We start from the raw sequence: 57,671 nt of genomic DNA, 5'->3' as shown, positions 1-57,671 counted from the left end.
TCGGCTTCTTCTGCAAGCTGCTGAAAAGAGTAATCTGCTTGTAATTGCTGTCTTACTTCTTGTATCACCCACATGCCGATAATGTTTTTGAGAAAGCGAATGGTGTTGTTTGCGCCGCGTTCATTTGTATAGTTGTTTTTCAAAGCCAGATCAGTTATTATCGGTGTTTTGTTTTCAACCCCGATTAACGACCATGTTCCGCTGCTGATATACGCCCAGCCATCACTTACACCAGGCGCCGCGATGACGGCCGAGGCCGTATCATGTGTTGCGACTGTCATCACCTTGCACGCCGGGAGATCATAATCCGGGAACCAGTCATTTCTTAGCTTCCCGAGCTCATACCCCGGTTCAGTCAACGGGGCAAATTGCTGTTCGTAAACAGACACGGCATCAAGCAATTCAGGATCAAACTTTCCCGTTGAGACGTTTAAAAGCTGTGTTGTGGACGCATTCGTGATTTCTGTTACGACTTTTCCGGTTAAACAATAGCCTAAATAATCAGGAACCATCACAATTTTATCTGTCTTTTTCAGCAGCTCACGGTTTTCTTCATACAATTGATAGATCGTGTTAAAAGGCTGAAATTGTATTCCTGTTTTTTGATAAATTTTAGCCTTCGAGAGGGTATGTTCCAGTTTGTCTATTGTATGATCTGTTCTTCTATCACGATAGGATATTGCTTCGCGTAATCGATTTCCTTTTTCATCCAGCAAGACATAATCAACTGCCCATGTATCGATGCCAATGGTGCAGTGTTCATATCCAAGCTTTTTTACTTTTTGCAGTCCTTGCAGGATTTGTTTTAGCAGATGATCAATATCCCAAAAGCAATGCTCTTCTCTTTGACTAAAACCGTTAGCAAATCTGTGAATCTCTTGTATGTCAAGCTTCCCTTCCTTTAGTTCACCTACCATGATTCTCCCGCTTGATGCGCCTATATCAATGGCAGTATAAATCATTCTTTCACCCTCTCTTCGGAAGAGGAACAGCTGTCACCTTCACCTTTTTGTCCTCAAGAGCTTTTACCGATGCCGGATCAAGTCCAGAATCTGTAATTACGCGGCTGATATCTTGCAGCGAGGCGATATGTGAAAACTCGCGGTTCCCCCATTTGCTTGAATCGGCCAGCAAAATGGTCTGGTCCGACCTTTCGATCATCCGTTTTTTGAGCAGCGCCTGCCACTCATTTGAGTCACTCATCCCGTTGTTTACATCAATTCCTTTACATGACAGAAAGGTTTTATTGACATGATAGGTCTCAAGTGAACGTTCTGCTAACGGGCCAGCAAATGATAATGATTTTTCCAGCAAAATGCCGCCTGTTGAAATGACTGATATGTTTTTTTTATTGCTGAGTTCAATGGCTGCTTTCATTGAATTTGTAATCACGGTGATTTCAATGTCAGGGAGTATTTTCGCCATGTACCAGGCGGTTGTGCTTGCATCGAGAATAATTCGGTCTCCGCTTTTTACATATTTGGCCGCTTCGTGAGCAATGGCTTTTTTTTCGATGACATTTGTGATTTCCCGTTCAGAAAAATGAATTTCTGATTCCTTCTGCTGAATACTGACCGCTCCTCCATGACTCCGGCTCAGTTTATGTTCTTTTTCAAGCTTCTCAAGATCACGCCGAATGGTTTCCTCTGTGACTGAAAATATGTCACTTAATTCGGCAACGCGGATGCTTGAACGCGCATTCACTATTTCCACTATTTTTTGCTGCCGTTCTGCTACTAGCATCAGTAACGCCCTTCCTCATATCGTAGTCCATCTTATATTTTTTATCATAGCATATTTCTAACGCGTAAAAGCAGCAGGGACGCCGCCGTCTACCGTAATCATGCAGCCCGTTGTTTTTTCGGCTTTAGAAGAAGCGAAAAATGCAATGGCTTCGGCAATATCCTCCGGGTAAATATTGACGAGCAATGCAGTTCGTTTCCGGTAATGTTCTTCCAGCTGATCCGGTTCAATCCCGTACGCCGCGGCTCGTTCCTCACGCCAGCTTGAACCCCAGATTGCCGATCCTTGAAGAACCGCGTCCGGCAAAACGGAGTTGACCCTAATGCCGAATTCTCCGCCTTCTGCAGCAATGCATCTTGCTAAATGGGTTTCAAGCGCCTTAACCGAGCTGTAGGCAGAGGCGTTTTTCCCCGCATAAACCGAATTTTTCGATCCGACAAATACCATGCTTCCGCCTCTATTTTGCTGTTTCATCTGTTTAAACGCTTCACGGGCTACAAGGAAATAGCCTGTTCCTAAAACATTCATATTAAGATTCCATTCTTTTAGACTTGTTTCGTCAAATGGGCTTGATGTGGCCAGCCCGGCATTATTGATGACGATATCAATGCCGCCGTAAGCAAGTGCCGCTTGTTCAAAAGCTGACTGTACGTCTTTTTCCTTTGTCACATCCATTTTGACAGCCATTGCACGCCCTTCTCCGTACGCATCGTTTATTTCCCCGGCAATTTTCTGTGCACCTTCTATATTCAGATCAGCTGCGATTACGTGCCCTCCCTCAGCTGCAAATCGGCGGCATGCTGCACTGCCGATTCCGCCAGCCCCTCCAGTTATCAGCGCTACTTTTCGGGAAAATTCTGCTTCCGGCGGGGCAAGCGTAAGTTTATATAGTTCAAGCGGCCAATATTCGACATGGTAGGATTCATTTTCATTTAAAGAAACAAATTGCCCCAGAGCTGTTGCTCCTTTCATAACAGCGATGGCCCTCCGATATAAGGCCCCGCTTACTTTAGACATGGTATAGCTTTTTCCTGTATTCACCATTCCGATTCCAGGAATCAATATCACCCGCGGAGCGGATTCAAAGATTTGATCCCCATCCTGCTGATTGCGTGTAAAGTAAGCCTGATACTCTGACGTAAAGCGCTCGACTCCTGACTTGATCAGATCCGCAAGCTTGTGAACATCTTGAGTTTCCGGATTCCAGTCAATGTACAGCGGAACCCTTTTTGTGTGAACAAGGTGATCCGGGCATGCCGCACCGATTTGCGAAAGTGCTGGCGCTTGAACACTGTTTACAAATTCCAAGACGTCGTCATGATTATCATAGGAAAGGATCTGTTTCTTTTCTTCACTTACAGTTCCTCTGATCACAGGCATGATCTCAGCCAATATTTGTTTTCTGCGATCTTCCGGCAGCGGCTGATATCTTTTGCCTCGAAATACCTCATGCTGATTGATACGGTCGTTAATATACTGCTCGGCTTCTTGAATGATGGATATCGTTTTTTGATAACATGTTTCAGACGTCTCTCCCCAACTGACTAAGCCATGTTTCTCCATTAACACAAGCTCGGCGTGAGGGTTGTTCGCTACGCCTTCAGCGATTATTTTAGACAAAGCAAATCCAGGGCGGACGTATGGCACCCATACAAACCGGTTTCCGTAAATGTCTTCAGCGATCTGTTTTCCATTATCTGCGCAGCATATGCTGATAATCGCATCTGGATGGGTATGGTCAACATGCTTGTATGGCAGAAAAGCGTGTAATAGTGTTTCAATTGAAGGGCGGGGATGTTTGCTGTCAATCATACAATGAGACAGGTAATCTACCATCTCTTCATCTGACATTTTGTCCCTTTCAATCAGCGGGCGGATATCATCTAATTTCAAACCGGTAAAGTTATGCGCTTTCATTGTTGCCAAATCTGAACCGCTTCCTTTTACCCACATGACTTCTATTTCACGGCCTCTAAAATCCTTTTCCGTTGTTTTCATAGATGTATTCCCCCCGCCCCAGTTGCAAACAGTGCGGTCTGACCCGATCAAATTGGACCTGTACACCAGTTCCTCTACACCTTTAGGCAGCTTTGCAGCTCGGTCTGAATCCCATATATGCTTCACCATATTTGATATTCCTCCATACCCTTTTATTTGTATCCGTTTTCATTATATATGATCTTCGTTTGTTTTTGAATTATTTTTGTTTATTTTTGTTTTCAATAAAAAAAGAAAGCAGCAGAATATGCCGCTTTCTCGTTCATTATGATTCAATTTTAAATTTTTTCGTAATGTCCTGAAGTTCTTCCGCCATGTTTGCCAACGTTTCCGCTGAAGAACTGATTTCTTCCATGGACGCAAGCTGTTCTTCCGCCGAAGCTGCGATATCCTGAATGCCTGCTGAGCTTTCTTTCGCCACTGCAGAAATGTCTTCAACAGCACTTGACACTTCCTGTGATCCGGCTGATAGTTGTTCAACCGTCGCGTTCAAGTTTTGCAATTCGCCGGAAATTTGGGTTGTCATCTCATAGATTTGTTTAAAGCTTTCCGCTGTTTTGTCAGTAATCTGCAAGCCTTCTTTTACTTCATGATTCACAGATTGGAACATCGAAAGGGAAGTGCTGATTTCTCTGACAATCTCTTGGATTAATCCTTCAATTTCCTTGGCGGAGTCTGCTGATTGCACGGCAAGTTTTCTGACCTCTTCCGCAACTACTGAGAAGCCTCTTCCGTATTCTCCCGCTCTTGCCGCCTCAATCGCAGCATTTAATGCCAGCAGGTTGGTTTGGTCAGCGATGCCATTAATCACATTCAAGATGCTGTTGATGTCTTGCGATTTTGTTTCAAGGCCCTTCACAACCGCTTCCGCTTGTTGAACGGATTGGTCGATTGTTTTCATTTGGCCGACTGTGTGTTCCACCAGTTTCTCGCCGCTGCCCGCTGCCTCAGAGGACTGAATCGATGATTTCGTAATGGTTGAAGAGGCTTGTGCCACCTTTGAAATCCCGTGATTCATTTGAGAAAGGTGATTTGAGCTCGTTTCCAGTTTCTCACTTTGCGCCTCGTTGCCATCTGAGAACTGTTCGATGGCGAGTGTAATATGCTCTGTTGCCTTACTCGTTTGAGCTGCGCTTGCCGTCAGCTCCTCAGAAGATGAGGCGACGTTTTCGACAGACGCTTGAATAACGCCGATTACAGAACGCAATGATGCAGACATTTCATTAAAGCTCTCGCCAAGCTGGCCAAACTCGTTTTTCGAGTGAATATCAATGACTTCTGTGAGATCACCGCTGCTGATTTTTGCAGACGTTATGACAAGTTTTCTTAATGGCTTGGTAATGGCACGAATAATATACAGTATGAGTATGCCGCCGATTACAATAGACACGCATAGAATGATAATCGCAGTGTTCAGCACCGGGCTTGAAGCATCTTGCAATTCACTGACAAAATAAGTGCCCGCGATTTTCCAGCCAGTCAATTTATTTGTCGTAAAGGCCATTTTCTTTTCTTTGCCTTCGAATGTATATTCAAAGGAGCCGTCATTTTTGGAATATACTTGGTTTGTCCAATCGCCGGAGCCGGTTGTCCCAGGCTTAATCGTCGGATGGGCGATATATTTTTTGTTGCCTGTCGTAATAAATGCATAGCCTTCTTTTCCGATTTTGATTCTCTGTGATGCAGTAAGCACCTCATCCAGGTTTAAATCAAGCGCTATAACCCCTGACCCGTCTTTTAATTGTTTTGAAATTGTGACAACGGTATTCCCTGTTGCTTCATCAGTATACGGTTCTGAGAAAACAGCCTGTCCTTTTTCCGCAACGGCCTGTTTGTACCAGTCACGTCCTGTCGGATCGAAGCCTTTCGGAACACCGCTGTCCGGATATTTGTAAAGCTTCTTATCTTCTGAAGCAGCATAGATCGCGCCTACATCGTCGTTAAGTGTCGTGTACTGCTTAAATTTCTCTTTCAGTAAGGTTTTGTTTTTGCCTAGCAATAGGTCTTTATCGATTGTCTCACTATAATAATCTACTGCTTTCACTTTATTATTCAATTTGTTTTGCAGGGTGCTATTGAGTTCTTCAACGTTTCCCACTGCACTATTGGTTAGTTCCCTGTCCAGTGCGTTCCAAGCTGATTGATAACTGAAATATGCTAAAACCCCAACCGGCAAAATAAGCACTGCCAGAAACGCAGCGATTAGCGGTTTGCTGATCGATGGCTGTTTGATCCATTGTATGAATTTTCCCATTCCTGTTGACTCCTCCTTTAAGCTAAATCTAATATCGTCAACTAGGATAAAAGGTTTAATAAAAAAACTAAAAAAAACACCCAAGCGCAACATGCTTGGGTGTTAAGGCTTATTATTCGATTTTGAATCGGTTAGTCATATCGCGAAGCTCTTCCGCCATAGACGAAAGGGTTTCTGCAGACGAGCTGATTTCTTCCATGGAAGCAAGCTGCTCTTCAGCTGACGCAGCGATATCTTGAATATGTGCTGAGCTTTCTTTGGAAATCGATGCAATATGCTCAGACGCTCCCGATACTTCCTCGGAGCTGGCAGAAAGCTGCTGAACCGTCGCACTCATATTTTGCAGTTCGCCGGCGATTTGGTTCGTCATTTCAGAAATGCGCTTAAAGCTCATTTCTGTTTTATCTGTGATATCAAGTCCTGTCTGCACCTCTTGATTGACAGACTGGAACATGCCGAGAGATGTATTAATTTCCTTCACAATTTCGATGATTAATCCTTCAATCTCTTTTGCTGAATCTGCTGACTGTACTGCCAGTTTTCTTACTTCTTCCGCTACAACAGAGAAGCCTCGGCCGTACTCGCCTGCACGGGCTGCTTCAATTGCCGCATTTAAAGCAAGCAGGTTTGTCTGGTCTGCGATGCCGTTAATCACACGCAAAATGTTTGTAATGTCTTTCGATTTCGTTTCCAATCCGCGTACAACTTGCTCCGCTTCTTTAACGGACTTGTCAATGACGTTCATTTGGCCGACGGTTTGGTGAACAAGCTTGCCGCCTTCACTTGCAATTTCTGTCGATTGAACAGATGAATCTGTGATGACTTCAGAAGCTTGAGCCATATTCGTCAACCCGTCATTCATTTGATAAATATGCTCTGCTGCCGTTTCAATATTTTCGTTTTGTTTTTCATTGCCGTTAGAAAATTGTTCAATCGCCAATGTAATATGCTCTGTTGCCTTGCTCGTTTGCGCAGCAGATGCGGTCAACTCCTCAGAGGAAGCGGCAACATTGTCTACCGAATCCTGGATGGCGTGTATGAGAGAACGGAGAGACGACGCCATATTGTTAAAGCTTTTGCCGAGCTCGCCCAATTCATCTTTTGAACGAATATCAATGGTTTCCGTCAAATCTCCCTCGCTGATCCGCTTAGAGGAACCGACAAGCTGTTTCAGCGGTGTTGTAATCGACCGAATGATCAAAGTCATGACGATAATTCCTATGATAATAGCTGCGGCCAAGACAATTAAAGCAAGGTGAAGGACAGGCTGGGCTGCCTCGTGGATTTCGTCTAAATACATGGTGCCGCCGATCTTCCATCCCGTTAACTTGTTTGTGTCAAAGGCCATTTTTTTCTTATCGCCGTCCATGGTGTATTGAAAATCGCCTTTATCAGCATTCAGCATCTTATCGAGCCAGTCGCCTTTTAATTCAGTTCCTGATTTTTCATTAGGATGAGCGACAACTTTTTTGTCCTTCGTCATGATAAATGCGTAGCCTTGTGTGCCGATGTTGACTTTTTTGGTTGTTTTCAACAGATTTTCAATGGTCATGTTGATTGCGATAACGCCTGAACCATCTTTTGTCTGCTGGGCGATTGTCACAACCATCGTATTTGTAGACGCGGTTTTATAAGGATCTGTCACAACGACTTTTCCTTTATTCGCAACCGCTTTTTTGTACCAGTCGCGTTCAACCGGATTGTAGCCGCTCGGCATCGGGAGATCCGGGTAGCGGGTAAATCGCCCGTTTTCATCACTTGTATAAATGGACTCTACATCTTTATTAATGCTGATATATTGTGAGAATTTCTCTTCAATGCTTGCATTGCTTTTTGCTTTATATCTCTCTTTTGTCAGCCATTCGCTGAAGTAAGCAGCGCTGTTTTCTTTTTCGCCGATGCTGGTGTTAATGATTTCGTTTAATTGCTGTACATTTTCTAATGCGCTCCCCATCATCTGTCTGTCGAGCGAGCTGCTAGCCGATTGATACGCAAAGATCGCCAATATGACAACCGGTATGATGAGGATCGACAGAAAGGAAACGAGAAGCTTCCGTGTAATTGATCTTTGTTTTATGAGTTGGAGTATTTTTTTCATCATTCATTTCTCCTTTTTTATGCTACCCTTCATATCGGCTGGAAATGGGTAAATATATACAGCAAAAAAGAAGAAATTTAACAAAAGTAACTAATTTCCCATAAATAGATAGTCTTTTAGACCCATTCTTTATCTGCATCTACCTTAAATCGTTTTGTCAGATCACGGAGTTCTTCAGACATTCTTTCAAGCGTCAGTGCTGATGAACTGATCTCCTCCATGGATGCCAGCTGTTCCTCAGCTGAAGCGGCGATATCTTGGATACCGTCCGAGCTTGCCTTAGAAATGGCTGTGATATCATTTGAAGCTGCGGAAATTTCTTGTGCTCCCGCCGACAGCTCCTCAACCGTCGCATTCATGTTTTGCAGCTCGGAAGCAATCTGATTGGTCATTTGCGAGATATGTTTGAAGCTCTGCTTTGTTTCATCCGTCATGACAAGTCCTGTTTCAACTTCTTTGTTTACAGACTGAAGCACGTTCAATGATGTGTGGATTTCTTTTACTATTTCACTGATCAGCGATTCAATTTCTTTTGCCGAGTCAGCCGACTGTACCGCGAGCTTTCTCACTTCCTCAGCGACGACTGAGAAGCCCCGGCCATATTCACCCGCTCTGGCAGCTTCAATAGCGGCATTTAAGGCCAAAAGATTGGTTTGATCCGCAATACCGTTGATAACACGCAAAATATTTGTGATATCCTTTGATTTGATCTCCAGCCCTTTCACCACTTGTTCCGCTGCTTTTACAGAATGGTCAATTGTGTTCATTTGGCCGGCTGTTTTCTGGACGAGTGTCTCCCCTTTACTTGACACTTCGGTTGAATCTGCTGATGTCTCTGTAATCACTGCGGCCGCCCGCGCCAGCTCTGCCAATCCGTCATTCATTTCATTAATTTGTTCAGTTGTCGTTTCTATTTTCTCGCTTTGGCTTTCGCTCCCGTTTGAAAATTGCTCGATAGCCATCGTAATGTGCTCAGTGGCTTTGCTTGTCTGGTCTGCCGATGCAGTCAGCTCTTCGGACGATGAGGCAACGTGTTCTACTGAGTCTTTGATTCCGTGAATGAGCGAGCGAAGCGATTGTGCCATATGATTGAAGCTCTCGCTCAGAACGCCAAGTTCATCTTTTGAATTGATTTCAATCGTTTCGGTCAGATCGCCTTCACTGATTTTTTCAGCTGATGCGACAATGCGTCCCAATGGCTTTGTGATGGATCGAATCACAAAATAAATCGCCGTCATTCCGGCTGCGATGGCAATCGCCAGAACGACTGAAGCCATGATCAGAACCCTGCTTGCAGCATCGTGAATCTCGTTTGCATACATCGTGCCGCTGATTTTCCAGCCTGTTGTTTCGCTAGTGGCAAACGCCATTTTTTTCTTTTTGCCTTTGTACGAATATTCAAAGTCTCCGCTTTTATCCTTGTAAAGCTTATCAACCCAGTCCCCTTTTAGCTCTGTTCCTGCTTTTTCTCCAGAGTAGGCGATGACTTTCTTGTTTTGGCTCAAGATAAAAGCATAGCCTTCTTTTCCGATATTGATTCCTTTCGCGGTAGTGACTAAGTCATCAATTTTCATATCAATGGCGACAACGCCTGATCCATCCACTGTTTGACGGGCGATGGTGACGACCATTTTTCCTGATGAAATCGATTCATAAGGCTCAGTGACTATTGTTTTGCCTTTATTGGCCATTGCTTCTTTGTACCAATCTCTTTCCAAAGCATTAAAGTCACTTGGCATGTCAGCGTACGGATAACGTGTGAATTCCCCGTCTTTGCTGCTGGAAAATACCGCAGCGACATTATCATTCATTTGGATAAATTGTTTAAATTCCTGTTTCAGCTCTGTTTTCTTTTTATCCTGAAACTTATCTGCTGTCGCCCAATCGCTAAAATACGAGAGGCTTTTTTCAGTCGTTCTGATTTTATCATCAATAATGTGATCTAATATTTGAACATTTTCCTTGGCGCTTTGCGTCATCTGTACATCAAGTGAGGAAACTGCTGATTGATAAGCGCTTACCGAAAGTGCGGTTATCGGGACAATTAAGATCAGCAGGAAAGAAATGATAAGTCTCCTTGCAATTGATGATCTGCGAATAGTGGTAAGTGTTTTTTTCATTTCCTTTTGAACCTTCTTTCAATAATTTACAAATTATATCGACAGAACTTCCTTTAAATTACATTGAAAATAGAGGTAAAAATGAAAAATAGTTCAAAAATCACCGTATAGACTAGGACTTTGTTAATGTTTACCACATGAAAAAACAGCGCCTTGATCAGCGCTGTTTTTCGGCTTTTACTCGATTTTAAATTGTTTCGTCAGATCGCGAAGCTCTTCTGCCATCTGCGCAAGAGTGGTCGCTGATGAACTGATTTCTTCCATGGAAGCAAGCTGTTCCTCAGCTGATGCGGCAATGTCCTGGATGCTTGCCGAGCTTTCTTTCGACACGTCTGCAATGCCGCTGACTGCTGCTGAAACATGCTGTGAACGGCCTGACAGCTGCTCGACGGTGGAATTCATCGTCTGCAGCTTGCCCGCGATTTCGTTTGTCATGCTGAAAATGCTCTGGAAGCTTTCTTTTGTATTGTCTGTGACAACAAGTCCAGATTGCACTTCCTGATTAACCTCTTTAAACATGTGAAGGGAGGTTTCAATCTCTGCGACGATTTCTTGGATCAGCTTTTCGATTTCTTTTGCTGAATCGGCTGATTGAACAGCCAACTTGCGCACTTCCTCCGCTACGACAGAGAAACCGCGGCCTGATTCTCCTGCACGCGCCGCTTCAATAGCAGCGTTTAGTGCAAGCAAATTTGTTTGGTCAGCGATGCCGTTGATGACTCTCAAAATGCTTGTAATGTCTTTTGATTTTCCTTCTAAGCCTTTGACTACAGCTTCAGCCTGCTGAACAGATTGATTAATCGAGTTCATTTGGCCGACTGTCTGCTGCACAAACTTTTCACCTGTTCCGGCGATTTCCGTTGATTGAATAGACGCCTTTGTAATATCTGACGATGTTTGCGAGACTTGCTGGAGTCCTTCATTCATTAAGTTCAACTGATGAGAGCTGGATTCAACCTTTTCGCTTTGCTCTTCGTTTCCGTTTGAGAACTGCTCAATCGCCATCGTAATATGCTCGGTGGCTTTACTTGTCTGTCCGGCAGATGCGGTAAGCTGTTCGGAAGATGCGGCCACATTGTTCACCGAGTCTTGAATTGCGCTGATTAGAGAGCGGAGGGATTGTCCCATTTCGTTGAAGCTTTCTCCTAGCTCCCCTAGCTCATCCTTTGAATGAATTTCGATCGTTTCGGTCAAATCCCCTCTGCTGATCGTTTTCGATGATTGAACAAGACGTTTTAACGGTTTTGTAATCGAACGAACAATAAACAGAATTAAAATCCCGCCTGCCACAATGGAGGCAATCAGTACGATCATGCCCGTTACCAGCACAGACTTTGAGGCATCCTTAATTTCATCCATATACATAGTGCCGGCTATTTTCCAACCAGTCAGTTCATTTGTAGTATAGGTCAGCTTTTTATCTTCGTTATTCAGAGTGTACTTGAGCTCACCGCTGTCATTCGCATACATTTTGGCTACCCAGTCGCCTGACAGCTTTTCTCCAGCCTTATGGTTCTTATGTGCGACGTAGGTTTTGTTTTTTGTTGCAATGAAAGCATAGCCTTCTTTTCCGACCTTGATTTGTTTCATCTGTTCTAACAATTTATCAATGGTAATATCCATGGCGACAACGCCTGATCCGTCCTTCAGCTCTTGTGCAATGGTAATGACCATGCTTCCGTCACTCGCAGCCACGTAAGGATCTGTCACGACAATTTCACCGCCGGCCTTCATCGCATCCTGGTACCAAGGGCGTTGTCTAGGGTCGTATCCGTCCGGCAATGTCTCTTTTGGAGCTTGTACGTAAGTGCCGTTATCTGCGCCTCCATAAATTCTGGCTACGCCCTGATTAATTGATACGTATTGTGAAAATTTAGCTTTAATCTCTTCTTGATTCGATTTTCCTTTGAATGCGGATCTTTTAAGAGATTCACTGAAAAAGGTAACTGCTTTCGCTTTTTCTCCCAGATCATTTGTAACGGTTGTATTAAATGTATCGACACTGTTTTTCGCATTCCCCATCATTTCCTCATCCAGCTTTCCGCTGGCGCTTCGGTAAGAACTAAATTCTAATATAAGAATAGGGATAATGAGAATCGCAATAAATGAGACGATTAATTTCTTTGAAATAGACGGTTTCTTCAGCCAATTGATAAAAGTCTTCATGTCACTTGCTCCTTCAGGTTTGATACAGTATATATCGGCTGCTTAAAAAAGTTTTAAAATAAAAAATGGAAGAAGTTCTTTTTGCCAGTCTTCAGTCTTTTTAGCTTTCATTGCCCAAGCCTTTTGCATATCTTATAAAAAACAAGGGGGGCTAAACATGATTATTGTATCAGGACAATTGCTCCGTCCCCAGGATATTGAAAATTGGCAGATTGATCAAAATCTGAATCCGCTCTTAAAAGAGATGATTGAGACGCCTGTTCAGTTTGATTATCATTCAATTGCTGAACTGATGTTTGAGCTGAAACTGCGGATGAATATTGTCGCAGCGGCAAAGACACTGCACAAAAGCGGGGCGAAGTTTGCCACTTTTTTGAAAACATACGGGAATACAGCGTATTGGAGGGTTTCACCAGAGGGCGCCTTGGAGCTGAAATACAGAATGCCGCCTTCAAAAGCGATTCGGGACATTGCAGAGAACGGCCCTTTTTACGCGTTTGAATGCGCAACCGCAATCGTTGTTATTTATTACTTGGCCTTAATCGATACAATCGGGGAAGACAAATTCGATGCCAGCTTTGACAGAATTATTTTATATGATTGGCATTATGAGAAGCTGCCGATATATACAGAAACAGGACATCATTTTTTCCTTGGCGATTGTTTGTATTTTAAGAATCCTGAATTTGATCCGCAAAAAGCCCAATGGAGAGGCGAAAATGTGATTTTACTGGGGGAGGATAAATATTTTGCCCATGGTCTTGGAATCTTAAACGGACAGCAAATTATTGATAAGCTGAATTCATTTAGGAGAAGAGGAGCCTTACAGTCAGCCTATCTTCTGTCTCAGGCGACCAGACTGGATGTTCCGTCTCTTTTCCGCATCGTCCGCTAAAAAGCCCCATCGCCTATTTTCGGGACGATGGGGTTTCAAATGCCTTCCGTTTTCGATAGAAAGGGGCTGTGCCTAAATATTGGTTCGCAGCCCACTCCATTTTTTCAAGGTCATTTCTTGTCACGATTGGATCTAGGCTGCTCCATTTGATAAAGCGGACAAAATAGTAGCCTTTGATTGGAGCCATTGTAACTTTTGAGTGAGGCCAGCCTTCAAATACAAACTCAATTTTCCCTCTTTTTTTATAAGAGTATTGAAGAATGTTCATATCTGTCACCTCAGTTTTATCAAGTTACATTCGCAAAACAGTGTCTTCACGTCAGCAGGCCCGTAAAGCATCCGTGTCTACTCCCTTCAATTTTTTAAATCTACATCTGGATTTGCTTTTTGAGATGTCGGGACTGAGATATTCGAATGTCAAGCGCGCCTTCATTACGTGAGACAAGCCCTCCGGCTTTCGGCGCTTATGTCAGCGAAAATGTTTCGTCATAAAAAACAACCTGCTACCCCATGATTTTGATATAACATGTCCGGGTGCGAGGGCCATCAAATTCGCAGAAATAAATGCCCTGCCACGTTCCAAGAATGAGCCGGCCGTTTTCCACAATGACATGCTGTGAAGCGCCGACCGTACTCGACTTCATGTGTGCAGCTGTATTGCCCTCCATGTGGCGGTCCAGCTCATGTTCCCACGGATATACCTCATCAAACCTTCTGAGCATATCTTTTTTGACGTCCGGGTCGGCATTTTCATTAATTGTAATGCCCGCCGTCGTATGTGGACAGTAAATCAGCGCTGCGCCGCTCGTTACACCTGTTTCTTGAAGAAACGCATCCACCTCACGGGTGATATCAATCATTTCATCTCGTTTGGAAGTCTTGATTTGCAGTGTTTTCAGCATTTGTTTCTCCTTTCGTTTGTCCGCTCTATTTGCTTAATTCGTTCTGTGTTCTTTTTTTCCTGTTAAACCGCTCTCATAAACCTGATAAAACAAAAAAACTCCAGTCTAAGGCTGGAGTTTAGCCCCATAGATATATTCTTGTCTCATACGGCTTTAAGAGTATTGATGTCATATGCTTGTGCGGCTCTGTTTCAATATTTGACAAGGCAAGGGCATCTGATGACAATGGCAATCCAGAGTGCTTGAATAACGCCGGTGTTCTTGTCAGGTTGGCTGCAATCAGTGCAGTGTGGCTCTCGTTATTTCGAAGATATGCAAAGATTTGCTGATCTTCCGGTAAAATGAGCTCGTATGTCCCGTTGATAAAAACATCATATGTTTGGCGCAGCTTGATCAAGCTTTTGTAAAAATGGTAAACGGATGTATTATCGTTTTTTTGCGCCTCAGCATTTAGCCATTTGTAATTCTCATTGACTCCGATCCACGGCTTGGCCTCAGAAAATCCGGCGTATGGATCTGCGTTCCATTGCATAGGTGTTCGTGAATTGTCTCTTCCCTTTTTCCAGACAACCTTCATCGCGTCCTCGTGTGATGCGCCTTTCGCTATTTTTGTTTCATAGAGGCGTTTCATTGCGACATCATCATAGTCCTCAATAGACGGAAATGCCACGTTCGTCATTCCGAGTTCCTGTCCTTGATAAATAAACGGCGTGCCTTTCATAAGAAAGTAAACAGCAGCCAGCGCTTTTGCACTTTCTTTCAGGTACACTCCGTCGTCTCCCCAGACAGAAACTGAACGGGGCTGGTCGTGATTCTCCATAAACAAAGCATTCCAGCCAATTCCTTCAAGACTGTCCTGCCAGTCAGTTAAAATTCGTTTAAATGAGGCAATATCAATGCTTTCATCGATCTCTACATCCCACAGGCCAAGATGCTCAAATTGAAAAATCATGTTGAATATGCCGTTTTTTTCTCCAGCCCAATCAGCAGCTTCCTTTGCAGAGACGCCGTTTGCCTCGCCGACCGTCATAATCGGATAGCGGGAAAATGTGTTTTCCTTCAGCTCTGTTAACAAATCCATAATGCCATGAGCATTCATATGATAAGGAAAGGAAGGAACATAATCCAGTCCCTTTGGATTCGGCATGTCGGGAAGCCCTTCTTTTTTCTTAATATGCGTAATGGCATCCACCCGAAATCCATCAATTCCTTTATCAAGCCACCAATTGATCATGTCATAAACGGCATTCCTCACCTTTTCATTTTCCCAATTCAAATCAGGCTGTTTTTTATCAAAAAGGTGAAGATAGTACTGGCCTGTCTTTTGATCATATTCCCAAGCCGGCCCGCCGAAAATGCTTTCCCAATTGTTCGGTGCTTTTCCGTTTTTGCCGTCTTTCCAAATATACCAGTCGCGCATTTCCGAGTGTATAGATGAACGGGATTCTATGAACCATGGATGTTCATCGCTTGTATGGTTCACAACGAGATCCATAATCAGCTTCATGCCCAGATCATGAATGTCATCAAGAAGCTCGTCAAAATCTGCCATGGTGCCAAAATCGCTTAATATGTTTTGATAATCCCTAATATCATAGCCATTATCGGCATTTGGTGAATCATACAGGGGGCAAATCCAAAGGACGTCAGCGCCCAGCTCTTTTATGTAAGAAAGTTTAGATCTGATTCCTTGAATATCCCCGATTCCGTCACCATTTGAATCTTTAAAACTGCGGGGGTAAATTTGGTAAACAACCGCTTCCTTCCACCAAGCCTTTTTCATACAGCCACTCCTTCCCAGTGTACCGGTCTTATATATCCTATGTAGAAAAAAGGCTTCACAGCATTGCTTTTTAAGAAATGACTTGATCACACAAAAAACAGCCGTTCGTTCCCGGCTGTTTTTTATCAAAATTCGGTTTTTTTTATTTCTACAAAACGGATGTGATGATCTTCGGCGTCGAGGATTGTAAATTCACAGCCTTCCGCGTGTATGACGTCTCCTGCTTTCAGCTCCATTTTTTGCGTTAGAAGCCAGCCTGCAATCGTATCAATCTCTTCATTTTCAATCGCAATGTCGAGCAGGTCATTTACTTCGTCTATTAACGCTTTTCCATCCATCACATAATGGTGCTCGCCCTTTTTCAGGATGTGCGGTGTTTCATCCTGATCATACTCATCGCGAATTTCCCCGACGATTTCCTCGATAATATCCTCGACAGTGACAAGCCCCGCCGTTCCCCCATATTCATCTACGAGAATCGCCATGTGAATCCGCTCCTTCTGCATGCGGATTAACAGCTGCTGAACAGGAATGCTTTCAATGACCCTGATAACGGGCCTCATGATTTGCTCCAGCTTTATCGGCTGGCCGAGAAAATAAGCTTTAAACATATCTTTGCTGTTGATGATCCCTAAAATATGATCCTTGTCATCTTTGATGACAGGGTAGCGTGTATATCGTTCATTAATGATGTGATGAATCGCCTCTTCAAGCGACTGCTCAAGAGAGATGACGGCAATTTCTGTCCGCGGAATCATAATCTCTCTCGCTACCCGGTTGTCGAATTCAAAAATTTTATTTACATAGCGGAATTCAGACTGATTGATTTCTCCCTTTTCATAGCTTTCTGAAAGAATCAGCCTTAGTTCCTCTTCGCTGATGACAACCTCGTGCTCCTTTACTGAATGAAAGCCAAACAACTTCACAAGAAAGCTTGCAGAGCCGTTTAATGCCTTAATAAACGGGTACGTGATTTTATAAAACCAGATGAGCGGCTTTGCAATCCATAAGCTTACAGCTTCAGCTTTTTGAATAGAAACCGTTTTCGGGGCAAGCTCCCCCATCACCACATGCAAAAAAGTGACGATAATAAATGCAACTACAAATGTGACAATGTGATTAAACGGTTCCGGCATGCCTGTCATTGTAAATAAGGGATGAAGAAAACGTTCAAATGTAGGTTCACCTAGCCATCCAAGGCCGAGTGCTGTAATCGTAATCCCGAGCTGGCAGGCTGATAAATACTCGTCAAGATTGGAGATGATTTTATGTGCGGCCAGCGCCCGGCTGTCACCGCTTTCGATGAGCTGATTGATTTTTGAACCTCTGATTTTGACGATCGCAAATTCCGCTGCAACGAAAACAGCCGTAATGCCAATCAAAACAAAAATGGCGATCAATTGTAAAATAAGCAAAAAAAGCCCTTACCATAAATGGTAAGGGGCCACCTCCTTAACGTTAATTCTCATCACGACCGTTTAAGAAGATCATCACAAAACGAAGAAGTTCAAACAGGGAAACCAGGGCCGCGGCCACATACGTTAAGGCAGCAGCGCTCAGCACTTTATTTACCCCATTTTCTTCATTGTTTCGGATGAATCCTTCTGACACAATAATCTGCTTCGCGCGTGAGCTTGCATTGAATTCGACAGGCAATGTAATCAGCTGGAAAAAGACAGCCGCTGAAAATAATATGATGCCAAGCCCGATCAAATTCAGGCTTCCGAGAAGCATGCCTCCTAAGAAAAGCAAAGGGGCTACACCGGATGCAAAATTCACGACTGGGAAGATTTTATGTCTTATCACAAGCGCACCATATGACTCCTGATGCTGCAAGGCATGTCCGACTTCATGGGAAGCTACGGATATGGCGGAAATTGAGCGGCCGTAATAGACCGGCTCAGATAAACGCACCACCCGTCTTGTCGGGTCGTAATGGTCTGTTAAAGTGCCTCTTACCGGTTCGACCGGCACGTCGTAAAGACCGTTTATATCTAAAATCCGTCTTGCTGTTTCTGCCCCTGTACGTCCGCTTGAGGCTTCCACTTTTGAATATTTTTCAAAGTTGCTCTTCACTTTAAATTGTGCCCAAAACGACAATCCCAATGCGGCTATTGTTAAAAATATAAACAGCATTTTTCATCATCCTTTTTCCATGATCATTTCTCTATTACGATTATTTTAATGAGTTTTCTTTCCCGTGTACAGAAATGCGCTTTTTCTTCCGGCTCGGAGCACACAATCCAATCAGCAAAAAGAACAGACCTGCTGAAAACAAATACAAGGCGAAACTGCCGGCCAGTTCTTTCAGAAAATGAAGCCAGGAGAAGCTGCCGGAAAAGTGATTATATGAGTTTAAATCGAAAATAAACAAAATCACCGCGGATGCCGCCAGCTGCGTACCGATCAAAACCACGATCGTTCTTTGAAAGATCGTCATCTTTTTCATCCTTTTTGTTTTAGTTTATGGAGAAATCCGTTTTTATATGTTTTGTTCATTTTTTGAAAAACATCATCGGAAGTGGGACATACTGTTAGAAAAAAGCACGGGTGTGATGGAAGCTATGAAAGTGACGAGTGAGGAAAAGGAACAGCTGAGCACAGCAATCGACCGGATGAATGAAGGATTGGACGCGTTTATTCAGCTTTATAATGAATCAGAAATTGATGAGCCGCTTATTCAGCTTGATGAAGATACAGCCGAGTTAATGAAGCAGGCCCGAGATATGTACGGCCAGGAAAAGCTAAATGAGAAATTAAATACAATCATTAAACAAATTTTATCCATTTCAGTATCTGAAGAAGGAGAAAAAGAATGAAATCAAATCGGATATTTATTTCATGGCTTAGATGGCCGTTATTTATCCGAATCGGGGTTATTATTTTATGTCTGATTCTTTTGTTCGGCCAAATCATTTATATACTTGAGCCGAAGCAGTTTACTTCGGTATTTGAAGGCATTTGGTGGGCTGTCGTTACGGTTTCGACAGTCGGTTATGGAGACTATGTGCCGCACACGCCGCTGGGTCAGGCAGCTGGAATTCTGCTGATTTTGAGCGGCGCAAGCTTTGTCACTGCATATTTCGCAACGTTATCAGCGGCCGCATTCAGCAGACAGCACCGCTATATCGAAGGAAAAGTTGCTTACAAAGGCCGGGACCATATCATTCTGATCGGGTGGAATGAAAAAACAAACCGGCTTTTGAAGGACCTTCAGCTTGCGGCCCCTTCCAAAACAGTCGTGCTAATCGATGAATCTTTAACAGAAGGCCCGCTGATCGAAAACGTCCACTTCATACGCGGGCACGCTGCCGATGATGAGACACTGAAACGGGCCAATATTACCGAAGCGGAATCAGTGATGATTACAGCCGATCAGTATAAAAGTGAAACTGAAGCAGATATGCTGTCAGTGCTGACTCTTTTATCTGTGAAAGGGCTTAATCCCCTTGCTTACTGCATCGTCGAGATTTTGACTGACCGTTTTGTCACCAATGCGGAGCGGGCAGGCGCAAACCAAATCATCGGAACGTCAGAATTTATCAGCCGGGCGATGCTTCAGCATTACCAAGTCAAATTACGGCCGTCGAAACAGCAGAACGGAATTAAGCTGCCGCTTGACCAGCATGTAGAGCTTCTTGCTGTTCCTGACGAACTAAAGGGAGCGGCTTACAAAACCTGCGTTCTCTATTTCCTGGATCATAACAAAACAATTATAGGTGTACAAAAAGAGGAGGGGCCGATGATTTCCCCTCCTCTTACATACACGGTACTCGAAACAGACCAATTCCTTGCCATCTAATGCAGCAGAACATCCTCCAATTCTTTTACGAGAGAGGCGCCGATATCCAAAAATGCCGGATCAATTTCCGCGTCCCGCCTTTCCGGTTCGGAAAATTGATTAAACAGTGATTGGAAAGGCCCTCCCTCGGCTTGATCATCAACATCCGTCTGAAACACCTGTCTCAGCATAAACGGCGTTCCGATCCGGACGGCCGCCCCGCGTTCATCGAGACTGCCCTGTATCGCATTGACAGGAATTCTCAAAAATAAATAGCCGTCTCTATCATCAATTTTATAATCAAAGTAGCCATGATCGTATTCCCAGCCGCCGTTTATCACATAACCGAGCGGCTTCATCACTTGTTCCAGTTCTTGAAGCAGAAAAGACTGCCCATCTATCGCTGAAGGTATTGGTATCATCAAAATGCCCCTTTTTCACTTATCCTGTCCTGCCGAACAAGACTTCATTCAGAGGCGCCTACATGGAAATCGTTGTTTCTTTCGCGCGTCCAACAAAAAAGAAAGCGCATTCAATCAAGAAGTAAACAGCCATTGCCGCAGCAAGCCCTGCAGCTGAATCCCAAGACACATAAACAACCGTTGCATAGAGTCCTAATTTAGTGAAAAGAGTATGGGTTCGTTTTAAATGCAAAATCCGATGTACCGCATCGGTAAAAAGCGCAAGCGGCAAACCAACGAGAAGAAAGGCGTGGATGAAAAAATGTGACAGCGTGCCGCCAAAGCTTGAAGAAACATCTGTATACACAGCATCAAAGGAGATAAGGATACTTAAAAGAGCTGCAGAAAAGCCGGCAATGATGAGATGTTTAACCACTTGTTTCATGAACATCAGCACCTTTCTGATTTTATAAAAAGCCGACCGGCAATATGCCAGTCAGCTTTGTCACATTAATCTTCCAGACGTTTTTCAAGCTCTGCTTTTTTCTCTTCAAAGCCAGGTTTGCCAAGCAATGCAAACATATTGACTTTGTACGCTTCTACACCAGGCTGGTCAAACGGATTGACGCCAAGAAGGTAACCGCTCATCGCGCAGGCTTTTTCGAAGAAATATACAAGGTATCCAAAAGTATATGCATTCAGCTCAGGAATGTTAACGATTAAGTTCGGAACATTTCCGTCAGTATGGGCAAGCATTGTGCCCTGGAATGCTTTCTTGTTAACGAAATCAACCGTTTTACCGGCTAAATAGTTCAAGCCGTCAAGATCGTTATCCGCTTCCTCGATTGTCAGTTCATGTTTAGGTTTCTCTACGTTCAGCACCGTTTCGAATAAATCTCTGCGGCCTTCTTGTACATACTGGCCTAAAGAATGAAGGTCTGTTGAATAGTTGGCTGAAGAAGGATAAATGCCCTTCTCATCTTTCCCTTCACTTTCTCCGAACAGCTGCTTCCACCATTCCGCAAAATATTGAAGCGCTGGTTCGTAGTTGATGAGCATTTCGATCGTTTTGCCTTTGTTATAAAGGACATTGCGAACAACCGCATATTGGTATGCAGGGTTATCTTCCAGTTCAGATGTTGCAAAATCTTTGCTCGCATCCAAGGCGCCTTTCATCATGTCGTCAATGTTGACGCCGCTGACAGCAATCGGCAAGAGGCCTACAGCTGTTAAGACTGAATAACGGCCGCCGACATCGTCAGGGATAACGAATGATTCGAAGCCTTCTTCGTTAGAAAGCGTTTTTAATGCGCCGCGCTCTTTATCTGTTGTTGCATAAATCCGCGCTTTCGCTTCTTCTTTACCGTATTTCTCTTCAAGAAGCTTGCGGAAAATACGGAAAGCGATTGCAGGTTCAGTTGTCGTACCTGATTTAGAAATGACATTAATAGAGAAGTCAACATCTTCAAGAAGATCCATGACGTCTCTCATATAAGATGAACTAATGTTGTTTCCGATAAAAATGACTTGCGGATTGCCGCGTTTTGCTTTTGGCAAAGTGTTATAAAACGCGTGATTCAGCGCTTCAATCGCTGCCCGCGCCCCAAGGTAAGAACCGCCGATGCCGACAACAAGCAATACATCAGAGTCAGATTTGATTTTTTCCGCGCTTTTTTTGATGCGCGCGAATTCTTCTTTATCATAATGTTCAGGGAGGTCCACCCAGCCTAGAAAATCGCTGCCCGCGCCTGTTTTTTCATGGATATTATGGTGTGCAGTTTTTACAAAGTCCCGCAGGTATGTAAGTTCATGTTCGTTGAAGAAAGTCAACGCTTTTGAGTAGTCAAAGCGTACATGCGTCATTGCTTGTCCCTCCATAACGGTATAATGTTTTCATCTTTCACTTTATATGAACTTATCTGTGAAATCAAGTCAAGAAGAAAGGCGGAATGACTGGATTCCGCCCTTTGGGGTTATAGAGACGCGCGAAGGATGGCAAGCACGTCATCTTTGTTCAGTTTTTGGAAGTTGCCGAAGCCGCCGTGTTCCATTTCCTTGGCTGCGATATCAGCAATCAGCTCAAGCTTTTCTTCTCCGATATTGTAATCAGCAAGACGGGAAGGCGCGCCAAGGCTTGTCCAGAAAGCAGACAGTTTATCGATTCCTTCAAGCGCAATTTCTTTATCTGTTTTGCCTTCCGTATCAATGTCAAACATGTTGAGCATGAGGTTTTTGAAGCGGCCTACGTTTGTATCAAGCGTATATCTCATCCAGTTCGGGAACAGTATCGCCAAACCGCCCGCATGCGGAATATCATACACAGCTGAAACGGCGTGTTCCATTGTATGAGAAGCCCAGTCACCAAAGTAGCCCATTTGGAGCGTGCCGTTTAAAGCGATTGTACCAGCATACAAAATCGTTTCACGAAGCTCGTAGTTTTCAAGATCTTCAAGAAGCTTAGGAGCTGTTTCGATGACCGTCTGCAAAACAGCAAAGCACATTCTATCCTGAAGCGGCGTGCTTTCAACGTTGTGGAAGTATTGTTCGAATACATGGCTCATCATATCAACCATGCCGTATACTGTTTGATTTTCAGGAACCGTGAACGTATTTTCAGGATCTAAAATTGAGAAACGCGGATGAGTCACATTGCTTCCCCACACATATTTCTCGTTTGTTTCCCAGTTTGTAATCACGGAATCAGGGTTCATTTCAGAGCCTGTTGCAGCAAGCGTTAGAACAGTGCCAAATGGCAGCGCATCCTCCGCTGTTACTTTTTTGCTGAAAATATCCCAAGCATCACCGTCGTATTTGACGCCAGCTGCAATCGCTTTTGTACAGTCAATGACACTGCCTCCGCCGACAGCAAGCAGAAAATCAATGCTATGTTCTCTGCAAAGGCCTATGCCTTTTTCCACTGTCGCAAGTCGCGGATTCGGCTCAACACCTGACAGCTCATGAACAACAGCACCCTCTTCTTTTAAAATGCCTGTGACTTGATCATAAAGGCCGTTGCGCTTAATGCTTCCGCCTCCGTACACAAGCAGGACATTTTTGCCGTATCGTTTTAATTCTTTTCTTAACTGTTCAAGCTGACCTTTTCCAAAAATCAGCTTTGTCGGATTATAATAAGTGAAATTTTCCATAGTAAAACCTCCAATAATGCTGGCTTGAAAAACAGATTTTCCATTGTAACATAAGTTTGACAAAAAGAAAAAGGGAAGCAGCCAAACGGCTATTTCCCCTTTTTTTATAGAGATGCCTTCAGAATTGACAGCACATCTTCTTTGTTGAGTGATTTAAATTGGCCGAATGTACCGTTAGCCATTGCCTTGTCAGCGATTGTGTCAAGCTGCTCATCACTAATATCATAATCAGCAAGACGGTTCGGAGCGCCAAGGCTTGTCCAGAATGCAGACAGTTTATCGATACCTTCACGTGCGATTTCTTCATCTGTTTTACCTGCTTCTTCAACACCAAACACACGAACTGCAAGCTGTTTCATGCGGGCAGGGTTTTCAGACAATGTGTGTCTCATCCAGTTCGGGAACAGAATTGCCAGTCCCCCGGCATGCGGAATATCATAAACGGCTGATACTGCATGTTCAATATTATGAGTAGCCCAATCCCCTCTTGCACCCATAGAAAGCATGCCGTTTAATGCGATTGTTCCTGTGTACAGAATCGTCTCACGCAATTCGTAATTTTCGAGGTCATTGATCAGCTTAGGCGCTGTTTCAATAACTGTACGAAGAAGTGATTCACACATGCGGTCCTGATACGGTGTGTTTGATACATGATGGAAGTATTGTTCGAATACATGGCTCATCATGTCAACCATCCCGTAGATCGTGTGGTTTTTAGGTACAGTGAATGTATTCACCGGATCAAGAATCGAGAATTTAGGGAATACGAGCGGGCTTCCCCAGCCGTATTTTTCTTTTGTTTCCCAGTTTGTAATAACAGAGCCTGAGTTCATTTCAGAACCAGTCGCAGCGAGAGTCAATACCGTTCCGAATGGCAAAGCATCTTTTGGCTGATGTTTTTTCGTGACGATATCCCACGCATCACCATCATACTTTGCTCCTGCAGCAATCGCTTTTGTACAGTCGATGACGCTTCCGCCTCCGACAGCCAGTAAGAAATCAATGTTGTGTTCTTTACAGACGGCAACACCCTTATTAACAGTCGACACACGCGGATTCGGTTCCACACCTGCTAATTCATGCACGGTCGCTCCGGCTTTATTCAGCTGTTCGATCACTTGATCATACAGGCCGCTGCGTTTAATGCTGCCGCCTCCGTACACAAGCAATACGTTTTTCCCGTAAGGTTTGAGTTCCTCCGGAAGTCTTTCCACTTCGCCGCGCCCGAAAATTAATTTGGTCGGATTCCAGTATGTAAAGTTTTGCATGACATCTCCTCCTTAGATTTTTTATTATGCAGAATGTCCTCACCACATGTAAAGCAATCAGCTCTCGCCTCTCAGCATATCTGATGGTTTTATCTTGCAAAACGCTGGGAAAGAAGCTGATATAAGCGAGGGCAGGCCAGTTTCCCTCATATGGAGAAAGCATGTATAGATTCTCCAATATGTCACAATCTATAACTGTTTTAATAATTCATGGAGGAGGTTGCAAAACATGAGTACCATTCAGAGAATTTGTCTTGTATTAACCATCATTGGCGCTATTAACTGGGGACTGATCGGATTTTTCCAATTTGACTTAGTAGCGGCTATTTTCGGCGGCCAGGGGTCAGCCCTTTCCCGAATCATTTACGGACTTGTCGGAATCGCCGGCTTAATCAACCTCGGTCTGCTATTTAAGCCAAACGAGGAAAGATCACGTGAAGAAGCAGCAAATCCTGAAATGCGATAGGATATCAATACGCTGAAATAGGATTTTGCATGAAAGCAAAAGCACCGAACATTCCTGTCCGGTGCTTTTTTCATACTTATTTTTTGATAAGGTCTTTGCGGTTGGACATTTCGATCCACTCTTCAAGCTTATCTTTTAATGTGTTGAAACCTTGTGGTGTAGAAGCTTCTTCGCTTACTTGCGCAGCTTTAGGTTTTCTTGGTTTGCTTTCTTTTTTCTCAGGCGCAGCTTGTGTCGCACGAATTGAAAGGCTGATTTTTCCTTTTTCTTCATCAACAGCAAGTACCTTTACTTGTACTTCGTCGCCAACTGAAAGGTGCTCGTTGATATCTTTTACGAAACCGTGAGTCACTTCAGAAATGTGTACTAAACCTTGAGTTTCTTCATCTAATGCAACAAACGCACCATACGCTTGTAATCCTGTAACTTTACCAGTGTAAACACTGCCCACTTCAAATTTTGCTGCCATTCATAACAACTCCTAAGTTAAATTAAATATCTGTTTATACGCAATTTAAAATTATATCACACATGTCTTATTTTCGCAAAGAAATCTTTTTTATAAAAAATCAGGTTTGTGCACGGCAAAAAGGGGGTAAACTGAAAATACCAAAGGCTTTCTAGTATTCCCCCCTTTTATTGGATGCGAACAAAAGGTTCGTATCTTTTTTTATGTTGTTTTGTGGAGGAAGCGTTTCATTCTGACTAACGCTTCTTGAAGCTGTTCAATCGAGGTTGCGTATGAACAGCGGATATATCCTTCACCGCTCGGTCCAAACACGCTTCCCGGAACAACTGCCACTTTTTCCTGCGTCAGAAGCTCTTCTGCAAACTGTTCTGAGCTCATTCCCGTGCTTTTAATGGATGGAAAAGCATAGAAAGCGCCGCCCGGGTGATGGCAGCTGAGACCGATTTCATTGAGAGATTCTACAAACAGATTCCGTCTTCTTCGATAGCTTTTTTTCATTTTTTCTACGTCTTCCATGCCGTTCTTCAGGCCTTCAAGGGCGGCAAACTGCGCCATTGCGGGCGCGCACATCATCGCATATTGATGGATTTTAAGCATTGCATCCCGAAGCATGGATGGTGCTGCAGCAAAACCAAGCCTCCAGCCCGTCATCGCAAATGCTTTTGAAAAGCCTGAAATGACGACCGTCCGTTCCTTCATTCCCGGTAATGCCGCTATACTTGTAAATTCCTCATCATATGTCAGCTCCGCGTAGATCTCGTCGGCTAAGACAATGACATCATGTTTTTTGGCAAACTCAGCAATCGCATTCAGTTCTTCCTTCGAATAAACCGAACCTGTCGGATTCGATGGTGAGCAGATGAGAATGGCCTTTGTTTTTTCAGTGACTGCCGCTTCAAAATCAGCGGCCGTTGCTTTAAACCCTTTGTCTGCTGTTGTATGAACATGAACCGGGATACCGCCTGCCAAAGAAACAAGCGCATCGTACGCCACAAAACATGGCTCAGGTATGATGACTTCCTCACCTGGATTCACAAGAGCACGGATCGCAATATCCAAAGCCTGACTTGCCCCTACTGTCACAATCAGCTCATTATCTGGCGAGTAGCTAAGGTCAAACCTGTTGCTCAAATAACGGCTGATTTCCTCTCGCAATGAGTATAAACCGGCATTGGCCGTGTATGACGTATATCCTTGTTCAAGCGAGAGAATGCTTGCTTCACGGACATTCCACGCGGTAACAAAATCAGGCTCTCCAACACCTAAAGAAATGACGCCTTCCATCGTTGCCGCCAAATCAAAGAATTTGCGGATGCCTGATGGTTTTATTTGTTGTACATAGTCTGATAAATACGAAGTCATTTACGGGGACACCACGATTCTTTTGTCGTCGTCTCCTGTTTCAAACACTTTGCCGTCATGCTTGTATTTTTTCAGGATAAAATGGGTTGTCGTAGATACAACGGAATCAAGCGTTGACAGTTTATCTGAAACAAAACGCGCTACGTCAGACATCGAATTGCCGCGAATTACGACAGACAAATCGTACACGCCTGACATCAGGTAAACTGATTCAACCTCTTGGAATCGGTAAATTCGTTCCGCCACTTCATCAAAACCGACTCCCCGCTTCGGCGTTACTTTGACGTCAATCATGGCCGTAACGCCCTCATGTCCGTCAACTTTTCGCCAGTCAATCATAGCGGAATAATCGATAATAACCTTTTCTTTCTCCAGTTTGTCAATAATCGTTTTTACTTCATTTACTGGGATGCCCGCCATCTTTGCAATGGTTTCTAAATCGGCACGGCTGTTTTCGTCTAAAATTTCTAATATTTCTGTTTCTTTTTCTGTCAACTTCATTTGATTCACACCTTTGCAATGTCAAGAAATCTCATGACATTATATCACGTTTTTTGACGAATGCTAAGAAAAAACGAGGAGAAACTTCCGCTAGAATTGACAATTTCAGGGCACAATACAAACATCAAAAAAAGGGAGTGACACAGAATGGAGGCGGTTTCACCAATAAGGCGGTTTACGGTCGATGGAGTCAATGTGTATTACGAACATTATCAAAATCCTGGCAGGCAAACGCTGGTCTGCGTACACGGTTTTTTATCGTCTGCTTTCAGCTTCAGAAAAGTAATCCCTCTCCTTCGGGACAAGTACGATATCATCGCGCTTGATTTGCCTCCTTTCGGCCAATCTGAAAAATCAAGAACGTTTATCTATACCTATCAAAACCTCGCAAAGCTTGTCATTGGGATTTTGGAGCACTTGCAAGTGAAACAAGCTGTGCTTATCGGACATTCTATGGGCGGACAAATATCATTGTCTGCTGCTCTCCAAAAACCGGAGCTTTTTTCAAAGGTTGTGCTGCTTTGCAGTTCAGGATATTTAAAACGCTCACATCCAACGATCATTTTCGGGACCCATATTCCGTATTTTCATCTATATATCAAGCGCTGGCTCTCGAAAGAAGGCGTGATGAAAAATTTATTAAATGTTGTGCATGACAAATCGCTGATTGATGAGGAGATGATTGACGGCTATGGCAGACCGTTTCAGGACGAGCAGATTTTCAAAGCCATGACAAGGTTTATCCGCCACAGAGAAGGAGATTTAGAACCCGAACAATTGAAGAGAATGAACAAGCCTGCATTATTGATTTGGGGCGAGGAGGATCGAATTGTCCCAATGGAGATCGGTAAACGGCTGCACGCGGATTTGCCTAATTCCGTGCTATACTCATTTAGCCAAACCGGACATCTGGTGCCTGAAGAACGGCCTGAGCTTGTTTCCGAACACATTGCTGATTTTATCAAATAGAAAAAAACCGGTGCTGAACCGGTTTTTTAAAGTGTGCAGGAGCTGCTGTTTTTAATGTATAAAAGCTGGCCAGCCACTTCCCGGCAGCTGTCGATCGGCAGCGTTTGTTCAAAAGAAGTTTCAAATATATGCTGAATGCGTTTCGCCAGCACGGCGGGATCGTCTTCATCATAGACCGCCTGCACGACATCAACTGCCTCCGTTTCGTAAAACTCTTCACCATATTTAAACGGGTCCCATTTGGCAATGATCTTGATCATTTCCCCCACCGCTTGACTTTCTTCCATATTCATCACCGCTTATAATAAAATTTGCAGTTCTATCTTATCATAGTGAAGCTTAGAAGAATAAACATACATGAGGAGGTAACAGAATGAACTTTGATAAACGAGAAGAACGCCTTGGCACCCAATCGGTCAAATGGGACAAAACAGGCGAATTATTCGGCGTGACAGACGCACTCCCGATGTGGGTGGCGGATATGGATTTTCGCGCGCCGGAAGCGATAACTGAAGCATTAAAAGAGCGCCTTGAACACGGAATTTTCGGTTATACGGCTCCGGATCAAAAAACGAAGGATGCGGTGTGCGCATGGATGCAAAACAGGCACGGCTGGAAGGTGAATCCGGAAAGCATCACATTCAGCCCGGGCATTGTAACGGCTTTGAGCATGGCGGTACAAGCTTTCACGGAGCCTGGCGATCAAGTCGTTGTACAGCCTCCAGTTTATACGCCTTTTTACCATATGGTTGAGAAAAACGGCCGGCACATTTTACATAATCCTTTGCTAGAAAAAGACGGCTCATATGCAATGGATTTTGACGATTTGGAAACGAAGCTTAGTGACCCAAGCGTTACATTGTTTATTTTATGCAATCCTCATAACCCTTCAGGTCGTTCATGGGGCCGTGAAGATTTGCTGAAGCTGGGCGAATTGTGTCTTAAGCATGGCGTCACAGTTGTATCCGATGAAATCCATTCCGATTTAATGCTGTACGGACACAAACACACGCCGTTCGCTTCGCTCTCTGACGATTTCGCTGATCTTTCCGTGACATGTGTTGCGCCAAGCAAAACATTCAATATCGCCGGATTGCAGGCTTCGGCAATCATGATTCCCGATCGCCTGAAGCGCGCCAAGTTTTCTGCAAGCCTGCAGCGCAATGGTTTAGGCGGATTAAACGCGTTTGCCGTCACTGCAATCGAAGCCGCATACTCAAAAGGCGGGCCGTGGCTTGATGAATTGATCTCTTACCTTGAGAAAAACATGACCGAAGCGGAAGCCTTTTTGAGCTCCGAGATGCCGAAGGTCAAAATGATGAAACCGGATGCATCATACCTGATCTGGCTCGACTTTAGCGCTTACGGCTTGTCCGACACAGACCTTCAGCAAAGAATGCTAAAAATAGGAAAGATCATCCTAGAGCCCGGGACGAAATACGGGCCTGGCGGAGAAGGATTCATGCGCCTAAACGCGGGATGTTCTCTCGCAACCCTGCAGGACGGCCTGCACCGCATCAAAACCGCATTATCATAAATATAGCTCTGAAACGCCTTTACGTCTTCATTCGTAAAGGCGTTCTTAATAAAGGAATTTTATATTTTACTTCTAATATTTAGTGTTATAATAGATTCATATTTTATACGAAAGGATTTCACACGAATGGAAATTCTAAAAGACTATCTCCTGCATATCTGCTTTATTTTGTTTCCTATTCTTCTTTACCAAGTGTTTTGGCTTGGAAAACCTGCGATTCTTGTGCCAAAAATAAACAGCGGTTTGGTCACGCTCTTCGCCTGCGGCGCCTCCGTTTTATGCATTCTTTTCCCGATTCATGAAATGGACTACATACAATACGGCCTTCAGATGATTCCCGTTATCATTTGTTTATTTTACATTAGCACCGCTTCCGGACTCACAGTCGCCGCATCTGTCCTATGTTTTGAACTGCTTTTTTACGAACCTTCCGCAATATTTGTTTTCACTTTGCTGCCTTTTCTTATCATTATCCCAATCCTATTTCAGAAAAAATGGCCATTTATGTCCAAAGCGAAAAAACTGCTGCTGTCTTTATTGATCAGCTGCTTGGAGATTTTCCTATTTTTCGCCTCCAGCTGGATTCTTTCCGCCTTAAATATTTTAAATTTTCAAAAATCAGGAATTTTCGTTTACGAGGCGGTAGTCTCAGGGCTTTTCCGCTCCAGTGTTCTTCTATTAAGCATCTATATTATCGAAAGCATCGCCGAAAATATCGCCTTGCGCTCACAGCTTATCCATTCTGAAAAAATGACGATTGTGAGCGAACTGGCAGCGAGCGTCGCTCATGAGGTCAGGAATCCTTTGACAGTTGTCCGCGGGTTTATCCAGCTGCTTTTTAATGACGAAACCCTGCAAAACAAGTCGAGTGCGGATTACAAACAGCTTGTACTGTCAGAGCTTGACCGGGCACAAGGCATTATCACAAACTATCTCGATATGGCGAAACAGCAATTATATGAAAAAGAGGTTTTTGATTTATCTGCCCTTATTAAAGAGACAAGCAACCTTATGGTGTCGTATGCCAATTACAAGTCAGTAACCGTCGAGGCTGAAACAGAACCGGACCTTTTGATATACGGGGACGCAACAAAGCTGAAGCAAGCTGTCATCAACCTGATGAAAAACAGTATTGAAGCGGTTCCTCACGGGAAGGGGATGATCCGCATATCGGCCAAAAGAAACGGCCATACGATCATGATAAACATCACAGACAACGGGGTCGGGATGACAGACCATCAAATGCAAAAACTCGGCGAACCTTATTATTCCTTAAAAACGAACGGAACGGGACTCGGTCTTACCGTAACCTTTTCCATTATTGAACATCATCACGGGACCATTTCATTTAACAGCAGCTTTCAAAAAGGCACTACGGTGACAATTAAGCTTCCCGCTGATCTTCCTCACTAGCAAATCGCTTGGAACTTTAATAGAATAAATGCGAGGTGATGACAGATGAGCACGTTTGAGACAGGCTCTATTGTTAAAGGATTTTACAAAACAGGTGTATACATAGGAGAAATCACGGCTTGCAGGCCGCAGCATTATTTAGTGAAAGTAAAAGCGGTTCTTACCCACCCCGCCCAAGGAGACCTTCATCATCCAAAACAGGCGGATGTGCCGTTTTTTCATGAGAGAAAAGCGCTCGCAAATGGTGAACAGACCAATATCCCCCACCATATGGTGAAGCCATATGATGGTGAAGTGCCGGATTATACAAAATCTCTGCGGGAGGCGACAGCACAGCTGAGAGCCAAATTGAATGAGGATGGTTCGGAGTGGGCAAAGCGCTCCCTACATAATCTGGACACTTTAGAAAAAGAATATTTCAATCGGCCATAACCCAGTCTGACAAAAGATTGGGTTTTTTACGTCGCGCGCTTGAACAGTTCGGTTAAATCGATTCTTTCGCCAATTGTGGGTGGTTTTGGCTTTTCGAGATACTGCTTATCCTGCTCAACAAGCTTAAAAAGTTTATATGCTGTGAGAGCATCATCAAGCGCTTTATGATGGGTGCCGGTTCCGGAATCTCCATACTCTTCAGCAGCTTTCCATAAACCCGTCAATGTCCGGTCTCCAAAAAAGTTTTTGTATTCAAGCGATAAATCTCTCATTTCTCCCTTAAACGGGAAAGGGATATGGTTAAACATACAGTTTTGCTTCAGCACTTTCATATCCATGTTTCCCCACGTAATAATTGTGCTGTTTTTCTCAGGATCAAGCTCGTTTAGTTTACGGATGAGATCCTCGAATCTTATTCCTTCGTCTACCTGTTTTTGGGTGATTTTTAAAAATGTCTTGCAGCGTTTCGTAAGCTTCGGGAACTTTTTCGGTCTCACATAGCTAGAAAACGTCTCAACTACTTCATCATCAATCGACTTTACAATTCCGGCTTCAATGATTTCCGGGAAGAAGTTTTGCGGACTGTACTTTCCGTCGGGCATTGTAAATTCGAAATCAATAATGAGTAAGCTGTTTGTCGTCACCTTTTTACACCTGCCTTTCCTCCGATCAGAAAATGCTATCTTTATAGTATATCAATTCCCCTTCTCGACATTTCTTCATTTTCTAAAAATAATGAATTTTCCCAGCCGCTTTGTTTCTTTTAAATTGTGAATCGTTTCTTTATAATTAGTAAGGAACCCGAAATAATAAGAAGGTGATGTTATTTCTACCCGCAAGAAAAACTTTGTCATTGTGTGGCTGGCGAACTTTTTTGTTTCCGCTAGCACTACGATGATCGTTCCTTTTCTCTCCTTATACATTGAGTCGCTCAGCTCTTTTTCAAACGGCTTTGTGCAAAGATGGAGCGGCTATGTGTTCGGCATTACATTTCTCATGGCGTTTTTGGTATCCCCGTTTTGGGGACGGTTCGGAGACAAACGCGGATACAAGAAAATCCTTATGGCAACCGGAACAGGCATTGCCCTCAGCATTTTCTTAATGGGCTTTGTTACATCGGTGTACCAATTGTTTTTTCTGCGCATGGCAATGGGTCTTGTAACCGGATTCATCCCGACATCTCTTGCGATGATTTCGGCACAGACTCCGAAGAGCTCAGCCGGCAAAACACTTGGCACGCTGCAAATGGGGCAAGTGTCCGGAAGCTTGTTCGGCCCGCTTTTGGGAGGCATGCTTGCTGATCGTTTCGGCTTTACGTATACCTTTTTTATCACATCCTTTGTGATTTTCTCATCTGTTCTTCTCGTATTATTTGGCGTCAAAGAAAAACCTCTTGCAGAGAAAACAGCCAAACGTACGTCTTACTCGAGAAAAGAAGTGCTCTCCTATATTTTTCACCAGCCGGCGCTGTGGGTCATGATGCTGTTAACCATGCTGATCCAAACAGGCAATTTCAGTATCCAGCCGCTGCTCGCTTTATATGTAAATGAGCTGCACGGGCCTGTCAATCTTGCCTTTTTCTCCGGCATGGCATTTTCAGCAACGGGACTCGGAAGTTTGCTTCTGGCTAGAAAATGGGGTGATCTTGGCGACCGCTACGGCCACCGCCGCATTTTAATCGGACTTTTGATCGCCGCTTCTTTCTTTTTTATTCCGCAGGCGCTCGCGTCCTCACTCAGCGTTCTCCTTGTTTTCAGATTTTTTTTCGGAATGGCGATGGGCGGTTTACTGCCATGCATCACGGCAGCGATCCGCGTTCAGGCCCCCGGCAGCATTCAAGGAGAAGTTCTCGGCTACAATGTCAGCTTTCGCTTTTTAGGAAACGTGCTCGGACCTCTTCTCGGCGGAATCATATCGAGCCATTTTACGATTTCGGCCACCTTTTATGTCACAGCGTTTCTCTTTTTTGCCGGCGCCTGTATGCTTTGGATCATGCCGAAACTCCAGAAGGATTCCTATGCCAAAGCAAGCTGATTCCGATAAAAAACTGAGGAATCTTCTAAATTTAACCTTCTCGTAATCTCAAAAGAATGGTACGATATGGCTAGAATTTAGGAGAAAAGAGAGTGACCATGTTACGAAAAATAATCGGATGGATTTTGCTCCTTTGCATAATCCCATTGTTTGCATTTACAGTTATCGCTTCCGGAAAAGAAGTCAAACAAATGAAGTCCCTGGATCAGGTGCTTGATAAAAATATTAATCTGAAAGATATCAGCCTTGTTCAGAACAGCTACATGTATGACAGGGACGGCTCCCTTGTCTCGGAAATCGTCAGCGACCACGAAAACCGCGTGCTCGTTCCATTTGACAAGATTCCCGAGGAAGTCAAACAGATTTTCTTAACATCTGAGGACAAACATTTTTACGAGCATAAAGGCTTTGACTTTATGGGAATGGTGCGGGCAACTGCTTCTAACGTAAAAGACAAGAAAATTGACCAGGGCGCCAGCACCATCACACAGCAGCTTTCAAGAAACTTGTATTTGAGCCACGAACGCTCCTTCAGCCGTAAGCTGACAGAGCTCGCGTATTCCTATCAGCTTGAGAAAAAGTATACGAAAAATGAAATTCTTGAAGCTTACTTAAATACTATTTATTTCAACAATGGTGTTTACGGCGTCGGTTCAGCGGCTCAATTCTATTTCAGCAAACCGTTGAAATCTCTCACAGTGGGAGAAATGGCTTTTATCTGTGCTATACCTAATAACCCTACATTATATGATCCTCTCAAGCATTTTGACTACACGAAAAGCCGTCAAGAACGTTTGCTTAAAGGGCTAAAAGATGCCGGGGTCATTACAGACAAAGAACTAAAAAAAGCCGTCAAACAAAAAATCAAACTGGATGTTGAAAAAAGAGAAGACAAATATCCTGACTACGTTTCCTACGTTAACGATGAATTCACTCAGCTGGTGTCTGAATCAGAAGGCTTTGATAAACGCCTTCAGAAAGCGTCAGGAAAACAAAAAGAAAAAATCGAGAATGAGCTGTCCGCAAGAGTCAGCACTCTGATGAAAGACGGCGTGAAAATTTATACTGCACTTAATCCGTACATGCAAAATCAAGTTGTGGCACAAATGAATTCTAAGCTCCCGTATGCGGGCGTGCAGGGCGGAGCGGCTGTGATTAATCACCAGACGCATCAAATCATTGCTCTGTCCGGCGGGAAAAACTATCAAAAATATGATTTTAACCGTGCCTACCAGGCATACAGACAGCCGGGTTCATCCATTAAGCCGCTTCTTGATTACGGCCCTTATATTGAACAGACCGGAGCGACAGCAAGCAGCACCATTGATGCCAGCAAGTTTTGCAGCAAAGATTACTGTCCGCAAAACTACAATAACCGCACGTACGGCACAGTGACGCTTGATACGGCGTTTAAAAATTCTTATAATACACCGGCCATTAGAATGCTCGACCGCGTCGGCATCCAAAAGGCATTCAGTTATATTGAGCCGTATCATTTTGCCAAACTTGTCAACAGCGATTATCTTCTTCCAGCGGCGCTTGGCGGATTTACAAACGGCATGACGCCTCTTGAGATGACAAAGGCTTATACGACATTTGGCAACAGCGGAAGCTATACGCCGAGCCATGCGATTACAAAGGTGACAGACCTTAAAGGAAAAACGCTTTATAAATGGAATGATAAAGCGACTCAAATATTCAGCGTACGCACGAACATGCAGCTGAAAAAACTGATGTCTTCCGTTGTGAAAAGCGGAACAGGGAAAAAAGCATATTTCAATGCGCCTTACATCGGCGGTAAAACCGGTACATCAAATGATTATCACGATATGTGGTTTGTCGGCCTGACAGATACGTATACAATGGGGGTTTGGGTCGGAAAGGATACACCGACCAGCGTTGAATATCTTCACAGCATCAGCCCTCAGCTTTCCATCTGGAAAGGAACGCTGCAAGCTGCTTATTAAAGGATCGGAGGGGATCTCGGGTGACTTCAGAACAAATTCCAAATCGCGTTTTGCTGTTTGACGGCGTCTGCAATTTATGCAATGGCGCCGTGCAATTTATCATTAAACGTGATCCGGACGGATTGATTTCTTTCACATCGCTGCAGTCGGAAACAGGACAAAGCCTGCTGAAAAAAAGCGGGCTTCCGACTGATCGGTTTGACAGCTTTGTCTTTATTGAAGATGGCCAAGTGTACACAAAATCAACTGCAGCCATTAAGGTTTTCAGGCATCTGCGAGGCCCATGGCGTCTCTTCGTCCTGTTTTTCGCCGTGCCGAAGCCTGTCAGAGATATGGTCTATTCTTTCATTGCTAAAAACCGCTATAAGTGGTTTGGCAAAAAAAATGAATGTATGCTCCCCTCCCCTTCTATTAAAAAAAGATTTTTACCATAAAAAAATGGCTAGGAAGCTAGCCATCACAGAGTGTCGACAAAATCCTAAAACGGCTTCGTTTTAGGATTTTGTCATCTTATCAGCGTGAGCGGAGCAGATTTTCACAGGATGTGATGATTGAGGATTCCAGACGCCGTTTCATTGCGTATAGAGTACCGAAGCGCAAGTCTGACCGCGAATGCAAGGGTTTGCCGATACGCAAAAATGGCTAGCTTACACAGGTAAGCTAGCCATTATGCTATTATAAAGCTTGATAAATATGAACAGAATACCGATAACAAAGGTAAACCAAAACAGCAGTTCCAATAGAATAAATCCGATTAATGACATGAGAGAAAGCGTCGAATAAATCCGGTATACAGTAAACACAAAGTAAGCCAGTGTGACGACCGCAAACCAGATCACAATCCATATGACGTTTTGCAAGAGCACAAAGGATAAAATCCCGCCGCCCAAATAAATCATGGAACCCATTCTGAGTTTTTTCAGGTTGTTCCCTTCCGGATCATTAGCAAAAAACAGCAATGACAGCTCAGTCACGGTATTTGCTATCAACTTCAGAGCGGACAGAACCATAAAATATAAAAGTGCAAAGGCAGCAAATAACGCAAGCCTGATCCCTTTCTCTGAAAAATAATCGAGCATTCCATCGTACATTCCAAATGAAGACAGCATCTTCAACGCATAAAGTGAAGTTGAGATGGATAAGGACGAACTAAAAAGCAGGATCGCAATCAGCGGAAAATATCCTGTCAAATAAGTATTTTTCATATAAAAAAGTCCCTTTCTATAATCTACCTCATTTATTATGGAGGACTTAAAACACATTGACAAGATAAATTATTCCATTTTTTCTCCTTTTTACGAATTACGGTCCCAAATCTTCACAAAGCAGCATTTTGAGAGTAAAGTAGTACGCAGGAATCATAAAACGTAAGGAAGTTTTATATGAAAAAAACATTAAAACTGCAAACCAGACTCACCATATTTGTTTGTATCGTTGTATTAATCGCATTGCTCATTACATTTTTCACAGTCGGTGCCCAAACGACCAAACGGATTAGAGACCAGGAAAAGGCCACTGCGCTGCAGACTGCTGAAATGGTAGCAGAAGCGCCGATGACAGCCGCTGCTTTAGAAAGCGGAAAAAAACTAAAGGAACTGCAGAGCTACACAAAGCGGGTTCAGAAAATCACCGGCACGGAATTTGTTGTCGTCATGGATATGAACGGTATTCGCAAAACCCATCCTGACCCGAGCAAAATCGGAAAAAAATTCAGGGGCGGTGATGAATCCGAGGTATTAAAAGGGCATGTCCATATCAGCACAGCCTCTGGCACGCTCGGGAAATCGCAGAGAGCGTTCGTCCCTGTCTACGCGGAGAATGGAAAACAGGTCGGTGCAGTCGCGGTCGGCATCACCGTAAATGAAATTGATGAAGTGATCAGCCATAGCTTACGGCCGCTTTACTTCATTATCTGCGTCAGCATCTTCGTCGGTGTAATCGGAGCTGTTATCGTCGCCCGTACGGTAAAAAATATCATGTACGGACTTGAACCTTATGAAATTGCGACTCTCCTTGAAGAACGGAGCGCGATGCTGGAATCGACGAAGGAAGGAATACTCGCTGTCGATGAACACGGCAAAATCAAACTTGCCAATGCGGAAGCAAAGCGGCTATTCGTCAAAATGGGCATCAACACAAATCCCATTGATCAGGATGTAGATGACATATTGCCGAAAAGCCGCTTGAAAAAGGTTATTGAGACAAAAAAACCTCTTCAAGATAGAGACGTCCGCATTAACGGGTTGGAGCTTGTGTTTAATGAAGTTCCTATCCAGCTGAAAGGACAAACTGTCGGAGCGATTGCGACATTCCGAGACAAGACCGAGGTAAAACATTTAGCTGAACAGCTATCAGGTGTTAAAATGTATGCAAACGCACTGAGAGCGCAGTCTCATGAATTTATGAACAAACTGCATGTGATATTAGGTCTCGTCCAGCTGAAAGAGTATGATGATCTTGGAGATTATATTAAAGATATAGCCATACAGCAAAAATCAGAAACAAGTGAAATTATAAATGATGTCAAAAGCTCCGTACTGGCCGGTTTTCTGCTCGGAAAGCAAAGCTTCATACGTGAGCAGGGCGCAAATCTTGATATTGAATGCAACGGTGTCATCCCGAACGCGGCAGACCCATCTGTCATCCATGAACTCATTACAATTATCGGAAATCTCATCAACAATGGCCTTGACGCCGTTGCCGATATGCCGAAAAAACAAATCACCATGTCCATGCGCTTTCATAACAGCATACTGGACATTGAAATTACCGATACTGGAGCAGGCATGTCAGAAGAAGACCAAGCCAAAGTATTTGAACAAGGCTATTCAACAAAGGGCAAAAACCGGGGATTCGGCCTTTATTTCACACAGCAAAGCATCGAAAATTTAAAGGGCCAAATGATCCTCACAAGCGAAAAGAATGAAGGAACGACATTCAGTATTCGCATCCCGTACGAACCGAAGGAGGAAAATCATGATTAATGTACTAATAGTTGAAGATGACCCCATGGTGGGTGAATTAAATAAACGATACTTAAGCCAAATAGATGGCTTTCAGCTGAAAGGCATCGCTTCTTCCTTTCAAAGCGCGTTGCATATCTTAGGCGAGCATCATATCGACCTCATTTTGCTTGATATTTATATGCCGGGGAAAAACGGGCTGGAACTGCTGACGGAATTGAGAGCCCAAAATGAAGCGGTTGATGTGATTGTCATCTCAGCGGCCAGCGAGCTTGACGTGATCAAAAAAACACTTCGTTACGGAGCTGTCGATTATTTAATCAAACCGTTTGAATTTGAACGTTTCCAAACGGCTCTGTCTGATTACAGACGAAAACAAAAGGTGTATTCAACCCATCGCAACATGAGTCAAAAAGAACTCGACGCCGAGCTTTTTCAAAAGAAAGAAGCAACAGAAAAAGTACAGCTTCCTAAAGGCCTGACAAAAAGCACGCTAAAGCTGATCTGGTCCAGTATCCAGTCATTTGAAAATGAATCTTTTACGACAGAAGACTTAGCAAAGCACACAGAAATCTCTCAAGTATCCATACGAAAATACTTAAAATTTCTTGAAGATATACAGGTCCTGAATGTAGAAATGGCGTACGGAACGATTGGAAGACCAGTGTTTCAGTACAACGTAAACAACAGTAACCTTAACGGAATAAAACAATATCTATAAAAAAACGCACTGCTTGCTCCGAGCAGTGCGTTTTTTGTCATATCTCTTGCCAAGACGCTTGATTGTATTGTTGGTAAGTTATACAAGAATAATAAAGGTTTTTCTATTTTTGAGCAAACAATTCTAAAAATAGATACTTTTAAAAAAATTGTGCAAATTTCTATTTATTTCTTATAAGTTAAATGATAAATTATGATTGGTTAGTTGATCCCGAAAACTAAGTCATAAGTCTTACTTCAGAAAAAGATGTCACGGTTTTCCGCCCGGAACACCTTCCGCATCCTTCTCTTCCCCGCCTTTCGAAGGAAATACTCACACCACGCCTATTCAGGGAAGAATAGAACTGTCTCAGCGCATTCCATTTGTTATTATCAGAAAATTTTATTGATTCTAAGAAATTGTTCAGGACAGCCCATCACATGACTGGCCGGATCAGCTTTGAACCAAATTTTTCTGGGGGGTTATATCTTGAATAAACGGAAAATTGGATTGGCGATGTCCCTTGTGATCGCAGCAGGCACCATATTAGGAGCATGCGGAAACAGTGAAAAAAGCAGCGGCTCCGGCGAAGGCAAAAACAAATTCAGTGTAGCGATGGTTACTGACGTAGGCGGAGTGGATGACAAATCTTTCAACCAATCAGCCTGGGAAGGCATCCAAGCCTTCGGGAAAGAAAACGGTCTGAAAAAAGGAAAAAACGGTTATGACTACCTTCAATCCAAATCTGATGCAGACTATACAACGAACTTAAATAAATTGGCACGTGAAAATTTTGACTTGATTTACGGAGTCGGCTACTTAATGGAGGATTCAATCAGTGAAATTGCTGATCAGCGCAAAAATACAAATTTTGCGATTATAGATGCTGTTGTCGATAAAGACAACGTCGCAAGTATTACGTTTAAAGAACAGGAAGGCTCCTTTCTCGTCGGAGTGGCCGCAGCCCTATCAAGCAAATCAGGAAAAATCGGCTTTGTAGGAGGCATGGAATCAGAGTTAATCAAAAAATTCGAGGTCGGCTTCCGTGCCGGTGTGAAGGCAATTAACCTAAAAGCCGTTGTGGAAGTGAAATATGCAGGGGGTTTCGATAAAGCCGATGTCGGCAAAGCAACCGCCGAAAGCATGTATAAATCAGGTGTAGATGTTATTTATCACTCAGCAGGAGCCACCGGCACAGGTGTCTTTACTGAAGCGAAAAACCTGAAAAAAGAAGATCCAAAACGCAATGTCTGGGTCATCGGTGTTGATAAAGACCAATACGCAGAAGGCCAGGTAGAAGGAACTGATAATAATGTCACCCTCACTTCCATGGTTAAAAAAGTAGATACAGCGGTTGAAGATTTAACGAAAAAAGCGAGCGACGGAAAGTTCCCTGGCGGCGAAACACTTACCTACGGGCTTGATCAAGACGGAGTCGGCATTTCTCCATCTAAGCAAAATCTATCGGATGATGTGATCAAACAGGTCGATAAATGGAAGAAAAAAATCATCGACGGGTTGGAAGTCCCGGCAACTGAGAAAGAGCTGAAAACCTTCAAAGCTGAATAAGAATCGCAGGGATAAGGAGGTCGAGCCCTTATCCCTTGTTTTTCTTTTATTTTGAATAAAGGAGCGGTCAATCAATGGAATATGTCATTGAAATGCTCAATATCCGCAAAGAGTTTCCTGGTATCGTCGCCAATGACAATATCAATCTTCAAGTCAAAAAAGGTGAAATACACGCGCTGCTCGGTGAAAACGGAGCGGGGAAATCAACGTTGATGAATGTCCTTTTCGGGCTATATCAGCCGGAGCGGGGTGACATTCGGGTGCGCGGCGAGAAGGTGCACATCAACAGTCCGAACAAAGCGAATGACCTCGGTATTGGAATGGTGCACCAGCACTTTATGCTTGTTGACACCTTTACAGTTGCTGAAAATATTATTCTCGGGAAAGAGCCAAAGAAGTTTGGCAGAATTGACCGGAAGCGTGCAGTTCAAGAGGTACAGGATATTTCCGATCGATACGGCCTGCAGATCCATCCAGAAGCAAAAGTAGCTGACATATCAGTCGGTATGCAGCAGCGCGCAGAAATATTAAAAACCCTCTACCGCGGTGCCGACATTCTCATTTTTGATGAACCGACGGCTGTTTTGACGCCACATGAAATCAAGGAACTGATGCAAATTATGAAGAACCTGGTCAATGAAGGGAAGTCTATCATCTTAATCACCCATAAGCTGAAAGAGATTATGGAGATTTGTAACCGCGTTACGATTATCCGCAAAGGAAAAGGCATCAAAACCCTTGATGTCCGTGATACAAACCAAGACGAACTCGCCAGTCTAATGGTTGGCCGCGAGATATCGTTCAAAACCGAAAAGAAAGCTGCTCAGCCGGGAGTGGAAGTGCTTGCGATTGACGGCATCACTGTAAAGGATACCCGCGGATTTGAGACGGTCAGGAATTTGTCGCTTTCAGTCAAAGCTGGAGAAATACTCGGCATAGCCGGCGTCGACGGAAACGGGCAATCGGAGCTGATTGAAGCGATAACAGGACTCCGCAAAACAGATTCAGGAACCATCACCTTAAACGGAAAACAGATCCAAAACCTGACGCCAAGAAAAATCACTGAATCCGGAATCGGACATATTCCTCAGGATCGCCATAAGCACGGTCTCGTCCTTGATTTTCCAATCGGAGAGAATATCGTGCTGCAAAGCTATTACAAAAAGCCGTATTCAGCATTGGGCATTTTACATAAAGGTGAAATGTACAAAAAAGCGCGCAGCCTGATCAGCGAGTACGACGTCAGAACGCCGGATGAATACACACACGCGCGGGCATTGTCAGGCGGAAACCAGCAGAAAGCGATTATCGGGCGGGAAGTAGACCGAAATCCTGATTTATTAATCGCCGCCCAGCCGACTCGAGGCCTTGATGTCGGAGCTATTGAATTTGTCCATAAAAAGCTCATTGAACAGCGTGATGCCGGGAAAGCCGTTCTTCTCCTCTCGTTTGAGCTTGAAGAAATTATGAATCTCAGTGACAGAATCGCCGTTATTTTTGAAGGACGCATTATCGCCAGTGTCAATCCGCAGGACACCACCGAACAGGAGCTAGGTCTCTTGATGGCAGGAAGCACGCAAAAGGAAGCGGGGAAAGCAAATGGTTAAACGACTCTCTCATTTACTCGTGCCGCTCATCGCAATCATTCTCGGTCTTGCAGCCGGAGCGCTGATTATGCTTGCGAGCGGCTACAGTGTGATCAGCGGATATTCAGCTTTGTGGAATGGGATATTCGGAGAAATCTATTATGTCGGAGAAACCATCCGGCAAATTACGCCTTATATCTTATCCGGATTGGCTGTGGCTTTTGCATTCAGAACCGGACTCTTTAATATCGGTGTGGAGGGCCAGCTGCTCGTCGGCTGGACAGCAGCTGTTTGGGTCGGTACGGCGTTTGACGGACCAGCATATATCCACTTGCCGCTCGCACTGCTTACAGCGGCAGCTGCAGGAGGATTATGGGGTTTTATTCCCGGCGTTTTGAAAGCGCGCTTCTATGTTCATGAAGTCATTGTCACCATTATGATGAATTATATCGCACTGCATATGACCAATTACATCATTTCAAACGTCTTGACAGATCATCAAGATAAGACGGGAAAAATTCAAGAATCCGCCTCCCTCCGCTCTCCGATTCTTGAACAGATCACCGATTACTCACGGCTGCATTTTGGAATCATCGTTGCCCTTCTCGCAGCAGTTATCATGTGGTTTATCATCAACAAAACAACAAAGGGATTTGAGCTCCGGGCCGTCGGGTTTAACCAGCACGCTTCCCAGTATGCCGGCATGAGCGTGCGAAAGAATATCATGACCTCCATGCTTATCTCCGGTGCTTTTGCAGGACTTGCCGGAGCTATGGAAGGCCTGGGAACATTCGAATACGCAGCAGTGAAAGGCGCATTTACCGGCGTAGGCTTTGATGGTATCGCGGTCGCTCTTCTCGGGGGAAACACAGCCATCGGCGTTGTACTGGCAGCATGCCTGCTTGGCGGGCTGAAAATCGGCGCGTTAAATATGCCGATTGAATCAGGCGTCCCATCAGAGGTTGTCGACATTGTGATTGCCATTATTATTCTGTTTGTGGCTTCAAGCTATGCGATTCGTTTTGTCATGGGCAAATTGAAGAAAAAGGGGGCGAATTAAGTGGACTTTGTGCAGATTTTATCTATCATTGTCCCAGCCACACTCGTTTATGCGGCCCCGCTTATTTTAACTGCTCTCGGCGGCGTGTTTTCCGAGAGATCAGGTGTTGTGAATATCGGTCTAGAAGGCCTCATGATTATCGGGGCGTTCACCAGCGTGTTATTTAATTTATTTTTAGGTCAGGAATTAGGTGCCTCCGCACCATGGCTTTCACTCCTCGCCGCCATGGCAGCAGGCGTACTGTTCTCACTGATTCACGCGGCAGCGGCGATTTCATTTCGCGCCGACCAGACAGTCAGCGGTGTCGCCATTAACATGCTGGCGCTTGGGTCAACTTTATTTATCGTCAAGCTGATCTACGGCAAAGCACAGACAGACAAAATCCCAGAGCCTTTTTATAAGACAAAAATTCCTGGCTTGGGCGATATCCCTGTTTTGGGAAAGATCTTCTTTTCGGATGTTTATTATACGTCTATTCTTGCAATAGCACTTGCCTTTCTTTCTTGGTTTATCTTGTTTAAAACGCCGTTCGGCCTCCGTATCCGTTCTGTCGGAGAGCATCCGATGGCAGCCGATACGATGGGAATCAACGTATATAAAATGCGCTATATCGGCGTGATGATCAGCGGATTGTTTGGCGGTCTCGGCGGCGGCGTATATGCTTCCACGATTGCGCTTGATTTTACGCACTCTACCATCTCTGGACAAGGCTTTATCGCACTGGCAGCGCTTGTATTTGGAAAATGGCATCCGATTGGGGCGCTGGGGGCCGCCCTGTTTTTCGGATTCGCCCAAAGCTTAAGCATCATTGGATCGCTGCTCCCTCTCTTTAAAGACATACCAAATGTGTATATGCTGATGGCTCCTTATGTCTTAACGATTCTCGCTTTAACCGGCTTTATCGGGCGGGCAGATGCACCAAAAGCCAATGGTGTGCCTTATATTAAAGGAAAAAGATAAAACATTCTCCCCTGGGAAGATGCTTCTCAGGGTTTTTTCTAATTCAAAAGACCCCCTTAATTTAATTGTTTATTGGTTTTTTAACTTAAAAAAATATGAAGTGTTAACGCTTTCTTGTAGACTGTAACAAACAATACATGGGGGTGTATGACATGGGAGCAATTCCAAAAACGGGGACAATTTCACCTGAGCAAAAAGACCTAAAGGGGAAAAACCTGTTTCAAAAAATCTGGGCTTGGGAAATCGGTGTGATTCCTCTGCCATTATACACAGTTTTAGCTGTTATTATTATTCTTGCAGCCTATTACAATGAGCTGCCGGCAAATATGCTTGGCGGGTTTGCCATCATCATGATTCTTGGTGTATTTCTTGGAGACATAGGCCAACGTATACCGATATTGAAGGATATTGGCGGCCCTGCTATTTTATCTTTATTTGTTCCTTCATTTTTAGTCTTTTACAATGTACTGAATTCAACATCTTTAGACGCTGTAACCAACTTGATGAAAACGTCTAATTTCCTTTATTTCTATATCGCTTGCCTTGTAGTGGGAAGTATCCTCGGTATGAATCGAATTGTTTTAATACAGGGGTTTATCAGAATGTTCGTTCCACTGGTTGCAGGAACGATCGCGGCCGTTGCAGCAGGCATTCTTGTCGGATTTATTTTTGGCTACAGTGCTTATGATTCCTTTTTCTTTGTGGTTGTCCCGATTATTGCCGGGGGAATAGGTGAAGGAATTTTGCCGCTTTCAATCGCCTATTCACAAATACTGGGCTCATCCGCTGATGTGTTTGTGTCTCAGCTGGTCCCAGCTGCTATTATAGGAAACGTTTTTGCTATCATATGTGCAGCCTTAATGAAAAAGCTTGGCGATAAGCGTCCAGATCTTAATGGGAACGGACGTCTCGTAAAATCTAAAAAAGCAAATGAGATTTTTAATCAAAAAGAAACCGAAGCAAAAATTGATTTCAAACTCATGGGAGCTGGAGTTCTGCTCGCGTGTACATTCTTTATTTTCGGCGGGTTATTGGAGAAGTTCATCTTCATTCCAGGCGCGATCTTAATGATTATTTCAGCTGCGGCTGTCAAGTATGCGAATATTCTTCCGAAAAAAATGGAAGAAGGCGCTTACCAGCTTTATAAGTTTATTTCTTCAAGCTTTACATGGCCGCTCATGGTCGGTCTCGGCATCCTCTTTATTCCGTTGGATGACGTGGCGTCTGTGATTTCTATTCCGTTTGTCATCATTTGTATTTCAGTTGTAATCGCGATGATTAGTTCTGGATATTTTGTGGGCAAGCTGATGAACATGTACCCGGTTGAATCCGCAATCGTTACCTGCTGCCACAGCGGTCTCGGCGGAACGGGCGATGTTGCCATTTTATCAGCATCAGGAAGAATGGGCCTTATGCCGTTTGCCCAAATTTCAACACGTCTCGGCGGTGCAGGCACAGTGATTTGCGCGACAGTTCTGCTTCGTTTTTTCACTTCATAAACAGAAAGAGTTCCGTTTTATACGGAACTCTTTTTTATCTATTTACAATCCGAATATACTCTCGCGGACCAAACGGCAGATCCTTTGATTCCGTCTCACTCATTCTGGCTGACAGGTGATGCTCTAGTAAATACAGCTCCCACTCATCACGAGCAGCCACACCGCTGCGCCCGTCATATTGATTCAACATGAATGCCCCTGTAAATACTGAGCAGAATAAACCTGAGCACATCACTATTTTTCTTTTCACATGACCAGCTCCTTACATTCAGCTTGATCAGGAATGATTTTAAATATACAAATAACCTCTTTTTTGTTAGACTTATTTTGAGGTCAAAAGAACTCATAAAAATCAATTGCAGCAGTTCGAAGCGTGGCAGCTTGCAGAAAAGTGCGATATAATTTGGACTAGGTCGTTTGACCGTATATTTCATACATAGCGCATTTTTCAATTGAGAACGAGAAAAAGGAGGTCTTACTTTGCAGCTCTTACATTTTGCTATTTTATCGCCTTTTTTATTTGCTTTTATCATTCCATTCTTGGCAAAATACGCAAAAAGAGTGCATACGGGCTGGTTTGTGTTAGTCCTGCCCGTCTTGCTGTTTATATACTTTCTCCCCATGATCAGGATGACACAATCTGGAGAAACACTTCGGTCGGTATTAGAGTGGATTCCTTCACTCGGCATTAATTTTACCGTTTATATAGACGGCCTCGGGTTATTATTCGCCTTGCTGATCACAGGCATCGGCTCTTTGGTCACTCTTTACAGTATTTTTTATTTATCGAAAGAAAAAGAACAGCTTGGGCCCTTTTATGTCTACTTATTGATGTTTATGGGCGCCATGCTCGGCGTTGTTCTTGTAGACAATGTCATGGTTCTCTACATGTTCTGGGAGCTTACAAGCCTTTCATCCTTTTTGCTGATCGGCTATTGGTATAAGCGAGAAAAGTCGCGCTACGGCGCCGCCAAATCACTTTTGATTACGGTCAGCGGCGGGCTGTGCATGCTTGGCGGATTTATTCTCCTTTATTTGATAACGGATTCCTTCAGTATTAGAGAGATGATTCATCAGGTTCAATTAATTGCCGGCCACGATTTGTTTATCCCGGCTATGATTCTCATTTTATTAGGTGCATTTACGAAATCCGCGCAATTCCCTTTTTACATCTGGCTCCCTGATGCGATGGAAGCTCCGACGCCTGTCAGCGCTTATCTCCATTCAGCCACTATGGTAAAAGCCGGCATTTATGTAATTGCGAGATTCAGTCCAATTTTCGCCTTTTCAGCCCAATGGTTTTGGATCGTATCCCTCGTCGGGCTCTTTACGATGGTTTGGGGCTCATTCCATGCCGTGAAACAAACTGATTTAAAATCGATTTTGGCGTTTTCAACCGTCAGCCAGCTCGGAATGATCATCTCTATGCTCGGAGCCAGCGCTGCAGCCCTTCATTACGGCCATACAGAATATTATACAGTTGCCGCCATGGCTGCCATTTTCCATTTAATCAACCATGCTACCTTTAAAGGAAGCTTGTTTATGGCAGTCGGGATTATCGATCACGAAACAGGCACACGGGATATCCGAAAGCTAGGCGGCCTGATGGCGATTATGCCGATTACGTTTACCATTTCTTTAATCGGAACATTTTCAATGGCCGGACTTCCGCCGTTTAACGGATTCTTGAGTAAAGAAATGTTTTTCACAAGCATGCTTCGCGTAGCACATTTTGATCTGTTCAACGTGCAGACATGGGGCATTCTGTTCCCTGTTCTCGCCTGGATCGGAAGTGTATTTACGTTTATGTACAGCATGAAATTGCTGTTTAAAACATTCAGAGGAAATTACCAGCCTGAGCAGCTTGAAAAACCGGCTCACGAGGCGCCTGTCGGCATGCTCGTATCGCCGGTCATTCTTGTCGCTTTGGCTGTCAGTCTCTTCTTTTTCCCAAATATCTTGTCGTACAGCCTGATAGAGCCTGCGATGAACTCAATCTATCCGACACTGCTGGACGGCCATGAGAAATTCCACGTTCACATTTCACAGTGGCATGGGGTTACAACGGAATTGCTCATGACTGCGGGTATTGTTGTGATCGGAACAATCGGTTATTTATCGCTGAATAAGTGGAAGGGAATCTATAAACTGTTTCCTTCAAAACTCACACTCAACCGGTTATACGATAAGCTTTTGACTCTGATGGAGAAAGGCTCTTACCGGGTCACAAAACAATATATGACCGGGTTTTTAAGAGATTATTTGCTGTATATCTTCGCTGGTTTCATCATTCTGATGGGCGGAGCTTTTGTCATCAAAGGCGGATTTTCCTTTACAACAGAAGGCATGGCTAAAATCGGCGTATACGAAATCATTTTGACGCTTGTCATGATCAGCGCCACAGTGGCGACTGTTTTTGCCAGGTCAAGACTGACGGCGATCATTTCACTTGGTGTTGTCGGTTATGCGCTTGCATTGTTTTTTGTCATTTTCAGAGCGCCGGACTTGGCATTGACTCAGCTTGTCATTGAAACGATTTCTGTGGCACTGTTTCTGCTTTGCTTCTATCATTTGCCGAAACTGAGATTGAAAACAAAAACGAGAACGTTCCGGATGACGAATTTTATCATATCTTTAGGAGTCGGGACGATCGTTACTCTGCTCGGCATCGCATCCTCAAGCCAGCGGACAAAAGACAGCATTGCATCCTTCTTTGTAAAACACAGCCACGATCTCGGCGGAGGGGACAATGTCGTCAATGTCATCCTCGTTGATTTCAGGGGATTTGATACAATGTTTGAAATTACGGTATTAACAATAGCCGCTCTCGGCATTTACAGCATGATTAAAACAAAAGTAAAAGAGGAGGGGAAAAGCGGTGAATGAACAAAAAACAAATGACTTAATTCTTCAGACTGCGACAAAACTTGTATCCTTTATCATTTTGCTTTTCTCTTTCTATTTATTTTTATCAGGGCATAACGCGCCCGGAGGAGGCTTTGTCGGCGGACTGATCACGTCCTCTTCCATCGTTCTATTGCTCCTGGCATATGATTTAAAAACCGTGCGTTCCCTTTTGCCGGTTAATTTCATTTATGTCGCGGGAGCCGGCCTTCTGCTCGCTGTATTAACAGGCGTTGGCTCCTTTGTCTTCGGGGCTCCTTTTTTAACCCACACATTCGGATACTTTCAGCTGCCGATCTTTGGGAAAACGGAGCTCGCCACGGCGACGATATTTGATTTAGGCGTTTATCTTGTTGTCGTAGGCATTACGATGACCATTATTCAAACGATTGGAGAGGAAGAATAATGGAAATCTTAATGGCTGTATTAGCCGGTATTATTTTCATGGCTGCTACGTATTTGCTGCTGTCTAAAAGCCTGCTTCGCGTCATTATCGGAACAGCACTGTTAAGCCATGGCGTTCATTTAATGCTTTTGACTATGGGAGGATTAAAGAAAGGCGCCGCTCCGATATTAAGCGAGCATGCCAAATCATTTGTCGATCCGCTTCCGCAAGCCCTGATTTTGACGGCAATTGTCATTTCATTTGGCGTTACATCATTCATCCTGGTCATGGCCTTTCGCGCTTATCAGGAATTGAAATCGGACGATATGGATCAAATGAGGGGAAATGATCAACATGAATAATTTTGTTATTTTGCCAATCCTGATCCCGCTTCTGTCGGCCATTCTGCTGATTTTCATGACGAAAAATCTTATGCTCATGCGGATCTTCAGCACTGCGGCATCGGCTATCGGGATTGTGATCAGCGGCATACTTGTACAGACTGTCTTCACAAAAGGTATCCAAACACTTAGCTTAGGCGGCTGGAAAGCACCGTACGGCATTGTGCTCGTCGCAGACCAATTCGCCAGCCTGCTCGTTCTCACAACAGCGGTCATCGGTTTATTGGTTGGGCTTTATTCCTTCCGTTCCGTCGGTGAAAAACGTGAGCGTTCCTTTTATTACTCCGGCGTGCAGTTCTTGCTTGCCGGCGTCAGCGGGGCGTTTTTAACAGGCGATTTATTTAATATGTACGTATTTTTTGAGCTTCTGCTCATTGCTTCCTATATGCTGATTGTATTAGGCGGCACAAAAATTCAGCTGCGGGAATCCCTTAAATATATTGTGTTTAATATCGTATCGTCTGCCCTGTTCGTCATAGGTGTCGGGTTTTTATACGCGGTAACAGGCACGTTAAACATGGCGGATCTTAGCGTAAAAATCACTGAATCTGGACAAACCGGGCTGATCACTGTGATTGGTGTCCTGCTGCTTTTGGTATTTGGCATGAAGGGCGGAATCTTCCCCCTCTACTTTTGGCTTCCAGGCTCTTATTACGCGCCTCCGGCGGCAATCTCCGCATTGTTCGGCGCTTTGCTGACAAAAGTCGGATTATATGCGATTACGAGGGTTTTCACATTGATTTTTATTCACGATACAGCCTTTACCCATCAGCTGATGATTTGGCTGGCGGCGCTGACTGTGATTTTCGGTGTAATCGGTTCACTCGCTTATTCAGATGTCATGAAAATTGTGATCTATAACATTATTACCGCTGTCGGCGTGATTTTGTTTGGTGTGGCAGTACACACCCCCGCATCCATTCAAGGCGCCATTTATTATCTGATTCACGATATGCTGATTAAGGGCGCTTTGTTTATGCTGGCGGGCACGCTGATCGCATTGACTGGAACTGCGAGCCTGCATAAAATGGGCGGACTGATCAAACGCTATCCTGTTCTTGGATGGATGTTTTTCATTTCCGCTATTTCTCTTGCTGGCATTCCGCCACTGAGCGGATTTGTCGGCAAATTTAAAATTGCGGAGGGCGGCTTCGCAGAAGGTGAATTTACGATATCCATGCTGATTCTGCTTTCGAGTCTGCTTGTCCTGTACTCTGTGCTGCGGATCTTTATACATGCGTTTTGGGGCAAAGAAAAAGAAACGCCAAAACCAAATCATCGAACAGCTAAAGGGCTTCTTTATCCGGCAGCTATTTTTCTCTTGCTGTCTCTTCTCTTCGGATTGGGTACAGAATGGGTGTCGCCTTACGTTGATCAAGCGGCCGAGACGCTGCTGAATCCGGAAAAATATATTGAAGCTGTTCTGAAGGAGTAGATCGCATGGCATTTCAAATTTTATTAAATGTGTTTCTCGCATTTTGCTGGATGTTCTTAAGCAACAGTCCAAGCGCCGCAGGATTCATTACAGGCTATATTCTGGGAATGCTCTCTCTCTTTTTCTTCCGGCGCTTTTTTACTCGCCAGTTTTACCTATGGAAAATGTTTTCTATCATCAAGCTTTGTTTCATTTTTATAAAGGAACTGTACCTTGCCAATGTCAGCGTGATGAAATCCGTTTTATCACCAAAAATGAATATCAGACCGGGCATTTTTGCTTTTAAAACTGAACTGACGAAAGATTGGGAAATCACCCTGCTTTCCCTGCTCATTACATTAACGCCGGGAACCTTGGTGATGGATATTTCTGATGACAGAACAATACTTTATATTCATGCAATGGATATCGAGGATGCGGAAAAAGCGATTTTTGATATTCGGGAGTCTTTTGAAAAAGCCATACAGGAGGTGAGCCGCTGATGTTTACGCTGATCCTGCAAATCGCGCTCGGCATTATGGCAGTGTCTACCTTTTTGTATGTCATTCGTGTCATTAAAGGGCCGACTGTGCCCGACCGGGTCGTGGCTCTGGATGCTATCGGCATCAATCTGATCGCGATCACGGCGCTTGTCTCCATTTTGCTGAAAACAAGTGCGTTTTTGGATATTATTTTGCTGCTGGGGATTTTATCATTTATCGGAACAATTGCATTTTCCAAGTTCCTGGAGAAAGGAGAGATTATCGAAAATGATCGAAACCGCTAAGGTCGTTGTAGCTGTATTCATATTGCTTGGCGCTCTTGTATGCCTCATTGCATCATTCGGAGTGCTTCGCCTTCCAGATGTGTTTACACGCTCTCATGCTGCTTCTAAAGGCTCAACATTGGGGGTCAATATGATTCTGCTCGGTGTCTTCTTTTATTTGTGGTTTGTGTCAGGGGAACTCTCCGCAAAAATCCTGCTTGGAATTCTCTTTATCTTTATTACGTCGCCTATCGGCGGACACTTGATCTGCCGTGCTGCGTATAACTCCGGCGTCAAGCTTGATGAGAGAAGTGTGCAGGATGACTATAACGGAATCAGAAACTTTGTGATAAAACGAAAAAAGGATTCTTATTTATAAAAATAAGCAGCCGGACAGGCAGAGTTCCGGCTGTTTTTTTATTTCTTGATGACAGCCAGCGTGCATCTGGATATACAGATTAGCCTCTCTTGCTCGTCATATATGTGAATATGATAGACAATCGTCGTTCTGCCTACATGAACGGGCTCGGCTACCGCCTTTACCGTTCCTTCCTTAACAGATTTTAAATGGTTGGCGTTAATCTCCAAACCGACACAAGCTTGCGTTGTATGATCAATCAGGTTCTGTGCACCTGCGCTCGCCGCGGTTTCCGCCAGGGCCACTGAAGCGCCTCCATGCAAATATCCGAACGGCTGTACCGTCCGATGATCCACCGGCATGACCGCAACGCATCGTTCCGCTGTGTTTTCAACAATCTCAATACCAAGCGCTTCAAGCAATGTGTGCTTCATATCCATCTCTACACCCCCAACATTTAAAGTACACCGTCTGATTTCGCAATCAAAACCGCTTCCGTCCGGGAACCGACATTCAGCTTATTGAAAATCGATGTCAGGCTGTATTCAATGGACCGCTTGCTTAAGTGAAGGGCATCTGCGATTTCTTGGTTTGTAAATCCTTTTTCAACTTCTTGCAGAATCAGGCATTCTCTAGGTGTGAGCACATCTTGTTCTTTTTGAGAGGAAGGAGCCGGCTTTGTTTTTTGCTGAGTCATCAGCTGTTTAAAGTAAGCAAAATCGACTAAAATTTCTCCGTTGAGTACGTGGTATATGTATTGGGTGATCTTTTCTTTAGATTCCGTTTTGCTGATGGCACCGTGCAGACCCGCACGAATCGCTTCCTCAAAATAATCCTCGACCTCATAACCGGTATACACGATAATTTTACAATGAGGATTCTCTTGTAAAATCTGTTTAGAAAGCTCCATCCCATTGACCTCGCCGCCTAAATTCAGATCCATTAAAATGAGATCATATGACGAGAAATCATGCTGCTTGATAAACTGTTCGCTCGGTTCAGGACTGAGACAATCAACAGACAAATTCGAATCCGTTTCCAAAATTGTCTTGGTGCCTTCCATGACAGCCGGATGGTCATCAATCACTAGTATCTTTTTCATGTTTTCCTCCCTTTTACTCACTCTTTTCCATTTTATAAAAAAGACTTGGCCTGTGCCAAGTCGTTTCCGTTATAAATCCATTACAATTCGATTTCAATATCAGCCTTAAAGCCCTTTCCTTCACTCGTTTCAATCCGAAGGCGCCCATCTAAAGCCCTGACTCTCTCCTTAATGCCAGAAAGCCCCATGCTCATGGAATGTTCAGTATTTTTTTCTAGGTCAAACCCTACGCCATCGTCCTCATAATGAAGAACAATTTTGTTTTGTATACTGATGAGCATAATCAGCACATCCGTCGCCTGAGAGTGCTTGACCGCATTAGACAGAAACTCTTGAATGATCCGGTATAAATTCAGCTGCGAATCCAGATCAAGGGAAGCCGTAAATCTGCCGGTATTTAAACGGATATGAAATGGAACCCGCTCCTGCTGCTGCGCCACCAGCTTCGACAGCGCCTTCACCAATCCAAGATCATACAGAAGCTGCGGTCTCAGCTCATGACACGTCTCCCTCGTCATCGAAATCACATCTGACATCTGCTCATTCATCTGTACAAGCTTGTCCTGCACTTCTTCACGGCACGGATTGTCATCCTTTTTAAAATCACCCAAAAACAGCTCACACTGGCGTTTTAAGGAAATCAAGTCCTGAAGAACCGAATCGTGGAGATCGCGGGCGAGATCGGAGCGTTGTTTTTCCTCGATCGTGTACATGAGTTTTTTGAGCCATACGGGGTTGGATTCTTGTTGTTTTATTTCTTCTAAATGACTCATCAGTTCTTCAATTTTCATGACGTTTTCGATCGATACGTTTGTATAAAAAGCCAATGTTTTCAGCCAAGAAAGTTCTTCAAGTGTAAGACGGGGCGTATTCATTTTAGATAAACAAAGCATTACAAATGATTTCCCACCGCGTTCACCTATCTTCATGACAAAACCTTTATTAAATTCAACGATTTTCCCTATTTCGGATGTTACTTTTCTAAATTCTTTTTCATAGACTTTTTCAAATGAATTTACGTTCTCATCATCATATAGTTTAATATCTCCGTCAGCTGAAACTTCATATACATGTGCTCGGCTAACAAGAGAAACCTCAAGTATAGTATTTTTCAGTTCTTCAAATACTTGAGACAAGGAAGTAGAGTCTCTTATCATCTGCGTGAATTTATATATACTGTCTTGATAATTGAATTTTTCCGAGACCCTTTTTAATCTAAATCTGAAATCAAGTACTTCTTTATAATAAAAAACCGCCAACATGATAATATAAATTAAAAAGGTTAGTTTAACACTATAAAAATCACTATCAGGACTACTAATTAATTCAATTGTAGAGATTAGAATAATTGTTGGCGTTAGAGCTAAAAAGCCATAATACCTTAATCTGCTTAAAATAAAATCCACATTATAGATTTTATTTGTCATGAATTGAAATACTAAGGAGAAAGGTATTAGCATCATAAATGAAGCTGCTAAAAAGGATGAAACATAGTGCGCATTTAAAAAGACATAAGGTATCAAATATAAACACAAAAAAGGTGAGAAAGAAAAGATATTAATAATAGTGAGAACTTTAATAATATGCGCTTGTTCAGTATCTTTATTTTTAATTAAAATGATACAGAAATATATCCCTACTATGATAAATAAAAAGAAAAAGGATAGTAAACTTAATTTAGGCACATAATCACGAAAGAAAAGATGTGAACGAAACATTTCACACACTACATTTATGATCGGTACCAAATATAAAATGAAAACTTTTTTATCAAATAAGGTAGTGCCTAACTCTCTAAAATAATGATAAAGAAAGAGAAGGTAGTTTAGCGGTACAGATATTAATGTTACCACCATAATACATCTGCATAGTATATCGCCTTTAACAGAAACTCCTGCGCTTATATAAGCAATAGAAGCCGATAACAGAAATATAATTAAAACTAAAGCAGATGGTAAATCCTTTGATTCATTTATTTTTATTATAAATAGGCAACAAAATAAACAAACAATATAAAACATTAACGGTATTAAGTAAGTAGAAAAATTTTTATCATTAAATAAAGTCAGCTTTAGCTCAACATCCTTGCCATTTCTCTCAACAACCATTGAGCTCACATTTTTAAGCTTATTCATTTTTATTTCTTTAGTGTTTATCTTTTGATTATTAATACGCTTTACGATATCCCCTTTTTCTATTCCGCTGTATGATGCCATTGAATATTCATCTACATTGGTAATTACAACGTCTCCGTTCTTCCCTTTCGAAACAGTTGCTCCAACTAACAAATTATTATTGCTTATATAGGTCAAATAAATAACATATAACAGACTTATTACAACTAACAATACAGAAATTTTATTGGTTCTAGACTTCATTTAACCCTCAATAGTGCCAATCCATCATTGAATAAATTTCTAACCCTTTAAAACCATTTATGATACATTCAGATTGATCTTTATCAACACCCAATAAACAAGCATTACCTTCCATTACTTCCCTTAAAACATTTGGGTATTTAATTAAGTATCCTACCATTTCTTGCATAATAAATCCCCTCCTTATTTAATCATAACAGACAATAATTTTTCAGTTTTATCTTCTCCTAGTTTTAATTGTGACATTTCATTTTTTATTTTTTGGAGAGATAAATGTTTCATCACCAGTAAATATTGTATAACGCCTGCTTCTGTCAATTTTCGCTTCAAAGCCTTAGTATTAATAGAAACAAATTCCTCTGGTTTTTGATATAAACTTAGTAGCTCCGCTGAAGCATCGTTAAATTGTTTCTTTAAGTATAAGTATGCCAATGTATTTTTTTTCTGAACAAAATCGTTATTTAAGTAAAACAAACCTTTATAATCATTATCGATCTGTGAAATAATCCCAAGTTCATAAGAATAAGAAGCCACGATGGGATGGTATTTGCCTGTTGCCAGCATTACTCCCATTACACAAGGCAATGCCGTTAGCGCTCCTGATTTATTTTTGATCATGTCAAGACAGGCTTCTTCAGTTTGCGGCGCATTCACAATATCATCATGCTGGCCTTGAATTGATTGTAACGCAAAATTCAATATCTCTTGTGAAAATTCTGGTTCATGACTAGCTTGACACATCACTTGTATACTAAGGGTGTAAAGAGCTGTAACTGCATTTAAAGCGATAGACGAGTCAATCTTCATCCAGACAGCATTTCCATTATCTTGATCCTCTAAGTCATCATAAATATCGAATGACAGTATAAGCAATTCAATTCCGGCAGCAAGCCATTCGATTGCTTTTTGATCCTGACCGTTAAAAGCTAAATAATGATGAAGTGCCAAATCGGCAAACTCAAAAGTATCCTTAGACTCAATAAAATTCTGAAGATATCGTTCCAAGTCCTGATTCTTTATTTTTTGGCTTACAATCTCCTTCATTTTCTCCTTGATCCGGACAGAATCTAAACATATCTGCTCAATAACGACTTCCCCCCTCCCATTCCATTTTACTAAATGGAACATTTAAAGGACAGCAGGTTTTTCGTTTTTTAACAATCATATAATACTTTATCCATTAATTGTATGGATAGAACGAAAAAAAAGACTTGTTTCCAAGTCTTTTTCACGAAATTTTCATTGCATAATTGTATTTATCGAGTTGATCGATGCTTTTGTTAATGTTTCGTAATGAATCTGTCGTTTCTTTAATATCAAGTTCGAGTCGGAATAACAATTGTTTTACTTCTTCAAGTTTCTTTTCCATCGTTTCCACACTCCTTTTTTTGAAAGATCAATGAATTGTGTATGGTGAACGAGTCCTAGGTATTTGATCTGTTACTAATAGTGTATCTGCTTTCGGCTCATTTTTCACCGAAAAGTATGCAAAAAGATCCTGCGTGACACCGCAAATATCAATAGGTCCTTATACTCAAAGAGATCACAACAAGAACGGGACTATTTTTCTATGGGCAAGAGCGGATATTTCTGCTCAAATTGAGAAAGATTCTTAATTCCCTTGATTTTAACGTGTTTCACATTTTTATTAAGCAAGACTATAGTCCTTCATACCGTATTTTCAAAATTGAATATGCGATTCTTGGCGTTTCCTGACCGACAAACACCGAAAAAGACCGCAACGCTAAAGTTGTGGTCTTTTCGCTTTGTCATATTCAGCAAATGGGGATCTATACATATAGAAACACCACTTTTGTGTGAGGTGCTCCCATGAGATATCGTTATCCCTGGTTTTACGTGTATCCGTATGAGATACGCCGTCCGCCCGCTCCTGCCTCCAATATAGATACTTTTATCCGTT

General features: G+C 43.2%; 59 protein-coding genes and 2 pseudogenes (2 of these 61 only partly in view). 27 read left to right on the top strand and 34 right to left on the bottom strand.

The features are described from left to right. The 8 genes and pseudogenes from rhaB to mcpB all read right to left on the bottom strand — a co-directional run. Positions 1–962: the 5' portion of a rhamnulokinase gene (gene rhaB / locus NZD81_RS16570; RefSeq protein WP_282373246.1), read on the bottom strand. 496 nt of this gene lie to the left of the window's left edge; only the first 962 of its 1,458 coding nucleotides appear in the window; the start codon lies at positions 960–962; its stop codon lies off the left edge, out of view. A gap of 4 nt (positions 963–966) precedes the next feature. Further along, complete coding sequence (gene rhaR / locus NZD81_RS16565) at positions 967–1,743, bottom strand: rhamnose catabolism operon transcriptional regulator RhaR (RefSeq protein WP_282373247.1); 777 nt, start codon at positions 1,741–1,743, stop codon at positions 967–969. Positions 1,744–1,800: 57 nt separating this feature from the next. After that, positions 1,801–3,870, bottom strand: a complete 2,070-nt coding sequence (locus NZD81_RS16560; RefSeq protein WP_282373248.1) for a bifunctional aldolase/short-chain dehydrogenase — start codon at positions 3,868–3,870, stop codon at positions 1,801–1,803. A 136-nt stretch (positions 3,871–4,006) separates the two neighbouring features. After that, positions 4,007–5,995: a methyl-accepting chemotaxis protein gene (locus NZD81_RS16555; protein ID WP_282373250.1), complete on the bottom strand. Its 1,989-nt coding sequence runs from the start codon at positions 5,993–5,995 to the stop codon at positions 4,007–4,009. A gap of 112 nt (positions 5,996–6,107) precedes the next feature. After that, positions 6,108–7,058 (bottom strand): methyl-accepting chemotaxis protein, encoded by a 951-nt coding sequence (locus tag NZD81_RS21305; RefSeq protein ID WP_370881213.1) that lies wholly within the window; start codon positions 7,056–7,058, stop codon positions 6,108–6,110. Beyond that, positions 7,053–7,949: pseudogene (mcpA, locus tag NZD81_RS21300) on the bottom strand (methyl-accepting chemotaxis protein); the annotation flags it as partial. The gene NZD81_RS21305 and the pseudogene mcpA, both read right to left, overlap by 6 nt. A 260-nt stretch (positions 7,950–8,209) precedes the next feature. Beyond that, a complete protein-coding gene (gene tlpA, locus NZD81_RS16545; protein ID WP_136653675.1) occupies positions 8,210–10,213 on the bottom strand; it encodes a methyl-accepting chemotaxis protein TlpA in 2,004 nt (667 codons plus the stop codon). A 177-nt stretch (positions 10,214–10,390) separates the two neighbouring features. Then, positions 10,391–12,379, bottom strand: a complete 1,989-nt coding sequence (gene mcpB / locus NZD81_RS16540) for a methyl-accepting chemotaxis protein McpB (RefSeq protein ID WP_014665151.1) — start codon at positions 12,377–12,379, stop codon at positions 10,391–10,393. A 157-nt stretch (positions 12,380–12,536) separates the two neighbouring features. Here mcpB and NZD81_RS16535 point away from each other — a divergent pair, with 157 nt between their 5' ends. Further along, complete coding sequence (locus NZD81_RS16535) at positions 12,537–13,274, top strand: protein-glutamine gamma-glutamyltransferase (protein WP_014665152.1); 738 nt, start codon at positions 12,537–12,539, stop codon at positions 13,272–13,274. 13 nt (positions 13,275–13,287) lie between these two features. Here NZD81_RS16535 and NZD81_RS16530 read toward each other — a convergent pair whose 3' ends face one another. The 7 genes and pseudogenes from NZD81_RS16530 to NZD81_RS16500 all read right to left on the bottom strand — a co-directional run bounded on the left by NZD81_RS16530 (position 13,288) and on the right by NZD81_RS16500 (position 18,399). After that, positions 13,288–13,542 carry a hypothetical protein gene (locus NZD81_RS16530; protein ID WP_014665153.1) on the bottom strand — a complete coding sequence of 85 codons (255 nt, stop codon included), beginning with the start codon at positions 13,540–13,542 and terminating at the stop codon, positions 13,288–13,290. Between the two features lie 235 nt (positions 13,543–13,777). Further along, the gene (locus NZD81_RS16525; protein ID WP_014665154.1) at positions 13,778–14,176 is read right to left on the bottom strand and encodes a secondary thiamine-phosphate synthase enzyme YjbQ; all 399 of its coding nucleotides are present in this window, start codon (positions 14,174–14,176) and stop codon (positions 13,778–13,780) included. Then, a pseudogene (locus NZD81_RS16520) lies at positions 14,136–14,269 on the bottom strand (hypothetical protein). Before NZD81_RS16520 ends, NZD81_RS16525 begins: the two are co-directional and overlap by 41 nt. A gap of 25 nt (positions 14,270–14,294) precedes the next feature. Further along, the gene (locus NZD81_RS16515; RefSeq protein ID WP_282373254.1) at positions 14,295–15,959 is read right to left on the bottom strand and encodes a glycoside hydrolase family 13 protein; all 1,665 of its coding nucleotides are present in this window, start codon (positions 15,957–15,959) and stop codon (positions 14,295–14,297) included. Between the two features lie 125 nt (positions 15,960–16,084). Beyond that, the gene (locus NZD81_RS16510) at positions 16,085–17,374 is read right to left on the bottom strand and encodes a hemolysin family protein (protein ID WP_282373255.1); all 1,290 of its coding nucleotides are present in this window, start codon (positions 17,372–17,374) and stop codon (positions 16,085–16,087) included. A gap of 43 nt (positions 17,375–17,417) precedes the next feature. After that, the gene (locus tag NZD81_RS16505; protein ID WP_014477803.1) at positions 17,418–18,095 is read right to left on the bottom strand and encodes a zinc metallopeptidase; all 678 of its coding nucleotides are present in this window, start codon (positions 18,093–18,095) and stop codon (positions 17,418–17,420) included. 40 nt (positions 18,096–18,135) lie between these two features. Next, positions 18,136–18,399, bottom strand: coding sequence for a YuzI family membrane protein (locus NZD81_RS16500; protein ID WP_014665157.1), 264 nt, complete (start codon positions 18,397–18,399; stop codon positions 18,136–18,138). Positions 18,400–18,445: 46 nt separating this feature from the next. Here NZD81_RS16500 and mstX point away from each other — a divergent pair, with 46 nt between their 5' ends. Next, positions 18,446–18,778 (top strand): biofilm formation protein MstX, encoded by a 333-nt coding sequence (mstX, locus tag NZD81_RS16495; protein WP_136653678.1) that lies wholly within the window; start codon positions 18,446–18,448, stop codon positions 18,776–18,778. Then, complete coding sequence (kbfO, locus tag NZD81_RS16490) at positions 18,775–19,761, top strand: potassium channel protein KbfO (protein ID WP_040081990.1); 987 nt, start codon at positions 18,775–18,777, stop codon at positions 19,759–19,761. Before mstX ends, kbfO begins: the two co-directional genes overlap by 4 nt. Here the strand turns inward: kbfO and NZD81_RS16485 are convergent. The 5 genes from NZD81_RS16485 to NZD81_RS16465 all read right to left on the bottom strand — a co-directional run bounded on the left by NZD81_RS16485 (position 19,758) and on the right by NZD81_RS16465 (position 24,555). Continuing rightward, the gene (locus NZD81_RS16485; RefSeq protein WP_040081988.1) at positions 19,758–20,162 is read right to left on the bottom strand and encodes a YugN-like family protein; all 405 of its coding nucleotides are present in this window, start codon (positions 20,160–20,162) and stop codon (positions 19,758–19,760) included. The two genes, kbfO and NZD81_RS16485, sit on opposite strands and share 4 nt — an antisense overlap. Before the next feature lie 58 nt (positions 20,163–20,220). Next, positions 20,221–20,592 carry a hypothetical protein gene (locus NZD81_RS16480; RefSeq protein ID WP_069150207.1) on the bottom strand — a complete coding sequence of 124 codons (372 nt, stop codon included), beginning with the start codon at positions 20,590–20,592 and terminating at the stop codon, positions 20,221–20,223. Between the two features lie 59 nt (positions 20,593–20,651). Next, positions 20,652–22,004 (bottom strand): glucose-6-phosphate isomerase, encoded by a 1,353-nt coding sequence (locus NZD81_RS16475; RefSeq protein WP_003243401.1) that lies wholly within the window; start codon positions 22,002–22,004, stop codon positions 20,652–20,654. Positions 22,005–22,114: 110 nt separating this feature from the next. Further along, positions 22,115–23,287 (bottom strand): iron-containing alcohol dehydrogenase, encoded by a 1,173-nt coding sequence (locus tag NZD81_RS16470; protein WP_282373260.1) that lies wholly within the window; start codon positions 23,285–23,287, stop codon positions 22,115–22,117. A gap of 104 nt (positions 23,288–23,391) precedes the next feature. Further along, complete coding sequence (locus NZD81_RS16465) at positions 23,392–24,555, bottom strand: iron-containing alcohol dehydrogenase (protein WP_282373261.1); 1,164 nt, start codon at positions 24,553–24,555, stop codon at positions 23,392–23,394. A gap of 229 nt (positions 24,556–24,784) precedes the next feature. Here NZD81_RS16465 and NZD81_RS16460 point away from each other — a divergent pair, with 229 nt between their 5' ends. Continuing rightward, positions 24,785–25,021, top strand: coding sequence for a DUF378 domain-containing protein (locus NZD81_RS16460; protein ID WP_003220771.1), 237 nt, complete (start codon positions 24,785–24,787; stop codon positions 25,019–25,021). Positions 25,022–25,097: 76 nt separating this feature from the next. Here NZD81_RS16460 and yugI read toward each other — a convergent pair whose 3' ends face one another. From yugI to NZD81_RS16445, 3 genes are all read right to left on the bottom strand, one after another. Next, positions 25,098–25,490: a S1 domain-containing post-transcriptional regulator GSP13 gene (yugI, locus tag NZD81_RS16455; RefSeq protein ID WP_003228864.1), complete on the bottom strand. Its 393-nt coding sequence runs from the start codon at positions 25,488–25,490 to the stop codon at positions 25,098–25,100. 201 nt (positions 25,491–25,691) lie between these two features. Continuing rightward, entirely contained in the window at positions 25,692–26,852 is a 1,161-nt protein-coding gene (locus tag NZD81_RS16450) for an aminotransferase (RefSeq protein ID WP_014665165.1), read from the bottom strand. Then, positions 26,853–27,353 carry an Lrp/AsnC family transcriptional regulator gene (locus NZD81_RS16445; protein WP_009968070.1) on the bottom strand — a complete coding sequence of 167 codons (501 nt, stop codon included), beginning with the start codon at positions 27,351–27,353 and terminating at the stop codon, positions 26,853–26,855. 147 nt (positions 27,354–27,500) lie between these two features. Here NZD81_RS16445 and NZD81_RS16440 point away from each other — a divergent pair, with 147 nt between their 5' ends. Continuing rightward, positions 27,501–28,322: an alpha/beta fold hydrolase gene (locus NZD81_RS16440; protein ID WP_040081982.1), complete on the top strand. Its 822-nt coding sequence runs from the start codon at positions 27,501–27,503 to the stop codon at positions 28,320–28,322. A gap of 26 nt (positions 28,323–28,348) precedes the next feature. Here NZD81_RS16440 and NZD81_RS16435 read toward each other — a convergent pair whose 3' ends face one another. After that, on the bottom strand, positions 28,349–28,609 hold the full coding sequence (locus tag NZD81_RS16435; RefSeq protein WP_134975182.1) for a YugE family protein: 261 nt from the start codon (positions 28,607–28,609) through the stop codon (positions 28,349–28,351). Between the two features lie 86 nt (positions 28,610–28,695). On the opposite strand from NZD81_RS16435, the gene patB reads away from it, so the two are divergent. The 3 genes from patB to kapB all read left to right on the top strand — a co-directional run bounded on the left by patB (position 28,696) and on the right by kapB (position 31,704). Further along, positions 28,696–29,859, top strand: coding sequence for a cystathionine beta-lyase PatB (gene patB / locus NZD81_RS16430; protein WP_289860987.1), 1,164 nt, complete (start codon positions 28,696–28,698; stop codon positions 29,857–29,859). 126 nt (positions 29,860–29,985) lie between these two features. Next, positions 29,986–31,272: a sporulation sensor histidine kinase KinB gene (gene kinB / locus NZD81_RS16425; protein ID WP_069840231.1), complete on the top strand. Its 1,287-nt coding sequence runs from the start codon at positions 29,986–29,988 to the stop codon at positions 31,270–31,272. A 45-nt stretch (positions 31,273–31,317) separates the two neighbouring features. After that, positions 31,318–31,704: a kinase-associated lipoprotein KapB gene (gene kapB, locus NZD81_RS16420; RefSeq protein ID WP_069840232.1), complete on the top strand. Its 387-nt coding sequence runs from the start codon at positions 31,318–31,320 to the stop codon at positions 31,702–31,704. A gap of 26 nt (positions 31,705–31,730) precedes the next feature. Here the strand turns inward: kapB and kapD are convergent, their stop codons facing one another. Both kapD and NZD81_RS16410 read right to left on the bottom strand, forming a co-directional pair. Further along, positions 31,731–32,348: a 3'-5' exonuclease KapD gene (gene kapD / locus NZD81_RS16415; protein ID WP_014665171.1), complete on the bottom strand. Its 618-nt coding sequence runs from the start codon at positions 32,346–32,348 to the stop codon at positions 31,731–31,733. 75 nt (positions 32,349–32,423) lie between these two features. Further along, on the bottom strand, positions 32,424–32,627 hold the full coding sequence (locus tag NZD81_RS16410; protein ID WP_014665172.1) for a hypothetical protein: 204 nt from the start codon (positions 32,625–32,627) through the stop codon (positions 32,424–32,426). Between NZD81_RS16410 and NZD81_RS16405 the strand changes: the two genes are divergently transcribed. The 3 genes from NZD81_RS16405 (at position 32,530) to NZD81_RS16395 (ending at position 36,139) form a co-directional block, all read left to right on the top strand. Next, positions 32,530–33,738 carry a multidrug efflux MFS transporter gene (locus NZD81_RS16405; RefSeq protein ID WP_425604101.1) on the top strand — a complete coding sequence of 403 codons (1,209 nt, stop codon included), beginning with the start codon at positions 32,530–32,532 and terminating at the stop codon, positions 33,736–33,738. The genes NZD81_RS16410 and NZD81_RS16405 overlap by 98 nt on opposite strands. Positions 33,739–33,830: 92 nt before the next feature. Continuing rightward, entirely contained in the window at positions 33,831–35,705 is a 1,875-nt protein-coding gene (locus tag NZD81_RS16400) for a transglycosylase domain-containing protein (protein ID WP_080478269.1), read from the top strand. Between the two features lie 20 nt (positions 35,706–35,725). Beyond that, the gene (locus NZD81_RS16395; RefSeq protein ID WP_003228839.1) at positions 35,726–36,139 is read left to right on the top strand and encodes a thiol-disulfide oxidoreductase DCC family protein; all 414 of its coding nucleotides are present in this window, start codon (positions 35,726–35,728) and stop codon (positions 36,137–36,139) included. Between the two features lie 213 nt (positions 36,140–36,352). On the opposite strand, the gene NZD81_RS16390 is transcribed toward NZD81_RS16395, so the two are convergent. Then, positions 36,353–36,910, bottom strand: coding sequence for a YufK family protein (locus NZD81_RS16390; RefSeq protein WP_014665176.1), 558 nt, complete (start codon positions 36,908–36,910; stop codon positions 36,353–36,355). Between the two features lie 177 nt (positions 36,911–37,087). Between NZD81_RS16390 and maeL the strand changes: the two genes are divergently transcribed. The 7 genes from maeL to maeN all read left to right on the top strand — a co-directional run bounded on the left by maeL (position 37,088) and on the right by maeN (position 46,042). Beyond that, a complete protein-coding gene (gene maeL / locus NZD81_RS16385; protein WP_014665177.1) occupies positions 37,088–38,689 on the top strand; it encodes a two-component system sensor histidine kinase MaeL in 1,602 nt (533 codons plus the stop codon). Continuing rightward, a complete protein-coding gene (gene maeM / locus NZD81_RS16380) occupies positions 38,682–39,389 on the top strand; it encodes a two-component system response regulator MaeM (RefSeq protein WP_014477821.1) in 708 nt (235 codons plus the stop codon). Before maeL ends, maeM begins: the two co-directional genes overlap by 8 nt. A 468-nt stretch (positions 39,390–39,857) precedes the next feature. Further along, a complete protein-coding gene (nupN, locus tag NZD81_RS16375) occupies positions 39,858–40,937 on the top strand; it encodes a guanosine ABC transporter substrate-binding protein NupN (protein WP_282373277.1) in 1,080 nt (359 codons plus the stop codon). A 74-nt stretch (positions 40,938–41,011) separates the two neighbouring features. Beyond that, positions 41,012–42,544, top strand: a complete 1,533-nt coding sequence (nupO, locus tag NZD81_RS16370) for a guanosine ABC transporter ATP-binding protein NupO (protein WP_147772469.1) — start codon at positions 41,012–41,014, stop codon at positions 42,542–42,544. Beyond that, positions 42,537–43,583, top strand: coding sequence for a guanosine ABC transporter permease NupP (nupP, locus tag NZD81_RS16365; RefSeq protein WP_014665180.1), 1,047 nt, complete (start codon positions 42,537–42,539; stop codon positions 43,581–43,583). The genes nupO and nupP overlap by 8 nt, the downstream gene beginning before the upstream one ends. Continuing rightward, complete coding sequence (nupQ, locus tag NZD81_RS16360) at positions 43,584–44,543, top strand: guanosine ABC transporter permease NupQ (protein ID WP_282373281.1); 960 nt, start codon at positions 43,584–43,586, stop codon at positions 44,541–44,543. Positions 44,544–44,695: 152 nt separating this feature from the next. Further along, on the top strand, positions 44,696–46,042 hold the full coding sequence (gene maeN, locus NZD81_RS16355; protein ID WP_282373283.1) for a sodium/malate symporter MaeN: 1,347 nt from the start codon (positions 44,696–44,698) through the stop codon (positions 46,040–46,042). A 34-nt stretch (positions 46,043–46,076) separates the two neighbouring features. Here the strand turns inward: maeN and NZD81_RS16350 are convergent, their stop codons facing one another. After that, complete coding sequence (locus tag NZD81_RS16350; protein ID WP_040081973.1) at positions 46,077–46,292, bottom strand: hypothetical protein; 216 nt, start codon at positions 46,290–46,292, stop codon at positions 46,077–46,079. Between the two features lie 230 nt (positions 46,293–46,522). Here NZD81_RS16350 and NZD81_RS16345 point away from each other — a divergent pair, with 230 nt between their 5' ends. Genes NZD81_RS16345 through mnhG form a run of 7 tightly spaced genes read left to right on the top strand, consistent with a single transcriptional unit; the run spans position 46,523 to position 52,291 of the window. Next, entirely contained in the window at positions 46,523–48,928 is a 2,406-nt protein-coding gene (locus NZD81_RS16345; protein ID WP_095431802.1) for a Na+/H+ antiporter subunit A, read from the top strand. After that, complete coding sequence (locus tag NZD81_RS16340; protein WP_014665185.1) at positions 48,921–49,352, top strand: Na(+)/H(+) antiporter subunit B; 432 nt, start codon at positions 48,921–48,923, stop codon at positions 49,350–49,352. The genes NZD81_RS16345 and NZD81_RS16340 overlap by 8 nt, the downstream gene beginning before the upstream one ends. Continuing rightward, a complete protein-coding gene (locus NZD81_RS16335) occupies positions 49,352–49,693 on the top strand; it encodes a Na(+)/H(+) antiporter subunit C (protein WP_003220730.1) in 342 nt (113 codons plus the stop codon). The genes NZD81_RS16340 and NZD81_RS16335 overlap by 1 nt, the downstream gene beginning before the upstream one ends. Next, on the top strand, positions 49,686–51,167 hold the full coding sequence (locus NZD81_RS16330) for a Na+/H+ antiporter subunit D (protein WP_136653690.1): 1,482 nt from the start codon (positions 49,686–49,688) through the stop codon (positions 51,165–51,167). The genes NZD81_RS16335 and NZD81_RS16330 overlap by 8 nt, the downstream gene beginning before the upstream one ends. Before the next feature lie 5 nt (positions 51,168–51,172). After that, positions 51,173–51,649, top strand: coding sequence for a Na+/H+ antiporter subunit E (locus tag NZD81_RS16325; protein ID WP_014665187.1), 477 nt, complete (start codon positions 51,173–51,175; stop codon positions 51,647–51,649). Next, positions 51,649–51,933: a Na(+)/H(+) antiporter subunit F1 gene (locus tag NZD81_RS16320; RefSeq protein WP_003228814.1), complete on the top strand. Its 285-nt coding sequence runs from the start codon at positions 51,649–51,651 to the stop codon at positions 51,931–51,933. The genes NZD81_RS16325 and NZD81_RS16320 overlap by 1 nt, the downstream gene beginning before the upstream one ends. Beyond that, positions 51,917–52,291 carry a monovalent cation/H(+) antiporter subunit G gene (gene mnhG / locus NZD81_RS16315; RefSeq protein WP_014665188.1) on the top strand — a complete coding sequence of 125 codons (375 nt, stop codon included), beginning with the start codon at positions 51,917–51,919 and terminating at the stop codon, positions 52,289–52,291. The genes NZD81_RS16320 and mnhG overlap by 17 nt, the downstream gene beginning before the upstream one ends. Positions 52,292–52,329: 38 nt before the next feature. Here the strand turns inward: mnhG and NZD81_RS16310 are convergent, their stop codons facing one another. From NZD81_RS16310 to degQ, 6 genes are all read right to left on the bottom strand, one after another. Further along, complete coding sequence (locus tag NZD81_RS16310) at positions 52,330–52,710, bottom strand: hotdog fold thioesterase (RefSeq protein ID WP_040081970.1); 381 nt, start codon at positions 52,708–52,710, stop codon at positions 52,330–52,332. Between the two features lie 17 nt (positions 52,711–52,727). Next, positions 52,728–53,372 (bottom strand): two-component system response regulator ComA, encoded by a 645-nt coding sequence (gene comA, locus NZD81_RS16305; RefSeq protein WP_003220716.1) that lies wholly within the window; start codon positions 53,370–53,372, stop codon positions 52,728–52,730. Positions 53,373–53,452: 80 nt separating this feature from the next. Continuing rightward, the gene (locus NZD81_RS16300; RefSeq protein WP_134975177.1) at positions 53,453–55,750 is read right to left on the bottom strand and encodes a histidine kinase; all 2,298 of its coding nucleotides are present in this window, start codon (positions 55,748–55,750) and stop codon (positions 53,453–53,455) included. A gap of 7 nt (positions 55,751–55,757) precedes the next feature. Beyond that, positions 55,758–55,919, bottom strand: a complete 162-nt coding sequence (gene comX / locus NZD81_RS16295) for a competence pheromone ComX (RefSeq protein ID WP_003241045.1) — start codon at positions 55,917–55,919, stop codon at positions 55,758–55,760. A gap of 14 nt (positions 55,920–55,933) precedes the next feature. Then, positions 55,934–56,794 carry a polyprenyl synthetase family protein gene (locus NZD81_RS16290; RefSeq protein ID WP_071580795.1) on the bottom strand — a complete coding sequence of 287 codons (861 nt, stop codon included), beginning with the start codon at positions 56,792–56,794 and terminating at the stop codon, positions 55,934–55,936. Positions 56,795–56,978: 184 nt separating this feature from the next. After that, positions 56,979–57,119, bottom strand: coding sequence for a degradation enzyme regulation protein DegQ (degQ, locus tag NZD81_RS16285; protein WP_003220708.1), 141 nt, complete (start codon positions 57,117–57,119; stop codon positions 56,979–56,981). 221 nt (positions 57,120–57,340) lie between these two features. On the opposite strand from degQ, the gene NZD81_RS16280 reads away from it, so the two are divergent. After that, a complete protein-coding gene (locus NZD81_RS16280; RefSeq protein ID WP_128422565.1) occupies positions 57,341–57,466 on the top strand; it encodes a hypothetical protein in 126 nt (41 codons plus the stop codon). A gap of 114 nt (positions 57,467–57,580) precedes the next feature. Further along, positions 57,581–57,671, top strand: partial view of a YuzC family spore coat inner layer protein gene (locus tag NZD81_RS16275; RefSeq protein WP_014665193.1) — the beginning only. Its footprint extends 278 nt past the window's final position; only the first 91 of its 369 coding nucleotides appear in the window; the start codon lies at positions 57,581–57,583; its stop codon lies beyond the right edge, outside the window.

This window comes from Bacillus sp. B.PNR1 (assembly GCF_030386235.1).
Lineage (GTDB): Bacteria > Bacillota > Bacilli > Bacillales > Bacillaceae > Bacillus > Bacillus stercoris.
This window is presented reverse-complemented; position numbering and strand designations above follow the sequence as displayed.

Coding starts and splice junctions, on each gene's coding strand:
- kbfO (WP_040081990.1), top strand. CDS start 18,775: ATGAAATCAAATCGGATATTTATTTCATGGCTTAGATGGCCGTTATTT.
- maeN (WP_282373283.1), top strand. CDS start 44,696: ATGGGAGCAATTCCAAAAACGGGGACAATTTCACCTGAGCAAAAAGAC.
- rhaR (WP_282373247.1), bottom strand. CDS start 1,743: ATGCTAGTAGCAGAACGGCAGCAAAAAATAGTGGAAATAGTGAATGCG.
- NZD81_RS16500 (WP_014665157.1), bottom strand. CDS start 18,399: ATGACGATCTTTCAAAGAACGATCGTGGTTTTGATCGGTACGCAGCTG.
- NZD81_RS16390 (WP_014665176.1), bottom strand. CDS start 36,910: ATGAAAAATACTTATTTGACAGGATATTTTCCGCTGATTGCGATCCTG.
- NZD81_RS16330 (WP_136653690.1), top strand. CDS start 49,686: ATGAATAATTTTGTTATTTTGCCAATCCTGATCCCGCTTCTGTCGGCC.
- comA (WP_003220716.1), bottom strand. CDS start 53,372: ATGAAAAAGATACTAGTGATTGATGACCATCCGGCTGTCATGGAAGGC.
- mstX (WP_136653678.1), top strand. CDS start 18,446: ATGTTTTGTTCATTTTTTGAAAAACATCATCGGAAGTGGGACATACTG.
- NZD81_RS16290 (WP_071580795.1), bottom strand. CDS start 56,794: ATGAAGGAGATTGTAAGCCAAAAAATAAAGAATCAGGACTTGGAACGA.
- NZD81_RS16310 (WP_040081970.1), bottom strand. CDS start 52,710: ATGGATATGAAGCACACATTGCTTGAAGCGCTTGGTATTGAGATTGTT.
- comX (WP_003241045.1), bottom strand. CDS start 55,919: ATGCAAGAAATGGTAGGATACTTAATTAAATACCCAAATGTTTTAAGG.
- NZD81_RS16515 (WP_282373254.1), bottom strand. CDS start 15,959: ATGAAAAAGGCTTGGTGGAAGGAAGCGGTTGTTTACCAAATTTACCCC.
- NZD81_RS16410 (WP_014665172.1), bottom strand. CDS start 32,627: ATGTATAAGGAGAGAAAAGGAACGATCATCGTAGTGCTAGCGGAAACA.
- maeM (WP_014477821.1), top strand. CDS start 38,682: ATGATTAATGTACTAATAGTTGAAGATGACCCCATGGTGGGTGAATTA.
- NZD81_RS16560 (WP_282373248.1), bottom strand. CDS start 3,870: ATGGTGAAGCATATATGGGATTCAGACCGAGCTGCAAAGCTGCCTAAA.
- maeL (WP_014665177.1), top strand. CDS start 37,088: ATGAAAAAAACATTAAAACTGCAAACCAGACTCACCATATTTGTTTGT.
- tlpA (WP_136653675.1), bottom strand. CDS start 10,213: ATGAAAAAAACACTTACCACTATTCGCAGATCATCAATTGCAAGGAGA.
- NZD81_RS16505 (WP_014477803.1), bottom strand. CDS start 18,095: ATGCTGTTTATATTTTTAACAATAGCCGCATTGGGATTGTCGTTTTGG.
- NZD81_RS16475 (WP_003243401.1), bottom strand. CDS start 22,004: ATGACGCATGTACGCTTTGACTACTCAAAAGCGTTGACTTTCTTCAAC.
- NZD81_RS16435 (WP_134975182.1), bottom strand. CDS start 28,609: ATGGAAGAAAGTCAAGCGGTGGGGGAAATGATCAAGATCATTGCCAAA.
- NZD81_RS16440 (WP_040081982.1), top strand. CDS start 27,501: ATGGAGGCGGTTTCACCAATAAGGCGGTTTACGGTCGATGGAGTCAAT.
- NZD81_RS16300 (WP_134975177.1), bottom strand. CDS start 55,750: ATGAAGTCTAGAACCAATAAAATTTCTGTATTGTTAGTTGTAATAAGT.
- nupO (WP_147772469.1), top strand. CDS start 41,012: ATGGAATATGTCATTGAAATGCTCAATATCCGCAAAGAGTTTCCTGGT.
- kinB (WP_069840231.1), top strand. CDS start 29,986: ATGGAAATTCTAAAAGACTATCTCCTGCATATCTGCTTTATTTTGTTT.
- mnhG (WP_014665188.1), top strand. CDS start 51,917: ATGATCGAAACCGCTAAGGTCGTTGTAGCTGTATTCATATTGCTTGGC.
- NZD81_RS16465 (WP_282373261.1), bottom strand. CDS start 24,555: ATGCAAAACTTTACATACTGGAATCCGACCAAATTAATTTTCGGGCGC.
- NZD81_RS16450 (WP_014665165.1), bottom strand. CDS start 26,852: ATGACTTCGTATTTATCAGACTATGTACAACAAATAAAACCATCAGGC.
- mcpB (WP_014665151.1), bottom strand. CDS start 12,379: ATGAAGACTTTTATCAATTGGCTGAAGAAACCGTCTATTTCAAAGAAA.
- NZD81_RS16555 (WP_282373250.1), bottom strand. CDS start 5,995: ATGGGAAAATTCATACAATGGATCAAACAGCCATCGATCAGCAAACCG.
- NZD81_RS16325 (WP_014665187.1), top strand. CDS start 51,173: ATGGCATTTCAAATTTTATTAAATGTGTTTCTCGCATTTTGCTGGATG.
- NZD81_RS16335 (WP_003220730.1), top strand. CDS start 49,352: ATGGAAATCTTAATGGCTGTATTAGCCGGTATTATTTTCATGGCTGCT.
- NZD81_RS16470 (WP_282373260.1), bottom strand. CDS start 23,287: ATGGAAAATTTCACTTATTATAATCCGACAAAGCTGATTTTTGGAAAA.
- NZD81_RS21305 (WP_370881213.1), bottom strand. CDS start 7,058: ATGGCGTCGTCTCTCCGTTCTCTCATACACGCCATCCAGGATTCGGTA.
- NZD81_RS16480 (WP_069150207.1), bottom strand. CDS start 20,592: ATGTTCATGAAACAAGTGGTTAAACATCTCATCATTGCCGGCTTTTCT.
- NZD81_RS16485 (WP_040081988.1), bottom strand. CDS start 20,162: ATGATACCAATACCTTCAGCGATAGATGGGCAGTCTTTTCTGCTTCAA.
- NZD81_RS16445 (WP_009968070.1), bottom strand. CDS start 27,353: ATGAAGTTGACAGAAAAAGAAACAGAAATATTAGAAATTTTAGACGAA.
- NZD81_RS16530 (WP_014665153.1), bottom strand. CDS start 13,542: ATGAACATTCTTCAATACTCTTATAAAAAAAGAGGGAAAATTGAGTTT.
- NZD81_RS16460 (WP_003220771.1), top strand. CDS start 24,785: ATGAGTACCATTCAGAGAATTTGTCTTGTATTAACCATCATTGGCGCT.
- degQ (WP_003220708.1), bottom strand. CDS start 57,119: ATGGAAAAGAAACTTGAAGAAGTAAAACAATTGTTATTCCGACTCGAA.
- kapB (WP_069840232.1), top strand. CDS start 31,318: ATGAGCACGTTTGAGACAGGCTCTATTGTTAAAGGATTTTACAAAACA.
- yugI (WP_003228864.1), bottom strand. CDS start 25,490: ATGGCAGCAAAATTTGAAGTGGGCAGTGTTTACACTGGTAAAGTTACA.
- NZD81_RS16535 (WP_014665152.1), top strand. CDS start 12,537: ATGATTATTGTATCAGGACAATTGCTCCGTCCCCAGGATATTGAAAAT.
- NZD81_RS16320 (WP_003228814.1), top strand. CDS start 51,649: ATGTTTACGCTGATCCTGCAAATCGCGCTCGGCATTATGGCAGTGTCT.
- nupP (WP_014665180.1), top strand. CDS start 42,537: ATGGTTAAACGACTCTCTCATTTACTCGTGCCGCTCATCGCAATCATT.
- patB (WP_289860987.1), top strand. CDS start 28,696: ATGAACTTTGATAAACGAGAAGAACGCCTTGGCACCCAATCGGTCAAA.
- NZD81_RS16525 (WP_014665154.1), bottom strand. CDS start 14,176: ATGCTGAAAACACTGCAAATCAAGACTTCCAAACGAGATGAAATGATT.